General features: G+C 53.9%; 50 protein-coding genes (2 of these 50 cut by a window edge). 28 read left to right on the forward strand and 22 right to left on the reverse strand.

Going from position 1 to position 57,671, the window contains the following annotated elements:
• The 13 genes from glp to P8T57_RS18255 all read left to right on the forward strand — a co-directional run.
• Window positions 1-953: the 3' portion of a gephyrin-like molybdotransferase Glp gene (gene glp / locus P8T57_RS18195; protein WP_341363932.1), read on the forward strand. Its footprint begins 352 nt before the window's first position; the window shows 953 of its 1,305 coding nt (coding positions 353-1,305); its start codon lies off the left edge, out of view; its stop codon occupies window positions 951-953.
• 77 nt (window positions 954-1,030) lie between these two features.
• Window positions 1,031-2,611, forward strand: a complete 1,581-nt coding sequence (locus P8T57_RS18200; protein ID WP_341363933.1) for an MBL fold metallo-hydrolase — start codon at window positions 1,031-1,033, stop codon at window positions 2,609-2,611.
• Window positions 2,612-2,737: 126 nt separating this feature from the next.
• Window positions 2,738-3,940 (forward strand): glycosyltransferase, encoded by a 1,203-nt coding sequence (locus tag P8T57_RS18205; RefSeq protein ID WP_007089940.1) that lies wholly within the window; start codon window positions 2,738-2,740, stop codon window positions 3,938-3,940.
• 21 nt (window positions 3,941-3,961) lie between these two features.
• Window positions 3,962-5,230 (forward strand): glycosyltransferase family 4 protein, encoded by a 1,269-nt coding sequence (locus P8T57_RS18210; protein ID WP_341363934.1) that lies wholly within the window; start codon window positions 3,962-3,964, stop codon window positions 5,228-5,230.
• A 13-nt stretch (window positions 5,231-5,243) separates the two neighbouring features.
• The gene (locus P8T57_RS18215; protein ID WP_341363935.1) at window positions 5,244-6,392 is read left to right on the forward strand and encodes a glycosyltransferase family 4 protein; all 1,149 of its coding nucleotides are present in this window, start codon (window positions 5,244-5,246) and stop codon (window positions 6,390-6,392) included.
• Window positions 6,389-6,994 (forward strand): histidine phosphatase family protein, encoded by a 606-nt coding sequence (locus P8T57_RS18220; protein WP_071240195.1) that lies wholly within the window; start codon window positions 6,389-6,391, stop codon window positions 6,992-6,994. Before P8T57_RS18215 ends, P8T57_RS18220 begins: the two co-directional genes overlap by 4 nt.
• Window positions 6,991-8,118 (forward strand): glycosyltransferase, encoded by a 1,128-nt coding sequence (locus P8T57_RS18225; protein ID WP_341363936.1) that lies wholly within the window; start codon window positions 6,991-6,993, stop codon window positions 8,116-8,118. The genes P8T57_RS18220 and P8T57_RS18225 overlap by 4 nt, the downstream gene beginning before the upstream one ends.
• The gene (locus P8T57_RS18230; protein ID WP_071240193.1) at window positions 8,115-8,873 is read left to right on the forward strand and encodes a polysaccharide deacetylase family protein; all 759 of its coding nucleotides are present in this window, start codon (window positions 8,115-8,117) and stop codon (window positions 8,871-8,873) included. The genes P8T57_RS18225 and P8T57_RS18230 overlap by 4 nt, the downstream gene beginning before the upstream one ends.
• Window positions 8,864-9,478: a hypothetical protein gene (locus P8T57_RS18235; protein ID WP_071240192.1), complete on the forward strand. Its 615-nt coding sequence runs from the start codon at window positions 8,864-8,866 to the stop codon at window positions 9,476-9,478. Before P8T57_RS18230 ends, P8T57_RS18235 begins: the two co-directional genes overlap by 10 nt.
• Complete coding sequence (locus P8T57_RS18240) at window positions 9,475-11,403, forward strand: ABC transporter ATP-binding protein (protein ID WP_071240191.1); 1,929 nt, start codon at window positions 9,475-9,477, stop codon at window positions 11,401-11,403. Before P8T57_RS18235 ends, P8T57_RS18240 begins: the two co-directional genes overlap by 4 nt.
• A complete protein-coding gene (locus P8T57_RS18245; protein ID WP_083379351.1) occupies window positions 11,400-13,349 on the forward strand; it encodes an ABC transporter substrate-binding protein in 1,950 nt (649 codons plus the stop codon). The genes P8T57_RS18240 and P8T57_RS18245 overlap by 4 nt, the downstream gene beginning before the upstream one ends.
• Before the next feature lie 78 nt (window positions 13,350-13,427).
• A complete protein-coding gene (locus tag P8T57_RS18250; protein ID WP_341363937.1) occupies window positions 13,428-14,426 on the forward strand; it encodes an ABC transporter permease in 999 nt (332 codons plus the stop codon).
• On the forward strand, window positions 14,423-15,592 hold the full coding sequence (locus P8T57_RS18255) for an ABC transporter permease (RefSeq protein ID WP_007089930.1): 1,170 nt from the start codon (window positions 14,423-14,425) through the stop codon (window positions 15,590-15,592). The genes P8T57_RS18250 and P8T57_RS18255 overlap by 4 nt, the downstream gene beginning before the upstream one ends.
• Window positions 15,593-15,643: 51 nt before the next feature.
• Here P8T57_RS18255 and P8T57_RS18260 read toward each other — a convergent pair whose 3' ends face one another.
• The 5 genes from P8T57_RS18260 to dusA all read right to left on the reverse strand — a co-directional run bounded on the left by P8T57_RS18260 (window position 15,644) and on the right by dusA (window position 22,045).
• On the reverse strand, window positions 15,644-16,825 hold the full coding sequence (locus tag P8T57_RS18260) for an MFS transporter (RefSeq protein WP_341363938.1): 1,182 nt from the start codon (window positions 16,823-16,825) through the stop codon (window positions 15,644-15,646).
• A 118-nt stretch (window positions 16,826-16,943) separates the two neighbouring features.
• Window positions 16,944-17,801, reverse strand: a complete 858-nt coding sequence (locus tag P8T57_RS18265) for a class I SAM-dependent methyltransferase (RefSeq protein WP_341363939.1) — start codon at window positions 17,799-17,801, stop codon at window positions 16,944-16,946.
• A 25-nt stretch (window positions 17,802-17,826) separates the two neighbouring features.
• Complete coding sequence (locus tag P8T57_RS18270) at window positions 17,827-19,023, reverse strand: 3-phenylpropionate MFS transporter (RefSeq protein ID WP_341363940.1); 1,197 nt, start codon at window positions 19,021-19,023, stop codon at window positions 17,827-17,829.
• Complete coding sequence (mnmC, locus tag P8T57_RS18275) at window positions 19,020-21,053, reverse strand: bifunctional tRNA (5-methylaminomethyl-2-thiouridine)(34)-methyltransferase MnmD/FAD-dependent 5-carboxymethylaminomethyl-2-thiouridine(34) oxidoreductase MnmC (protein ID WP_341363941.1); 2,034 nt, start codon at window positions 21,051-21,053, stop codon at window positions 19,020-19,022. Before mnmC ends, P8T57_RS18270 begins: the two co-directional genes overlap by 4 nt.
• Window positions 21,050-22,045, reverse strand: coding sequence for a tRNA dihydrouridine(20/20a) synthase DusA (dusA, locus tag P8T57_RS18280; protein ID WP_341363942.1), 996 nt, complete (start codon window positions 22,043-22,045; stop codon window positions 21,050-21,052). The genes mnmC and dusA overlap by 4 nt, the downstream gene beginning before the upstream one ends.
• 144 nt (window positions 22,046-22,189) lie before the next feature.
• On the opposite strand from dusA, the gene P8T57_RS18285 reads away from it, so the two are divergent.
• Entirely contained in the window at window positions 22,190-22,543 is a 354-nt protein-coding gene (locus P8T57_RS18285) for an ArsC/Spx/MgsR family protein (protein WP_341363943.1), read from the forward strand.
• On the forward strand, window positions 22,540-23,235 hold the full coding sequence (locus tag P8T57_RS18290) for an HAD family phosphatase (RefSeq protein WP_341363944.1): 696 nt from the start codon (window positions 22,540-22,542) through the stop codon (window positions 23,233-23,235). The genes P8T57_RS18285 and P8T57_RS18290 overlap by 4 nt, the downstream gene beginning before the upstream one ends.
• Window positions 23,236-23,294: 59 nt before the next feature.
• Here the strand turns inward: P8T57_RS18290 and ggt are convergent, their stop codons facing one another.
• Window positions 23,295-25,070: a gamma-glutamyltransferase gene (ggt, locus tag P8T57_RS18295; protein ID WP_341363945.1), complete on the reverse strand. Its 1,776-nt coding sequence runs from the start codon at window positions 25,068-25,070 to the stop codon at window positions 23,295-23,297.
• A 148-nt stretch (window positions 25,071-25,218) separates the two neighbouring features.
• Window positions 25,219-26,055, reverse strand: a complete 837-nt coding sequence (locus P8T57_RS18300; protein WP_341363946.1) for an alpha/beta hydrolase — start codon at window positions 26,053-26,055, stop codon at window positions 25,219-25,221.
• A gap of 252 nt (window positions 26,056-26,307) precedes the next feature.
• On the opposite strand from P8T57_RS18300, the gene P8T57_RS18305 reads away from it, so the two are divergent.
• A complete protein-coding gene (locus P8T57_RS18305) occupies window positions 26,308-26,988 on the forward strand; it encodes a Crp/Fnr family transcriptional regulator (protein WP_341363947.1) in 681 nt (226 codons plus the stop codon).
• 273 nt (window positions 26,989-27,261) lie between these two features.
• Window positions 27,262-27,639: a DUF423 domain-containing protein gene (locus tag P8T57_RS18310; protein WP_037987571.1), complete on the forward strand. Its 378-nt coding sequence runs from the start codon at window positions 27,262-27,264 to the stop codon at window positions 27,637-27,639.
• 107 nt (window positions 27,640-27,746) lie between these two features.
• Here the strand turns inward: P8T57_RS18310 and rpmG are convergent, their stop codons facing one another.
• The 3 genes from rpmG to P8T57_RS18325 all read right to left on the reverse strand — a co-directional run bounded on the left by rpmG (window position 27,747) and on the right by P8T57_RS18325 (window position 30,137).
• Window positions 27,747-27,914 (reverse strand): 50S ribosomal protein L33, encoded by a 168-nt coding sequence (gene rpmG, locus P8T57_RS18315; protein WP_007089918.1) that lies wholly within the window; start codon window positions 27,912-27,914, stop codon window positions 27,747-27,749.
• Between the two features lie 94 nt (window positions 27,915-28,008).
• Window positions 28,009-29,625, reverse strand: coding sequence for a S41 family peptidase (locus tag P8T57_RS18320; RefSeq protein ID WP_341363948.1), 1,617 nt, complete (start codon window positions 29,623-29,625; stop codon window positions 28,009-28,011).
• Window positions 29,626-29,699: 74 nt separating this feature from the next.
• Window positions 29,700-30,137 carry a DUF983 domain-containing protein gene (locus tag P8T57_RS18325; protein ID WP_007089916.1) on the reverse strand — a complete coding sequence of 146 codons (438 nt, stop codon included), beginning with the start codon at window positions 30,135-30,137 and terminating at the stop codon, window positions 29,700-29,702.
• 137 nt (window positions 30,138-30,274) lie between these two features.
• Between P8T57_RS18325 and P8T57_RS18330 the strand changes: the two genes are divergently transcribed.
• The gene (locus tag P8T57_RS18330; RefSeq protein ID WP_341363949.1) at window positions 30,275-31,057 is read left to right on the forward strand and encodes an Hpt domain-containing protein; all 783 of its coding nucleotides are present in this window, start codon (window positions 30,275-30,277) and stop codon (window positions 31,055-31,057) included.
• Window positions 31,058-31,111: 54 nt separating this feature from the next.
• Here the strand turns inward: P8T57_RS18330 and rnr are convergent, their stop codons facing one another.
• The 7 genes from rnr to P8T57_RS18365 all read right to left on the reverse strand — a co-directional run bounded on the left by rnr (window position 31,112) and on the right by P8T57_RS18365 (window position 41,748).
• Window positions 31,112-33,541 carry a ribonuclease R gene (gene rnr / locus P8T57_RS18335; RefSeq protein ID WP_341363950.1) on the reverse strand — a complete coding sequence of 810 codons (2,430 nt, stop codon included), beginning with the start codon at window positions 33,539-33,541 and terminating at the stop codon, window positions 31,112-31,114.
• A 48-nt stretch (window positions 33,542-33,589) separates the two neighbouring features.
• Window positions 33,590-36,241, reverse strand: coding sequence for a type I DNA topoisomerase (topA, locus tag P8T57_RS18340; RefSeq protein WP_341363951.1), 2,652 nt, complete (start codon window positions 36,239-36,241; stop codon window positions 33,590-33,592).
• A gap of 166 nt (window positions 36,242-36,407) precedes the next feature.
• Entirely contained in the window at window positions 36,408-37,721 is a 1,314-nt protein-coding gene (dprA, locus tag P8T57_RS18345) for a DNA-processing protein DprA (protein ID WP_341363952.1), read from the reverse strand.
• Window positions 37,722-37,740: 19 nt separating this feature from the next.
• A complete protein-coding gene (gene plsY, locus P8T57_RS18350; protein WP_181849912.1) occupies window positions 37,741-38,388 on the reverse strand; it encodes a glycerol-3-phosphate 1-O-acyltransferase PlsY in 648 nt (215 codons plus the stop codon).
• A 2-nt stretch (window positions 38,389-38,390) separates the two neighbouring features.
• Window positions 38,391-39,728 carry a dihydroorotase gene (pyrC, locus tag P8T57_RS18355; RefSeq protein ID WP_341363953.1) on the reverse strand — a complete coding sequence of 446 codons (1,338 nt, stop codon included), beginning with the start codon at window positions 39,726-39,728 and terminating at the stop codon, window positions 38,391-38,393.
• Window positions 39,725-40,684, reverse strand: coding sequence for an aspartate carbamoyltransferase catalytic subunit (locus P8T57_RS18360; RefSeq protein WP_341365383.1), 960 nt, complete (start codon window positions 40,682-40,684; stop codon window positions 39,725-39,727). The genes pyrC and P8T57_RS18360 overlap by 4 nt, the downstream gene beginning before the upstream one ends.
• A gap of 140 nt (window positions 40,685-40,824) precedes the next feature.
• A complete protein-coding gene (locus P8T57_RS18365) occupies window positions 40,825-41,748 on the reverse strand; it encodes an AEC family transporter (protein ID WP_341363954.1) in 924 nt (307 codons plus the stop codon).
• A 251-nt stretch (window positions 41,749-41,999) separates the two neighbouring features.
• Between P8T57_RS18365 and P8T57_RS18370 the strand changes: the two genes are divergently transcribed.
• A complete protein-coding gene (locus tag P8T57_RS18370; RefSeq protein WP_063092954.1) occupies window positions 42,000-42,827 on the forward strand; it encodes a VOC family protein in 828 nt (275 codons plus the stop codon).
• 56 nt (window positions 42,828-42,883) lie between these two features.
• Here the strand turns inward: P8T57_RS18370 and ruvX are convergent, their stop codons facing one another.
• A complete protein-coding gene (gene ruvX, locus P8T57_RS18375; RefSeq protein WP_063092955.1) occupies window positions 42,884-43,414 on the reverse strand; it encodes a Holliday junction resolvase RuvX in 531 nt (176 codons plus the stop codon).
• Between the two features lie 489 nt (window positions 43,415-43,903).
• On the opposite strand from ruvX, the gene P8T57_RS18380 reads away from it, so the two are divergent.
• From P8T57_RS18380 to gatB, 7 genes are all read left to right on the forward strand, one after another.
• The gene (locus tag P8T57_RS18380) at window positions 43,904-45,364 is read left to right on the forward strand and encodes a YfcC family protein (protein ID WP_341363955.1); all 1,461 of its coding nucleotides are present in this window, start codon (window positions 43,904-43,906) and stop codon (window positions 45,362-45,364) included.
• Between the two features lie 21 nt (window positions 45,365-45,385).
• Window positions 45,386-46,615, forward strand: a complete 1,230-nt coding sequence (locus P8T57_RS18385) for an arginine deiminase (RefSeq protein WP_341363956.1) — start codon at window positions 45,386-45,388, stop codon at window positions 46,613-46,615.
• A 40-nt stretch (window positions 46,616-46,655) separates the two neighbouring features.
• Entirely contained in the window at window positions 46,656-47,657 is a 1,002-nt protein-coding gene (argF, locus tag P8T57_RS18390; protein WP_341363957.1) for an ornithine carbamoyltransferase, read from the forward strand.
• 1 nt (window position 47,658) lies between these two features.
• Window positions 47,659-48,564, forward strand: coding sequence for a carbamate kinase (gene arcC, locus P8T57_RS18395; RefSeq protein WP_341363958.1), 906 nt, complete (start codon window positions 47,659-47,661; stop codon window positions 48,562-48,564).
• Between the two features lie 279 nt (window positions 48,565-48,843).
• Complete coding sequence (gene gatC / locus P8T57_RS18400) at window positions 48,844-49,134, forward strand: Asp-tRNA(Asn)/Glu-tRNA(Gln) amidotransferase subunit GatC (protein ID WP_007089905.1); 291 nt, start codon at window positions 48,844-48,846, stop codon at window positions 49,132-49,134.
• Window positions 49,134-50,612, forward strand: coding sequence for an Asp-tRNA(Asn)/Glu-tRNA(Gln) amidotransferase subunit GatA (gene gatA, locus P8T57_RS18405; protein ID WP_317338191.1), 1,479 nt, complete (start codon window positions 49,134-49,136; stop codon window positions 50,610-50,612). The genes gatC and gatA overlap by 1 nt, the downstream gene beginning before the upstream one ends.
• A 3-nt stretch (window positions 50,613-50,615) precedes the next feature.
• The gene (gene gatB, locus P8T57_RS18410) at window positions 50,616-52,070 is read left to right on the forward strand and encodes an Asp-tRNA(Asn)/Glu-tRNA(Gln) amidotransferase subunit GatB (protein ID WP_037987559.1); all 1,455 of its coding nucleotides are present in this window, start codon (window positions 50,616-50,618) and stop codon (window positions 52,068-52,070) included.
• Window positions 52,071-52,246: 176 nt separating this feature from the next.
• Here gatB and P8T57_RS18415 read toward each other — a convergent pair whose 3' ends face one another.
• Window positions 52,247-52,681 carry a helix-turn-helix transcriptional regulator gene (locus tag P8T57_RS18415; protein ID WP_341363959.1) on the reverse strand — a complete coding sequence of 145 codons (435 nt, stop codon included), beginning with the start codon at window positions 52,679-52,681 and terminating at the stop codon, window positions 52,247-52,249.
• 653 nt (window positions 52,682-53,334) lie between these two features.
• Between P8T57_RS18415 and P8T57_RS18420 the strand changes: the two genes are divergently transcribed.
• On the forward strand, window positions 53,335-54,999 hold the full coding sequence (locus P8T57_RS18420; RefSeq protein WP_341363960.1) for a methyl-accepting chemotaxis protein: 1,665 nt from the start codon (window positions 53,335-53,337) through the stop codon (window positions 54,997-54,999).
• Between the two features lie 201 nt (window positions 55,000-55,200).
• Here the strand turns inward: P8T57_RS18420 and P8T57_RS18425 are convergent, their stop codons facing one another.
• The gene (locus tag P8T57_RS18425; RefSeq protein ID WP_341363961.1) at window positions 55,201-55,959 is read right to left on the reverse strand and encodes a helix-turn-helix transcriptional regulator; all 759 of its coding nucleotides are present in this window, start codon (window positions 55,957-55,959) and stop codon (window positions 55,201-55,203) included.
• Window positions 55,960-56,094: 135 nt separating this feature from the next.
• On the opposite strand from P8T57_RS18425, the gene P8T57_RS18430 reads away from it, so the two are divergent.
• Complete coding sequence (locus P8T57_RS18430) at window positions 56,095-57,300, forward strand: MFS transporter (RefSeq protein WP_341363962.1); 1,206 nt, start codon at window positions 56,095-56,097, stop codon at window positions 57,298-57,300.
• 66 nt (window positions 57,301-57,366) lie between these two features.
• On the opposite strand, the gene P8T57_RS18435 is transcribed toward P8T57_RS18430, so the two are convergent.
• On the reverse strand, window positions 57,367-57,567 hold the full coding sequence (locus P8T57_RS18435; RefSeq protein WP_341363963.1) for a heavy metal-associated domain-containing protein: 201 nt from the start codon (window positions 57,565-57,567) through the stop codon (window positions 57,367-57,369).
• Window positions 57,568-57,637: 70 nt separating this feature from the next.
• A protein-coding gene (locus tag P8T57_RS18440; RefSeq protein WP_341363964.1) for a type 1 glutamine amidotransferase domain-containing protein crosses the window boundary here: on the reverse strand, window positions 57,638-57,671 show its 3' end. The gene runs 647 nt beyond the window's last position; only the last 34 of its 681 coding nucleotides appear in the window; the start codon falls outside the window, past its right edge — the gene reads right to left on this strand; its stop codon occupies window positions 57,638-57,640.

The following is a 57,671-nucleotide window of genomic DNA, read 5'->3' on the forward strand; positions in this document are numbered from 1 at the left end:
GGGCCTCCATTCCTGATGGTGCGGATTGCATCATCATTCAGGAAAATATCACGGCCAATGCCGATGAAACGCTTTTGATCATCCCGCAGGACGTGATCGCCAAAACCCGTCTGCATCAACATATTCGTCAGCGCGGTGAAGATGTTGCAACCGGTATGTTTGTCCTGCCAGCCGGTAAACGTCTGCGCCCACAGGATATCGCAGTCGCGGCCGGGCAGGGGTATCAGTCCCTGCCGGTTTCCAGACCATTATCAGTTGCCGTTTTCTCGACCGGGGATGAACTGGCAAGGCCGGGCGATCCACTTCCAGCCGGTGGCGTCTACGATTCCAACCGGTTTGCCATGATCGGTATGCTGCGCGCTTGCGGGTGCAGGGTAACCGATCTCGGTCTTCTGGCTGATGATTTCGACGTTCTGAAAACGGCCTTGAAGGATGCGGCTCAAACCCATGATGTCATCATGACGTCGGGTGGGGTTTCGGTTGGCAAGGCCGATCTGCTTAAACCCGTCGTGGATAGCCTTGGCGAAATTCAGGCGTGGAAACTGGCAATCAAACCCGGAAAACCCTTGATGCGAGGCCGTATCGGGGATTGTGTGGTTATTGGTTTGCCTGGCAATCCTGTTTCGGTGATGGTGTCAGGCCTGCTTTATGCCGTGCCATTGCTTTTGCATATGATGGGGGCTGCTGATCAGGTTTGTGCCCCCGTGCGATTGCCCGCAACTGCCGGATTTGATTTCAGTCGTGGTACCGGGCGCCGTGAATGGTTGCGTGCCCGTCTTGTGCAGGATGATGATGGTCAATGGGTTGCCATACCTTATCATTCGGCAAGTTCCGGTATGTTATCCTCGATGGTGTGGGCAGAAGGCCTGATTGAAATCGCCGAGGATTGCGGACAGGTTAAAAAGGGTGATCGCGTGCTTTATTTGCCCTTCGGTGGTTTGCAGGCGTTTTAAAAACTGATCCAGATCATGGATTTGCTGCCTTTTTTCGCAGATGTATAACAAAACAACGGATTAAGGGGGGAAAGCAGATGACTGTATCAGTTACTTTTTGTGGGGCTGCGGGTGGCGTTACCGGTTCGTGTTATCTGCTGCGTACCGACGGTGGTGATATCATTGTCGATTGCGGCATGTTTCAGGGCAGCAAGACGGTTCGCGAACTGAACTATGGAGCTTTTCCGTTCAAGGCTGCGGATATTCGAGGCGTGCTTCTGACCCATGCGCATATTGATCATTCCGGGTTGCTTCCCAAACTGGTGAAGGCCGGTTTTAACGGGCCGATCTACGCGACCGAACCCACCTGCGATCTTCTGACCTACATGCTGCCTGATTCCGGTTATATTCAGGAAACCGAGGTCGAACGTCTTAATCGCCGCAATGTCCGGCGTGGCCGCCCGGAAGTCACCCCGATCTATACCCGCGAAGACGCGGAAAAGACCCTCAAACGTTTGCAGCCTGTCGACTATCATGAGTGGCGCGAAGTTTTACCGGGTTTGCGGGTACGCTACTGGGATGCAGGGCATCTTTTGGGATCGGCCTCGATCGAGGTCGAAGTGGATGACGAGGCACCGGATGGCGAACCGCGCACCTTGCGGTTGCTGTTTTCAGGTGATATCGGCACGGGAGAGGCGGTGTTTAACGATGCCCCCGAAGGCCCGAAAAACATCGATTATCTGTTTGTTGAATCGACCTATGGTGATCGTAACCGTCCTGAAGTCAGCGACGCCGAACGTCGTGAAATGCTTGCCGTGGAAGTTCGCGCTGCCATTCAGGCTGGCGGCAACCTTGTCATACCAAGCTTTGCTGTTGCCCGAACGCAGGAATTGCTGGTTGATCTGGCAACCCTGTTTAACCGTGGAAAGCTGCCCAAGGCGGATGTTTTCGTCGATAGCCCGCTGGCTCAGCGCGCGACCGAGGTTTTCGCCAAACATCTGTCTCATGACGATGCTCGTGGCTTGGCGCATCCCAATTTCCATATGGTGCCCGATGCCGAAGCCAGCATGCAACTGGCGCGGGTTAAAAGCGGGGCGATCATTTTATCGGCAAGCGGCATGTGCGATGCCGGGCGTATTCGGTATCATCTGAAAAACAATCTTTGGCGTCCTGAATCTACGGTGTTGATGGTTGGTTTCCAGGCTGCCGGCTCGCTTGGTCGTGTGTTGCAGGGCGGGGCGAAACATGTCCGCATTCACGGTGACGAGATTGATGTCCGTGCCCGGATCAGAACGCTTGATATCTATTCCGGTCATGCCGATCAGGACATGCTTCTGCGCTGGACAAAAGAACGTATGCCGGTATCGCGGCGTATTTTCCTGACCCATGGTGAAGATGGCGCACGTGCCGGTTTGCAGCAGGCGATGATTAATGCCGGTATCGAAGAAAGCAAAATCGCTCTTCCGATGCTTGATGACACCGTTATGCTCAAACGCGGGCAGGCAAAACAGGCCGAATTCAAACCGCGCCTGCCGGCTGGCGAAATGTCCCGGGACGACTGGCATAACCGCTATGCCCATAGTGTTACAGAGCTTTCGGAAAAGCTTCGTGCACTCGACAGCAACGAAAAACGCGAGGCCCTGCTCGAAAAAGTCTTGCAAGATATCGCATCGGCGTGAGAGCAATAGCCCGATGGCAGGTTTTAAATACCGTAAAATACGGAAATACTTGCCAACGGGCGATATCGTGTCACCCTATATCGGGTTGAGAAGGTATCGAAGGACACTACGAGAGCGGGCGGATATATGTCGATCGTGGGGAATACCGGCTATCGTGTTCTGATCTATAGCCACGATACATTCGGCTTGGGCCATCTGCGCCGCTGCCGAACCATTGCGCATGCGCTTGTTTCGCGTCGGGACGATGTATCTGTGCTGATCCTTTCTGGATCGCCGATCATTGGCAGTTTCGAATTTCGTTCACGAGTCGACTTTGTGCGAATTCCGGGCGTGATCAAGCTCTCGAATGGTGAATACACGTCACTTAACCTGAATATTGATGTCGATCAGACCCTGGCGATGCGTGAATCCATCATTCAGCATACCGCCGATGTGTTTAACCCTGATCTGTTCATCGTCGACAAGGAGCCGCTTGGTTTGCGCGGCGAAGTTGAATCGACACTTCAAATGCTTCGCCATCGCCGCACGCGCCTTGTCATGGGCTTGCGCGATGTGATGGATGACCCGGTTAATCTGCGCGAAGAATGGGACCGCAAAAAATGCGTTCCGGCCCTGGCCGATCTTTACGATGAAATCTGGGTCTATGGCCTCAAGGACATCTGCAATCCGCTTGAAGGTATCGATTTGCCTCCGGGTGTCGAAGAAAAAATGACCTATACCGGCTATCTGCCGCGTACAGCCACCCGCAAACCAACCCCGGAACATGGCGCGCTTGGTCTTGAGGAACCCTATTACCTTGTCACCACCGGTGGCGGTGGTGATGGGGTTAATCTGGTCGATTGGGTGATCAGTGCCTATGAAGCCGATCCTGACATTCCGGTTCCGTCGCTTGTTGTGCTGGGCCCGTTCATGGCACCAAATGATCAGCAGGCGTTCATGGAACGCGCCGAAAAGATCGATAAGCTCTCGGTCATCACCTTTGATGCCAATGTTGAAATGTTGATGGATCGGTCCGCTGGCGTGATTGCGATGGGCGGATACAATACCTTCTGCGAAATTCTGTCTTTTGACAAACCCGCAATCATTGTGCCGCGAACCGTTCCGCGGCTTGAACAATATGTTCGTGCGTCGGCTGCCGAAAAGCTTGGTCTGGTCAAGATGCTGACCGAGGACGGTGGTCGTCCGCCGATGCAAATGGCCGAGGCCCTTCGCAGTCTGATTGATCAGCCAAAGCCGTCGCATGTGACCGTGCCAAACCTGATGGGCGGCCTTGATAGTGTTGGCGATCAGGTTGAACGCTGGCTGCCGCCGCAGCTTGCTGCCGAGTAAGATTTTCCGGGATAACAACAGATGACATGCGACAAGCTTGCAATCGTGGTGAAAGGGTATCCACGATTGTCGGAAACCTTTATTGCCCAGGAAATACTCGGTATTCAGCAGGCAGGTATTCCTTATCGCATTGTATCCCTGCGTCATCCGACCGATAAAAAACGCCATCCGATCCACGAACGGATCATGGCTGAAATCGATTACCTGCCAGAATATGTTTATCAGGAACCGATGCGCGTGTTTCGCGGCTGGTTAAAGGCGCGCAAAATGCCGGGATATCGTCGGGCCAGAAACATCTGGTGGCAGGACTATCGCCGGGATCGCACGCCGAACCGCGCCCGTCGTTTCGCCCAGGCATTGGTAATGGCGGCGGAGCTGCCGAACGATATCACACGCATCTATGCGCATTTCCTGCACACCCCGGCATCGGTTGCGCGATATGCCGCGATCATTCGCGGTCTTCCATGGTGTTGTTCGGCGCATGCCAAGGATATTTACACCAGCGAAGATTGGGACATGCGTGAAAAGCTGGCTGATATGGATTGGCTGGTGACCTGCACGAAGGCCAATGTCGATCATCTGCAAAAGCTTGCCGATGATTCGGCCAAAGTGAATTTGCTTTATCATGGATTGGATTTTTCACGGTTCCCCGAAGAACTGCCGGATCGGTCCCCCCGTGACGGGCGTGATGACAATAACCGGGTGACAATCCTGTCGGTTGGTCGACTGGTTGGCAAAAAGGGTTATGATGACCTTTTACGCGCCCTTGCCGACTTGCCAAAAGATCTGCATTGGCGGTTTGTCCATATTGGTGGCGGTAATGGCGATAAATATAAATCGCTCGCAGCGGACCTTGGAATTGCCGATAATTGCGATTGGCAAGGGCCGCGTGACCAGAAGGAAGTAATTGCAGCCTGTCAGTCTGCTGATCTGTTCGTGCTGGCAAGCCGGGTGGAAAAGGATGGTGATCGTGACGGATTGCCCAATGTTCTGATGGAAGCCCAGCTTTGCGGGCTTGCAGCGGTTTCGACCGCAATTTCAGCAATACCGGAACTGATCACGGATGGCCTGAATGGCAAACTTGTTCCCGAACGTGATCCAAAGTTACTGTCCCTGGCAATGGCGGAACTGATAAGTAATCCGACTTTGCGCGACCAGATGGGGCGCAAAGGCAATGAAATCGTCCGACGCAAATTCTCGTTCTATACCGGGATGAAAGAACTGGCGCGTCGATTTGGCGCTGATAGGGCTTTCGATACAAGCACATTAGAACAACCGGCGGCGGAGTAGGGGGACGGCAAACGTGCAGATCGCCTTTTATGCACCGTTAAAGCCGATTGATCATCCGACACCATCTGGTGATCGCCTGATGGCGCGCCTTCTGTGTGACGCGCTTTCGCAAGCCGGACATAAAGTTGATATAGCATCTCGTCTGCGCAGCAGGGTTGGCGATGGCAATATCCTGCGTCAGGCGCAAATTGCCGAACTGGCGTCAAAGCTGACCGCGCGGCTGTTGCGGCAGTATCAGAATGGCAAACGCAAACGCCCAGATATCTGGTTTACCTATCATCTCTATTACAAGGCCCCGGACTGGATTGGCCCGGTGATCGCGAATGTTCTTGGCATTCCCTATGTCGTGGCCGAGGCATCCTTTGCCCCCAAACGCGCAACCGATGCCTGGGCGCAAAGCCACACAGCCGTTGAACATGCCTTGCGATGTGCCAGTGCGGTGTTTTCACTTAATCATGCGGATATGGAATGTCTTGCGCCAATATGCGGTCAGGATCGGCTGCATTATCTGCCACCCTTTACCCATACCGAAAACTGGCATGCTGCTGATCGTGGCCAAATTGATCTGGATAAATCGGTTCAGTTGGTAACAACCGCCATGATGCGACCGGGCGACAAGCTGAAATCTTACGAATTGCTGGCAAACGCACTTGGCTGGCTCAATGCGCGGAATGTGACGAACTGGCATCTGACGGTGATCGGCGATGGTCCCGCACGCGCGGATGTCGAGGCAGCCTTTGAACGCCACGCAATCAAATACGATCAACTTGATTTCGCCGGTCTTTGCGATGCCGATCATACGCGCATTCTTTTGGCGCGGTCTGACATGTTTGTATGGCCGGCGATCAACGAGGCCTATGGTATGGCAATACTTGAAGCACAGGCGGCAGCATTACCTGTTCTGGCAGGCGACTGTGGCGGTGTTTCGGGCATTGTAGCGGATGGCAAAACCGGATGGCTGGTGCCGGTTGGGGATGTTGATGCCTTTGCCGACAAACTTGCCGAATGCTTGGCGTCGGATCGGTACAGCATATTGCGCGATATCGGGCAGTCGGCCACGCGAAAAGCTGAACAGATGCACACCGTCACCGCCGCCGCCCAAAAGCTTGATACTGTCCTGGGTGGCGTGATGGAAAGTCACATGAAACGGAAACAGGGATGAGAAACTTTCATTTTGCCCTGTTGCGACACGGGATTACCGCGTGGAACACGGAAAAACGTATCCAGGGCCAAAGCGATATATCGTTGCTTCCCGAAACCATTGATGAGTATGGCCGCCTGCAATTACCGGAAAAATGGCGCAAAGTTCCTTGGCGTGTCAGTCCGCTGATCCGGACCATTCAAACAGCCGATAGCCTTTCGATTGAGGGTATTTCACCTGACGAACATTGGATTGAAATGAACTGGGGGGATTGGGAAGGTAAAAAACTTTCCGACTTGCGCCGCCAACTCGGCCCTCGAATGCAGGAAAATGAAGACCGTGGTTGGGATTTCCGCCCGGAAGGCGGCGAAAGCCCGCGTGAAGTTCTTTCCCGGGTCGAAGCCGCCTTGGCCGGGCATCGTGACGGTGATTTTGGCGTCGTAACCCACAAGGGTGTTATTCGTGCGGTCTATGCCGCGGCAAGTGGCTGGGACATGATGGGAAAAATCCCTGACAGGCTTGATCGGAAAAGCATTCATGTCTTTTCATGGTCTTCGGATGACGGGCTTGGCGTCGTTGATCTTAATTGCCGTCTGCTTGAACGGGGCGGAACAACCTCATGACTGACATCCTGATATATGTTCAGCATTTGCTTGGTATCGGTCATGTGCGCCGCATCGCCCTGATCAATGCGGAACTTAAAAAGCTCGGCATCAAGACAACCGTTGTCACCGGTGGCATTCCCGATGCCGCACTGGATTTCGGAAGCGATAATGTGATCCAGCTGCCGCCTTGCCGAACCGCAGATAGCGGTTTTTCCGGATTGGTCGACGCGGCGGGAAATCCGGTCAATGAGGCATGGAAGCAGGCGCGAAAAAAGGCATTACTTGATGCGTTCAAATCCGTGGCACCCAAGCTTTTGATGATCGAAATGTTCCCGTTTGGCCGCCGGGCCTTCCGGTTCGAATTACTGCCGCTGCTGGAACGGGCTGGGCAGGCGGGGATTCCCCGTATCTGTTCCGTTCGTGACCTTCTGGTTCGCAAAGCAGACCCGTCAAAAGAAGTCTGGATGCGCGATATTGCGCGTAGTCATTTTGACCACGTGCTGGTTCACGGTGATCCGATGCTTTTTGGTTTCGGGCGTAGCTTCCCGTTTGCCAGCGATATTGCTGATATGATCGAATATACTGGTTATGTTGCGCCCAAAGCTGAGTTCGTCGGCGGCGAACGACAAGGTGTTCTTGTTTCTGCTGGCGGTGGTGCGGTCGGGGCTGCGCTGATTGAAGCTGCAATTACTGCGCGTCCGCTTTCAAGTCGGTTTGCCGATCAGCAATGGGATATTGTCACAGGGCCGCATTTCCCAACCAACACATTCCATCGCCTTGCGCAAAACCTGCCGACCGGGGTCACGTTGCATCGCTTTTTGCCTGATTTCCGCGAACGGATGGCACATGCCTGTGTTTCCGTTTCGCAGGCAGGCTATAATACCTTGATGGATGTTCTGGCGACGGGGACCGCGTCGGTAATGGTTCCATTCGCCGATGGCGGTGAAAGCGAACAAAGTGAGCGCGCTGCTATTTTAGCGGGAAAGAAAGTGCTGTCGTTGCTTGATCCCGATGATTTAAGTCCACAATCCTTGGCAAATCAAATAGATCGGGCGAAAAATCCTGTTAAATTAGATATATCTCTGGACGGGGCAGGGATAACTGCGGCTAAACTCGCAGAAAGAATAAGAGGGAAGGCATGAGTAGCTGGGATCAACTTCGCGCAGAGCTGGATCTGTGGCAGTCCGAAGAACGGATTGCTACGATGTGGTGGCGCGACGATGACGCAGTTGCCGTTACATCGGCACTTGAAACAATGCTTGCCTTCGAACAGGATTATCGCGTTCCCTTGGCCCTTGCGGTGATTCCGGCTGATCTTGAACATGATCTGGTGCTGCGTCTGGCAGAAACACTTGATACCCGTGTTTTCCAGCATGGCTGGTCCCATACCAATCATATGCCTGCTGGCCGAAAAAAGCAGGAACTTGACGATGTTCGCGATATTGGTGCGGTCGTTGCCGATATCCGCCGCGGCTTTGATATCCTGTCATCCCAGTTTGGCAATCGTTTCCTGCCGGTGATGGTGCCACCATGGAACCGCATTGCCGATGACGTCATGCGGGCTTTGCCATCGCTTGGCCTGCGCGGCATCAGCACGTTTAATGCGAGACCGGATGCATATCCCGTTTCCGGCCTTCTGATGGTCAATACCCATGTTGATGTTATTGACTGGCGCGGTACCCGTGGCTTTGCGGGCGAAGACCAATGCATTACGGCGATGATTTCGCATTTGTCGGCCCGCCGAACCGGGCTGGTTGACGCCGCCGAGCCCACAGGGCTTCTGACGCATCATCTGGTTCATGACGACGCCACAACACGATTTCTTGAAAACCTGTTTTCGTTTGAGCACGCAGCGCTCAAATGGTTGCGAATTCCCGGAGTTTTCCCATGGCAATAAGCCCTATCGAAGAAACCGGCGGTATCGAAACAGTCGATCCGGTCAAGCCTGCCGGTGTGCGTGATCGTGATGTTCAGATCATGGGATATCCGCCGCGGCTTATGGCACCTGATATGGCGAAATCGGTTGCCGGATTGCTGATTTGCGGTGTCATTGCCCTGATTCCCGAAATGCTGCCGATTATTCAGTGGACGGCAGCCGGGCTGGCGCTTTTGTTCATTCTTTATTTTGCCCGCACATTAATGCGGTTTCAGTCAAAGATTTATGTTTCGGAATATGGTATCCGGATCAGCAACTTGCGCGGCGGGACGGCATTTGCGTGGTCGGAACTTTCCAAATTCCGTTTGCGTTATTTCTCTACCCGTCGCGATGGCAGGAAGGGCTGGTTTGAACTGACCCTCCAGGCCGGGGATGCGAAAATCGTCACAGAATCAACGTTGGACGGTTTTGATGATCTGCTTGAAATTGCGCGGGATTGGGCCAAAGATAACCAGTTACTGGTCGACGATATAACAAGAACCAATCTGATGCGTATGGACGAGGCCGAAACAATGGTCCAGGCAGCCGCATCAAGTCGGGCAGGCGGCTTTGGCGAGGGAAGATGACCGATATTCTGCGTATCCGCGATTTGAAAGTCGAATTCGTTTTGCCGCATATGCGGGTCAAGGCGGTCGAAAATGTCAGTTTTCGCATTGGTGCGCAGGAAACCGTCGCCCTTGTCGGAGAATCCGGTTCTGGCAAAACCACCATTTCACAGGCGATCATGGGGTTGTTGCCCAAATCGGCACAGATCACCAACGGATCAATTGTTTTTGCCGATCCGAAAAAGCCGGGAACCCGTGTTGATATTGCGATGCTGGATCGCTCGGGTGCTGAAATGCGGTCCATTCGCGGTGGCCGTATTTCCATGATTTTTCAGGAGCCGATGAGCTCCCTGTCACCTCTTCATACCATCGGTGATCAGATTTGCGAGGCAGTGCGCCTCCATCGCAAGGTCGGCTCCAGCGAGGCCAAAGAGCTTGCCAGTGACATGCTGGGACTTGTCGGTTTTCCCAATCCAAAAAGATCCTTGAAGACATATCCGTTCGAGCTTTCCGGTGGTTTGCGCCAACGTGCGATGATTGCCATGGCAATGGTTTGCCGGCCGGCACTGCTGGTTGCGGACGAACCGACAACGGCACTTGATGTGACGATACAGGCCCAGACACTTCGTCTGATCAAGGATATGCAGGCCGAATTGCAAATGTCCGTACTGCTGATCACCCATGATCTTGGGGTGGTGGCCAACATGGCGGACCGCATGGTCGTGGTTTATGATGGCCGTGTTGTCGAAAGCGGTCTGACCCATGATGTGTTCGTCAATCCCGGTCACCTCTATACACAGTCGTTGCTGGCTGCGGTTCCGCATTTCGATATGGGACCTGACGAACGTTTGCGTCCCCTGCGTGAAATCAAGCCGAAGGTCGATAGTCTACTGACTTTCTGCGGCGACAAAGACACATCTGAGCAAGGCGGGGATGTTCCACCGTCGCTGGCATTGCATCCGGCAATGGCAAGCGAGCCGGTTCTGGCTGTGCGCCACCTTTACAAAAGTTTTGCGGTGCGCAAAGGCAACTGGCTAAAGACCGAGGAACAAGAAATTGCCGCTGTAGCGGATGTGTCTCTGACGGTTAATCGCGGAGAATGTGTCGGTCTGGTCGGCGAAAGTGGATGTGGCAAAACCACGCTTTCCAAACTGATCATGCGGGCGATGGCACCCGATAGCGGGTCGATCCTGTTCCGGGGGGAAAGCGGTCAGATGACCGAATTGACCGGCCTGAACGAAGATCAGCTCAACCCGTATCGGAAACGTATCCAGTTCGTTTTCCAGGACCCGTTCGGGTCCCTTAATCCACGGATGACCGTGCAGGACATTATTACCGAACCGTTGATTATTCATGGTATCGGTGATGCATCCTACCGTAAGAAAATGGTGCTGGAACTGATGGAACTGGTAGGGCTTGATCCCCGGTTCCTGAACCGGTATCCGCACAGCTTTTCGGGCGGCCAGCGCCAGCGTATCGGCATTGCACGCGCGCTGACGCTTAAACCCGACCTTCTGATTTTTGATGAACCGACATCGGCACTTGATGTATCGGTTCAGGCGCAAATTTTAAACCTTCTCAAAGATTTGCAGCGTGAACTTAAACTGACATACCTGTTTATTTCGCACAATCTGGCGGTGGTTGACTATATTGCGGACCGGATTGCTGTGATGTGTGCGGGGCGTATTGTTGAATCCGCACCACGCGAACAATTGTTCAGAAATCCGGTCCATCCCTATACTCAGGCATTGCTTAACGCCGTACCCTTTGCCGATCTGGATCATCTTCTGGATTTCACCAAGATTGTCGACGGCAAGGCTTCCGATCCGCGCCGCTGGCCTGCACCCTTTACCATTGATGCCCAATCTGATCCGCGCATGGTGCAGTTTGCCGAGGATCACTTTGTTCGTGCCGCACGTGCCGATTATCAGGAGATGGCCATATGAAGCCGACTATCGTTCCTGCGTTTTCTGCGGGTTGGTTTAACAAATCGCGCATGGCGTTCGTATGTGTGGGGTTCTCGGCGGCGATGTTTGCGGGGATGATATCGGCGGTCGACCCGGCAAAGGCTGAAATCCCGTATTTCGAGGATGCCGTATCAAAGGGGGAACTTCCCCCGATGGCGGCACGTCTGCCTGAACATCCCAAAGTCATCGACTTCACTGCCGAGAATAAGGAAATCGGCAAATATGGCGGTGATCTGGTGACCATCATGGGCCGTTCGCGCGATATTCGCATGGCGGTGGTTTATGGCTATGCCCGACTGATCGGATATGACGAAAACCTGAACCTGCAACCCGATATTCTCGAAAGCCTTGATGTCAACGATACAGGTAATGTATTCACCTTGCATCTTCGCAAAGGCCATAAATGGTCAGATGGTGAACCCTTTACCGCCGAGGATTTCCGCTATTTCTGGGAAGACATCGTCAATAACGATGAACTCTTTCCGGTCGGTCCGCCGCGTTTCCTGTTTGTTGGCGATGAACCGGCAACATTCGAGATTCTCGACGAATATACCGTTCGTTACAGTTGGTCCAAACCCAACCCGTTTTTCGTAACGGAACTGGCTGCAACCCGGCCGCCCTTCATTTATCGGCCTGCACATTATCTGAAACAGTTTCACGCGAAATATCGCGATGCGGCCGAGCTGGATGCGATTGTCAAAGAACGGGGCTTACGCAGCTGGGCGGTGCTTCATACAGATAAGGACCGTCCTTACCGGCTTGAAAATGTCGAACGTCCATCGCTGGAACCATGGCTGATCCGAACCGAAGAACCGTCTGATCGCTTCATCTTTGAACGTAACCCGTACTATCATCGCGTTGATCCGGATGGCAATCAGCTGCCTTATATTGATCGGATGATCTTCAATATTTCGAATGCCAAACTGGTTCCGGCCAAGGTCGGCGCGGGCGAGGTTGATCTGCAAAGCCGTATTCTGTCCTTGCAGGATTACACCTTCCTTAAACAGTCCGAGCCGCAGCAAAACTTCAAGGTAAACCTTTGGGATGTCGGTTACGGTGCCTATGCGGCACTTTATCCGAACCTGACCTGTTCTGATCCGGTCTGGCGGAAATTATTGCGCGATGTGAAATTCCGCCGGGCATTGTCGCTTGCCATCAACCGAACAGAGATCAACCGGGTGATGTTCTTTGGTCTGGCGGCACCAACCAACAATACGGTCCTGCCCAAAAGCCCGCTTTTCAAACAGGAATACCGCGACAGCTATATTGAGTTCGATGTCAAGAAGGCCAATGCGCTGCTTGATGAAATGGGCCTGACCAAGCGCAATGGCGATGGTATTCGTTTGATGCCCGATGGTCGACCGCTTGAAATCATTGTCGAAACCATGGGCGAAAACCCCGAACATGACGACATGCTTGAACTGATCGGGGATAGCTGGAAACAGATTGGTGTAAAGCTGTTCGTCAAGGGATTGCAGCGCGAAGTTCTGCGCAATCGGGCCTATAGCGGCGAAACCATAATGTCGATCTTTAATGGTGTCGATAGCGGCCTTGCAACGCCGGGTACAGTTCCGGCGGAATTCGTTCCGATCCAGCAGGACAGCCTGCAATGGCCGAAATGGGGACAGTATTTCCAGACCAATGGCGAGGCGGGCGAAGCACCGGATATGCCCGCCGCCAAGGAACTCATGGACCTTTATGGTAAATGGGCCAATGGCAATGACGCGGCCCGAAAGGACGCATGGCAGCGTATTCTCGATATCAACGCGGAAAACATGTTCTCTATCGGTCTGATCGGTAATGTGCCGCAGCCGGTCGTGGTTCGCAACGATCTGCGCAACGTGCCGGAAAAGGGCATACATAGCTGGGAACCAGGTGCATTCTTTGGCATTTATCGTCCCGATACATTCTGGTGGGACCGTTGATCGCAATGATCTGAAAACGAACGCATCATTCCGGACAGGGAAATCGGAGCCGATGCGACAGGGGGAGCTTAACCGCCGATGCTGACTTTCTTGGCAAGACGGCTTTTTGTCATGATACCCACGCTGTTTTTCATCAGCGTGCTGGTGTTTATTATCATTCAATTGCCGCCGGGCGACTTCCTGTCCACCTATCTGAATGAATTGCAGGCGCAGGGCGAGGCGGTCGATCCTGCCAAAATTGCTTTCCTCAAACAGCAATACGGTCTTGATCAACCGCTCTGGCAGCAATATTTCGATTGGGCGTGGGGGCTGTTGCACGGCGATCTTGGTTTCTCGTTTGAATATAACCTGCCGGTTACCGAGGTGGTTGGGGATCGTCTGTGGTTATCGGTCGTTCTGAATTTCAGCACGGTTCTGTTCATCTATGTCGTCAGCTTCCCAATCGGGATTTATTCTGCAACCCGCCAATATAGCTGGGGCGACTACGGCTTTACCTTGCTCGGTTTCCTCGGCCTTGCCATGCCGAACTTCCTGTTTGCGCTGATCCTGCTTTATTACGCCAATGTTGTGTTTGGGACTTCCATCGGTGGTCTGATGGACCCGGAATTCATCAATCAGGGTTGGTCTTTTGCCAAGATCATGTCGGTTGCCGAACATCTTTGGGCACCGGTGCTGGTGATCGGGACATCCGGGACCGCGTCGATGATCCGGCGCCTGCGTGCTAATCTTCTTGATGAACTTGGCAAGCAATATGTCGTTACCGCCCACGCCAAAGGCCTGTCGCCAACGCGCGTTTTGTTCAAATACCCGCTGCGCATGGCATTGAATCCGTTTATCGCCGATATTGGCAATATCCTGCCTCAGGTCGTTTCGGGTTCTGTTCTGGTATCTGTTGTGATGTCGCTGCCAACAACCGGGCCGATGTTGCTTGCCGCCCTGCAAAGTCAGGACATGTATCTGGCCGGGTCGTTCCTGATGTTTCTGGCATTGCTGACGGTGATCGGCATGTTTGTGTCCGATCTGCTTCTTGCATGGCTTGATCCCCGAATTCGTCTGCAAGGAGGGGTATCGCAATGAGCCGCAGCGACGACAAACGTAACGAGCATTTCGTTGATACCGCGCCCTTCGATCCCTGGGATCGTGAGGAACTGACACCCGCGCAGGAAAAATACTATCTCGCATCGCAGTGGAAGCTGATCTGGTGGCGGCTTAAACGCCATCGGCTGGCGTATGTTTCGCTGATCATTCTGGCGATCATGTATGCATCCGTTTTCATTGTCGAAATCCTGGCACCCTATGCACAGGAAACCCGGAATTCCGAATACATCCATCATCAACCGCAAGCGATCCACCTGTTTCACGACGGGAAATTTGTCGGGCCGTTTACCTATGGCACCGATTTCTCGATTGACATGGAAACGCTGAAGCCGATCTATACGCCAAGCGACAGCCGTGTTGAAAAAATCCGCTTCTTCTGTTCCGGCGATCCCTATGAATTCTGGGGCCTGTTCGAGGCCGATTTTCATGTCATGTGCCCGGCCGAGGACGGAACCCTGTTCTTGTTGGGTACGGATCGTCTGGGCCGCGATATGTTGTCGCGCATGATTTACGGCGCACGTGTGTCTCTGACCATCGGTTTGGTCGGTATCGCCGTAAGCTTCATTCTGGGCATCCTGATCGGCGGGGCGGCGGGATATTACGGCGGCTGGGTCGATGCAAGCGCGCAGCGCCTGATCGAAGTCATCCGCTCGATGCCGGAAATTCCGTTATGGATGGCACTTTCAGCAGCATTGCCGGTGACCTGGAGCCCGGTTTTGATCTATTTCGGGATCACGATTATTCTGGGCCTGATCGACTGGACGGGGCTTGCCCGCGCGGTACGTTCGAAACTTCTGGCACTGCGGGAAGAAGACTATGCCCTTGCCGCCCGTCTGATGGGGGCCAAGCCAAAACGCATCATTGCCCGTCATCTGCTGCCAAACTTTGCCAGTCACCTGATCGCGTCGGTAACCCTCTCGATCCCGAACATGATCCTTGGCGAAACCGCACTCAGTTTCCTTGGTCTTGGCCTCAGGGCACCTGTCACCAGTTGGGGCGTGCTGTTAAACGAGGCCCAGAACATCAACGCCGTTGCTGTCTATCCATGGCTGATGTTGCCGGTGGTGCCGGTGGTGATCGTTGTTCTGGCGTTCAACTTCCTTGGCGATGGCCTGCGCGATGCGGCCGATCCCTATAAGAATTAACTGTCCTGCCAAATCAAGCAGCCCGCCATCTACTGGCGGGCTGCTTCTGTTTTAATGCACAATCGGTTTTGATCGCAGTTGCACCATCGAGGGCATCATCGCAATCAACGAAAGTGCGAGCCCGAAACCGCAAACCGCAGGCCAACCGCCCAGTCCCCATGCATAGGTCGCCCCGGCCGAGCCGAATGAACCGCCAAGGAACATACCGGTCATATAAACGGTGTTGATCCGGCCGCGGGCCTCTGGCAGCAGGCCGAAGATCACATGTTGGTTGGAAATCATCGCACTTTGCACGCCGAAATCCAGAATGATCACCCCGACGATCAACCCTGCAAGAGCTGTCCAAAGCCCGAATGCCAGCCATGAAATCACGCAAATGATGACACCAGCGGCAATGACGCGCGCAGGACCATATCGGTCTGCCAACCGGCCCGAAAGGGGGGCTGCCAGAACGCCAATCGCGCCCAAAACCCCGAATAGCCCGGCGATGTCGGCACCCAGCTGATAATCGGGTTCCTGAAGATGCAGGGCCAATATGGTCCAGAAGGCCGAAAATGATCCGAACAGGGCGGCTTGCGTCAATGTCGCCCGGCGAAGGGCAGGCAGCTGTTTACACAGGAACAGCACGGATAAAAGCGCCTCGCCATAGCCGATGGAGGTCCGCGCCTTGTCCTTTGGCAACATCATGGCCATCACGATGGCGGCAAGAACGGCCACCGGGGCGGCAAGCCAGAACATCTCGCGCCAGCCAAGATGGGTCGACACAAACCCCGCCAGTGTCCGGCTCAGAAGAATACCGCACAGCAAACCCGCCATGACCGTGCCAATGGTTTTTCCGCGGTTTTCGGGAGGGGTCAGTGCTGTTGCATAGGGAATGATTTGCTGGGCCACCGTCGAACAGGCACCAAGCAATATTGAAGAAATAAACAGAATATAATCCGTTGGTGCCGATCCTTCGATTACAAGAACCAGTGCCAGCAACAGGAACAGGATAACAATCAGTTTGCGTCGGTCAAACAGATCGCCAAGCGGGACGAGTAAAAACAGACCAACTGCATATCCCAACTGCGTTGCGGTCGGGATCAGGGCCGCAGTGCCGCTTTGATTGAACTCGGCCATGATGATGCCAAGCATCGGTTGATTATAATAAATATTGGCAACTGCAAGACCGGCAGCAACCGCCATGACAAAGGCCAGTCCTCGGCCAAGACCCGGAGCATCTGTTCGCGACATCGATTTAATCCTGATTAACCGTGGTTCGGATGGAAAGACGTTTTCCCGGCAGGCTTGCGGGGCTTTTGCCCCGTCATTTCCGTCAATACGGTTTGAATGGATCCTGATCCTGTTTGAACTACTTTTTACGCAACCACAAGCTGGTTTCATGTGCCCCATCAGGCAGATGAATGCCATTGGCGATGGAGTTTGCAATAATGTTATTCAGGCGTGTACTGGCATAGGCACTCGACCACAGGATTTCAAACCCGTTACCTGCCAGCAACGCTGCAACACCCTGCTGTTCATTGTATCCGCGCCATTGCCAGATTTCCGGATAATCATCGGGCAGGGTGATGTCATGGATATGAATGATCGCCCCACTGGGCAATGCCGGTATGACCGTTGAAAACAGCAGATCAACATCCGTGCCGGGCATCAGGATATGGCTTGAATCTATCGAAAGAATATCCGCACCCGACAATGTCTTGAACACAGCCGGATCGGCCTTTTGCACGATGGTTCGTTCAACCGTAATCGGCAAGGCGGCAATATCGGCGCGTGGTACCGGATCAATTGCGTGAAAGATGGTGTCGAGTTCACCATCAAGAATGGCGCGATAGTAAAACCGTGTTGAATGGCCCGATCCAATTTCAATAATCCGTTCCGGGCGAAATTCACGCGTCAGGACATAGGCCATCATCCCGTCTAGTCGCGGGAACCAGCTTTGTTGCCAACGTGGATCGGGTGGGGTGGCATTGCCGAAACTGGCAAATGCGTTCTGATATTTGTTGGCCTTGGTCAGCCACGCCTTCATGGTCGGTGCCGCGTGATCCATCATGGCCTCGATTGCCGGATAATGCGGTCGGCCAACGGTACTGGCCGTTTCGGCGGCATAGCGATACGGAATGAAATAACCGGCTGGCGACGCCGTCAAAAGCGTCCTAAGCCCCAGTTTCAAACGGCGCCATTTCCGTGAAAGCGGAAGATTGCTCATCAGATTTCCCCCAGGCATGTCCCGGTCATTCACAAAACGTGTTGTCTTCGCCGCGCCAACGCTTGATTAGCCAAAGCGCAAAGAAGAACGCAACAATCGAAAGTCCGCTCATGGCGTAATAGGCATGCGATCCGAAATGATCATAAAGCGGTCCCGATGCCCAGATCGCACTGCCAAGAAAAACACCCATGGATAATGTCGCCATCAGGCTTTGAGCCGATGTTGCCAGCTGGGTCGGTACCGCGCGTGCAATAAAGCTGACAGCCGCCAGATGGGTAATGCCAAATGTCATGGCGTGCAAGGGTTGCACCAGAACAATCAGCCAGAAATTATCGGTCATGCCTAGAACAGCCCAGCGCAGCACGCCTGACGCCGCTCCGATGGCAAACAAAATCCCCGGATGCCGACCGCGCACATATTTCCCGGCAAAGGCAAACAGGGCAATTTCGGCAATCACCCCGATGGACCAGAACGCCCCGATCACATCATGGGGATAGCCGACATTTTCCCAATGGACAGACGCAAAGCTATAATAGGTGCCGTGCGACCCTTGCGCAAAACCGATGCAGCCGAGATAAATCAGGAAAACGGGTTTGCGCAGCAGATAAATGATTGACGAACCGGACCGCAACGGACGGTCGGTTTGTGGATCGGGCATGCGAGTGACGATGGCAAAATTTACAATCCCGGCAATAAACAGCATCCAGACAATCCAGGCCGTAGATGTGCCGTCAAGAATCCATCCCGCGCCATAGGATGCCGCGATAAAGGCAAGCGATCCCCAAAGCCGAACCCGGCCGTAGTCAAGTTCCTTGGCCTTGCATTCATGAACCGTAATCGTTGTACCCAGTGGCAATAACGGTGCAAAGCTAAAGCCGATGATCACGGATAATCCGGCCAGCCACCAGAAATTGCTCGATACCGGAAAGGTAAGAACCGTAACGACATAAATCCCCGCCAGCCACAACATCGGTGTCTTACGATTGCCGGTGCGATCTGCGCGCTGCGCAATCAATGGGTCGGCAAAAACCCGAACCCAGTTGGGCAGGGACAGCAAAATACCGATCTCGCCCGCCGATAATCCCTGACTTTTCAACCAGACCGGCCAATAGGGCAGAAACACACCCTGAATAAGGAAAAGCCCCACGAAAAACAGCGCAAGCACGGTTGCGGTTTTCATACGCGGGTCGTCAAATGACGGAAGGACGTGCTTGTTGATCATGCCGTGATTTGCCGCCGTTTAAGACCACGCACGATGAACCGTGCGGGATGGATCGCATCCATCAGGGACTTTTCGAGCGGCAGGGGCATATTGCAAATCTCGCTGGCAATTATTTCGGCGGCAAGAGGGGCTGCGATCAGCCCACGCGCGCCAAATCCGGTACAGATATACACGTCTTTGTGGTAAGGCGCATCGATATATCGCGCCGCTTTTTTCCCTTTGTCTATATCGTGATAGGCCGAAAGATAGGCATCGTAATCCGGTGTTGGACCGATCATCGGCAGGTGATCCGGGGTTGTGGTCCGCAATGCCGCCCGACCTTCAAGTTTTATCGCTTCCAGCCTATCGGCAAGCTCGGGCAGGACGCGGCCCAACTGTCGGCGGTTATGGGCATGGTCAGTTTCGCGCAGGTCCGTCTGATCATCATTGCGATCAAATGTCGCACCAAAAACATGGATACCCGCACGCGCCGGTGTCAGGTAACCCTTGTGACTGAGCACGCAGCGAATTTTGGCATCGCCGTAGCATTCGCGCAATGCGCTGTCGTCAAAGTAACTGATCTGCCCGCGTACCGGGCGCAGATAGTCTGAAAGCCATGCGGTTTGATCAAGCCCCTTTGTTTCGGTCGCACCGGCAATGATCACGGCATCAAAGGGGCCAAATTCCTGCCCCCCAACCGAATGCAGGACCTTGTCCGTACCATATTCGGAAATTGCAGCAATCGGTGTGTTGGTGTGGCACTCGATCCCGCTGGCAAGACAGGTCACCAACGATGGTGGATTGACCCAGCCAGCACCAGGATAAAACAAGCCACCATGTGGCAGCGGCAACCCAAAGGCGCTACTCGCAGCTTCACGGTCCAGAACATGAACCAGATTGCGGCTGTCCGGCAGGCGCTGCATCATGCCTGCCTGACGCTCTTCGTCGCGCTGGCTGGAAATCAGATCCAATACGCCGCAAAAATCGGCTTCGATCTTCCCTGCTTCGGACAGGCTCCGCACCAGTCTTTGGCTGTATCGAAAGCCCGCTTCGTAAAAGCGTCCTGTTATGGCGTTATCAGCGGTGAAATAGGGTTCAAGCATCCCGATGGGATTGCCTGATGCCGCATTTGCCAAGCGTTCGGATTTTTCAAAAAGCGTAACCGCGCATCTGCGATTTTGAAGCGCCCGTGCACAGGCGGCCCCGGCCATGCCGCCGCCAATGATCGCGACACGTTTGTTATCCGTCACCTTTGGCAATACAAACCAAGGGTTTTCGTCCATTCCTTTGCCGCGATCTGCGTTTTCATCGGTCCCTTTCGGGGCAAGGCGGGCCGTGATCATATCGCGCTTATAGGCATATCCCTTGCGCTTGGCGACTTCAAACCCGGCCTGTTCCAGCCCGTCACGCACGATACGTGCTGCACTGAATGTCGAAAGGGTCGCGCCATCACGGCTTGATGCCGCGGCAAGGGCGGTGAACAATTCCGGTCGCCACATATCGGGATTGCGCGACGGGGCAAAACCGTCAAGGAACCAGCAATCGACCATTCCGTGATAATCGCGATAACAGTCAATCGCATCCCCGATCAGGAGTGTCAGCGTGACCGAACCATCGCCCAGATCAAACCGGTGCACACCGGGCAACATCGTTCCGGTTGGCCATTGTGTGACCAGTTGGTCAGAAATTTCGGCCAATTCCAGCCAGTTCTGATGCGCGCGCGCAATCGCATCACGCGTCAGCGGGAATTTCTCGACCGATACGAAATGAAGCCGTTTGGACCGCGCCGGGTCCTTTTGCCAGCAATCCCACGCGGCAAGGAAATTTAATCCTGTGCCAAAGCCGGTTTCACCAATCGTGAAATTCTCCCGGTTTTGCCATGCTTCGGGCAGGTTATTGCCCGAAACAAACACATATTGCGTTTCGGCCAATCCGTTTTTTGGATTGTAATAGATGTCGCCAAATTGCGGGGAAAAGGGGACGTTGCCTTCCCGCCATGTAATGCCGCCGGTTTGTCTCGCGGCTTCGGGCGATTGTTCATCTGCGCTCATGCAGACAATGCCTCGGCATCTTCTTTGGAAACCAGTGCCAGTGCCTCGCGCACCGTATCAACACCCGCGCCCTTGCGATGGGCATTTTCGCTTAAATACCGGCGCCATTGTTTGGCACCGCGCATCTGCTGAAACAGGCCAAGCATATGTCGCGTCACATGGCCAAGCGTCCCGTTGTTCGATTTCAGATGTTCGTCGATATAGGGCAACATCGCCTCTGCCACCTGATGACGGCTTAGGGGCTTTGTATCATCGCCATAAAAACGCCGATCCACATCCGAAAGCACATAGGGGTTCTGATAGGCTTCCCGCCCGATCATCACGCCGTCCACCTGTTTCAGATGTTCTTCGGTTTCATCCAGTGTCTTGATGCCGCCATTGATCAGGATTTCAAGTTCCGGCAATTCCTGTTTCAACTGGTAAACCAGATCATATTTAAGCGGCGGGACTTCGCGGTTTTCCTTGGGACTAAGCCCGTTCAGCCATGCCTTGCGGGCATGCACGATGAAAGTTCTGCACCCGGCATCCGCCACGGTTTCCACAAACCGTTTAAGCGATGGGTAATCTTCCTGATCGTCGATACCGATGCGGTTTTTAACCGTTACCGGTGCGTCGCTGGTGCCAATCATCGCTTTGACGCAATTTGCCACCACATCGGGGGTCGCCATCAGACAGGCACCAAATGCCCCGTTCTGCACGCGATCCGACGGACAACCGCAATTCAGGTTGATCTCGTCATAGGCATAATCATTGGCAATCTCGCAGGCACGCGCCAGATCATCGGGGTTGCTGCCGCCCAGTTGCAGGGCAACGGGATGCTCTGCCGTGTTATAGCGCAAATGCCGGGCCGCCCCACCATGGATGATCGCACCCGTGGTAACCATTTCGGTATAAAGCAGCGCATGCCGACTGATCTGCCGCAAGAAATAGCGATCATGCCGATCTGTCCAATCCATCATCGGGGCGACGGAAATACGCCGATTGACAGTCATACCGAGTTGTTCCTGAACCTGAGCACGTGAATGGGGTTGCCGATTTCCGGGCGCGGTCTTTATATATGTTCCGGGATTTAGGGTCAAAACCCATTCGGCGATGCATGGCTGCATCGCACATTGCGCGACATACAGGAAGCATTCATGATTACGGTCTATGGCATCAAAAACTGCGACACAGTCAAAAAATCCCTTAGATGGTTCGATGCCAAGGGGATTAATCACAAGTTTCATGATTTCCGCATTGACGGAATTGATGCCAAAACCATCGAAGGATGGCTTGCCGAAGTCGGCGGTAAAACCCTGATCAATAAACGCGGGCCAAGCTATCGTAATCTTTCCGATGGTGACAAGGCTGTGCTTGAAAATGACGATGCGGCCGCCGCCGTCATCCTTGCGGCCAATCCGACCGTGATCAAACGGCCGGTTGTCGATTTCGGCACAACCCGCACGGTTGCCTATGACGAAGGACGCTGGTCCGAACTGGCTGAGGCATGAGTGACAGGATGATGGACGCGATTGTGACTAAACCTGTCGTGCGCGGCGTGATCTTTGATTGTGATGGTGTTCTGGTTGATACCGAAAACCTGGCAAACAGGGTTCTGACCGATCTGCTGTGCGAATATGGCTGTGACATGACCCCGGCGCAAAGCCACCAATTCTTTATAGGTGGCACGCTGGCGGCTGTTGCACCCAAAATGGCCGAATCTTTTGGTGTGACCTTGCCTGACGACTGGATTAAGGAATGTTATGCCAGAACCTTCAAATCATTTGAAAAAGATTTGAAGCCATATCCAGACCTTGATCCTGTTCTCGACCTTCTGGATGCGAAGGGGATCCCGATGGCAATCGGTAGCAACGGCCCGCATGACAAAATGGATGTATCGCTTGGTAAGGTCGGGTTGCTGGATCGTTTTCGTGGTCGGATATGCTCCGCCCACGATGTGCAACATGCAAAACCGGCCCCCGATGTTTATTTGCTGGCTGCTGAAAAAATCGGTATCGACATCACCGAATGCGTGGTTATTGACGACAGCATCAGCGGCGTGCGCGCCGGTGTTGCATCGGGGGCCACGACAATCGGTCTGGTCGATCTGACATCGGCGGATGCTCTGCGCGGGGCAGGGGCGCATTATGTCGCAGAAAATCATCTGGCATTATGTGACTTTCTGGCTGATTGGCTTGCTTGACAAAAAAAAGGCGGCATCGCAATTGATGCCGCCCGTCCTCAAATCATCGAAATCTATATTTACCCGCCGATAACAATGCCTTCGCGTCGTGGATCTGCCCCGCCAATCAGACCCTGATCGGTAATCCGGATGATGTGCAAACCGGAATTAAGATCGCGGATCTCGGTTTTGAAACCGCGTTGCTGAAGGTATGGCTCAAGTGCCTCGGCCTCTGTTCCTGCCTCGATATCAAAGGTTCCGAACCGGTTGATCAGATGGGGCATGTTGATGGCCTGCTGCGGGTCCATGCTCCAGTCAATCATCCCGACTAGCGCCTGTGCGACATACCCGATAATCCGCGATCCGCCAGGTGACCCGGCGGCGATAACCGGTTTGCCTTCCTGCATGACGATTGTCGGTGCCATGGAAGAACGCGGGCGTTTGCCCGGTTCCAGCCGATTGGCAATCGGCACACCGTTGCTGTGTGTCTTGAACGAAAAATCGGTCAGTTCATTGTTCAACATAAAGCCGCGCACCATCAGGCGCGACCCAAAGCCGTTTTCAATGGTGGTGGTCATCGACACAACGTTACCCATGGCATCGACAATTGAAAAATGGCTGGTGCTGGGGAATTCGATTGCTTCATCATCGGCAAGCCGCATGGCGTGACTGAACGCGGGCATGCCCGGTTCCACACTTTCCAGCGCCTGGTCGCTTTCCAGAAGCTTCGATCTTTGTGCCAGATAATCCTTGTCCAGTAATCCGGTCAAAGGCATCGGCACAAAATCGATATCAGCCATATATCGCCCGCGATCAGCAAAGGCCAAACGTGATGCATCACCAATCAATCGCCAGCTTTCCGGCGATTTGGGGCCAAAATCACCAATATCAAACGGTTCGATCAGCCCAAGTATCTGCCCGACCGTCAGGGCACCGGATGATGGCGGGCCCATTCCACATATTTCATATCCGCGATAATCGGCGCAAACCGGATCACGTTCCTTGACAGTATAATTGGCAAGGTCTTTCAGGGACAGAACACCGGGGTTCCAGCTTGCCCCCTGAACCTTGTTAATGATGTCATTGGCAATCGGCCCAAAATAGAACCCGTCAGTACCGTTTTGTGCCAACGCTTTAAGGGTATTGGCATATTCCGGGTTTTTCAGAAGCGCACCTTCTTCAAGCGGCGCGCCATTGCTGTCAAAGAAATAGCCCTTTGCGGTATCATCGCGTGAGAGCTTTTCGGCATCCTCGGCGATCAGTCCGGCAAGGCGAGGGGAGACATTAAAACCGATTTCGGCGCGTTCTATGGCAGGGGACAGCAATGAGGGCCATTCCAGTTGACCCCATTTTTCGTGGGCTACTTTCAGTAATGCTGGTGTTCCCGGTGTCCCGACGGACCGACCGCCGACAACAGCATCATAAAATTCCATTGGTTCGCCTGTTTCGGTCTGAAACAGGGGCGGTGTGGCGGCCATCGGCGCCGTTTCGCGGCCATCCATGGTTGTCAGCTTGCCGCTGCGTGCATCAAAATAAACCAGAAAGGCACCGCCCCCCAGTCCCGACGACTGTGGCTCAACTAGTCCAAGCATCGTCTGAACGGCGACCATGGCATCAATAGCATTGCCGCCGCGACGAAGCACATTTGCACCAGCTTCAACCGCCAGCGGGTTGGCCGCCGTAACCATCCAGTTCGGCGCGCGAACAGCGTCGCGATGTGAGACCGGCGATGTCGCACTTTCGGGTGCAATCGCATCCGTGGCCTGTTGTGCGTTGGCCGGCAGTGTCAGCAATATCGCCGTTGCACTGCTCAGCAGAAAGGACCGCAGACGGAAACCTTTGATCATGTGGGGCATGTCACCAACCTTTTTGTTGTGGTTCTGATGGCCCATGCTTCCAGAAATGGTGGTGATTGAAAAGAAAACAGTTGGGGACGTTCAGAAAAACAAAAGGCAGAATGCGCTAACATCCTGCCTTTAAAATGAATTCGTTTTTTGTAATCAATCAGGCTGCGGACTTCTTTGAGGTACTGTCCTGTTTTTCGATTACGTTTTTTTCAAGCCATTTAGCAATTTGGGATGCTGCTTTTTCCCATTTTGCGTCAAGCATCATCGCGTGTGCGATATCATCAAGCAGAATGCAATCCGCGCCCAAACGCTTCGCGGTATGATTGACTAGCTCGCTTTGAATGATCTCATCATTGCGTGCCCCGATGGCCAGTATCGGCGGCAGATCTGTTTGCGATAGAAACACAGGATTGGCGCCCATCATATCCATCAGGGCGCGGTGGCTTTCCGTTTCAAGGCGACCGAAATAAATCATGCCTTCGTCCTCGGCGATGTCGGGCGACAGCATGGCACGCCCAAGTCTGTCTCGCAGCAGGGTGTGCGGTCCTATTGCCTGAAGCCAGAACATCTGAAGATAAAGATCGGGCTTTGCCATCACCATCATGGCGTTGCTGGCAAGAAGGCCTTCCGGTGGGACGGATGCCATCAGTACCGCAGCGGCGGCCTTATGTTTTTCAAGATATTTCTGGATGATGTAACCACCCATCGAATGCCCGATCAGGATCGGCTTCTGTCCCAGCGTATCGACAACGGTTTCAAGGTCTTCGACATAATCATCAATTGACGCCAGACTGCGCAGGTCGCGTCCGCCGCTGCCACCATGGCCGCGAAGTGAAAACGAGATGGTTTCAAACCCCTGATCGGCAAACCAGGTCAGGAAATGCTCGTTCCAGCACCAGGCACCGGTAAACGCACCATGGACGAAAACAATCGGGGTTTTAGATTTGGGCTTGCTGCCTGGGTTACGGCGAAAAATTTCCAATTCGGGACTCATGGCAGGCCTCCTGCATGCGAATTGTGTAGGGATCCATATAATCTAACATGAAAATCGACAATTCACATCCGCAGCATTCGTTTGGATAGAGTATGGTCATACAATTGTATTGAAAATAGCCCCGAAATTGATTGCCGGTGATTGTCAGTGCCGACTGCTTTGCATATGATCCTAAGGGGATAGTCGGTATCGGTCACATTCGCGATGAACCGGTAAAACGATGAAAACGAGAGCATGGAAAAGCTGGGGTAGATGGTAGAATTATCGGTGGTCGGTATTCTTGCGGGGCTTGATCAAGCCGCACTTGCGGATGTCGAACGGCACATCAATCGAAAAACATTTTCGGCCGGTGCGCAGATCATTGAACCGGAATCGGACAGTTCGGATGTCTATCTGATCCTGTCGGGTAAGGTCAGGATCGTGAATTATTCGCTATCGGGACGTGAAATCACGCTGGAGGAAATCGGGGTCGGCGGCTGTGTCGGCCATCTTTCGGCCATCGATGGAGAACCCCGTTCGGCTTGTGTGCTGGCCGTTACCAATACCGATGTTGCCATTGTCAGTCCTGCCAATTTCGAAAAAGTCGTCAAGAACCACCCATCTGTCGCTTGGAATGTCATTCATGAACTCGCGCGTATCGTGCGGACGTCGACCCGGCGGATTGTCGATGTCAGTACCCTTGGCGCGAACGAACGTGTCGTGGCGGAAATTCTGCGCTGCGCACAGATCGCGATTGCAGGGGACGGATCGGCAACGTTAAACCCGGTGCCGGTTCATTCCGACATTGCCGGGCGTGTCAGCACATCGCGCGAAACGGTTGCGCGTGTTATGGGCAGTCTGGCGCGTAAGGGACTGGTGACCAAAAATGATACCGGTCTTTACGTTCCCGATGTACGACGTCTGGAAGAATTCCTGAGTGAGTCGATCCATTGATTTAATCAGGTCGGTTGCGAAATGATGAAATGTCGACAGAAAGTCGAAATTGTTTCGTCAATTGTGACGGGTGTCACAGAAACCTTTGACCGTACAGGATAGAAAAACATGGTGACGGGCATTTAAATGGTCCGGAACATCTCCCCCAAGAGAGTTTACTGGCCGTACAATTTTTTGTACGGCCATTTTTTTTGCGTTTGATCATGGCGCGCCCAGCTACCGGTCTATAAAGTATCGCCAGTTTAAGGCTTTATAAAATCAGGAAACATCTTCATGCGGTTATCTGTTGTTTTGGCGGGGCTCAATGGGGCAATTGCCGTCGCACTTGGTGCGTTCGCAACCCACGGCATGGCAGGCGAAGAAATGAGCCACGCCCGTGATCTTGTCGAAACTGCCGCACATTATCAGCTGGTTCATGCTGTGGGGGTTGCTGCCATCGCAGCCCTTGCCCATCAGGTGCCCGATGAACGGCTTTTGCGCTGGGCGGCATATGCAATGCTGGCAGGTATTTTATTCTTCTGCGGAGCGCTTTATGTCATTGCCTTTGCCGGGATAAGCGCCTTTGGCATGGTGGCCCCAATTGGCGGGCTGTCTTTCATTGCCGGCTGGCTGATGCTGGCGGGGGCAGGCTGGAAAAGATTTTCAGCCTGACAGGAGTTGGGGCGTTTCACCAAGTTCACCAGACAATAAAAAAGACGCGACCCGAAGGTCACGTCTTTTTTTAAATTCCGATAACCTAATCAGCCGAGGCTGAAAGATTACTTCATTTTCGCTTCTTTGAACTCGACGTGCTTGCGCACGACCGGGTCGTACTTGCGAAACGAGAATTTCTCGGTGGTATTCCGCGGGTTCTTCTTAACGACGTAGAAGTAACCGGTGTCAGCGGTGCTTACCAACTTTACGAGGATCGAAGCGGGCTTCGCCATATCTCAGCTTCCTGTGTTCAGGTGTATCTCAGGCCGCGGAACATAAAGGTTATGCGCCGGGTGTCAAGCCATTTTGGCAAAAATAATGCCATTTTTATTGCGAGGCAAAGGTATCGGCAATCTCATTGATCGGCAACTGAGCCAAATCCTTGTAACCCGGGAGGTTTTTGATCAATTCAAGCGCGATATCAATGTCGTTTTCATCAATGCCCTGACGGGCCGGGCACACCTTTCTAAGGTCCTGTCGTGCCTGTTCGTTCTGATAATCAAGCTTGCGCCATTTTGTCATCACGGCGACCATGTCATCGCGATGGGCCAATGCAGATTTGATCTGTTCATCCGGACCAACTCCGTCGGCGGTTGTGCAGATCGACGGGAAAAGTCCGATACGATCAAATGTGTAACCGGATGGAGCCGTCATCTGTGACCATGTAAAGGTCAGGGTACCCTTGTTCGAAAGATCATTGATCGCCTGAACCGATCCCTTGCCAAAACTGGTCGACCCGATCAGGACGGCGCGATTGCGGTCCTGAAGGGCCGCGGCGACCAGTTCGGCCGATGATGCCGTTCTTCCGTCAATCAGAACCACAAGCGGCGCACCGCGGGTCAGGTCCTCGGCATCGGCTTTGAAGATATGGCGCGCGGCCATCACGCGTGATCGGGTATTGGCAATCGGGCCACCGGCAATAAACAGATCGGCAACCTCCACACCCTGCTGCAAAAGCCCGCCACGATTGCCGCGAAGGTCAAGGATCACCCCACGCAAACCACCGGGATAAAGATCGGCCTTCAGGATTTCATCGCCAAGCGCCTGTGCCGTCGCGCTGTTAAAACTGGCGATCCGCGCAATCAGAATATTGTCGCGAATTTCGGCAAAAACGGTCCGGCCGATAACGCGTTCTCGCATGATTTCAACCGGTGTGACGACCGGGCTATCGGCCCCATTGATCTCGATTGAAACACGTGTGCCTTCCTCGCCATGCAAAAGGTCGCTGGCGTAGGAGGCGGTCCGGTTATAAAGGTTGATCCCGTTCACCGAAATCAGTTGATCGCCTATATTAAGGCCTGCCCTGGCCGCCGGGCTGTCTTCGTGCACTTTCTTGATGACCGGATATCCATCGCCACCAATCAGTCGCACGCCAACCCCGATATAACCATCGCGTCGTGTTCGCGCCGTTTCGGCCTGGCTGGGACCCTCGTAACGGCTGTATCGATCAAGATTCTTGATTGATCCACTGACAAGGGCCGATTGTACCGAAAGCGGATCGGCATGGCGCAAGTCTGGTGAATAAACCCGGTAAATGCCAACGCCCTTAAGCGTCAGCTCCGTCCACAAAAGGGTGTCCTGTTCTTCACTATCGGCAGCGGGCAGGGCAAGATTGCGAACGGTTTTACCGTTATATCCAAGGATGATTTCGTCAGGTGTCATGCCGATGCGAATGTTCGGATCAATGGTCGAAAGCCCGTCAAGCGCATTGACAACGATCTGTTCACGGCCAATTGGATCAATATATCGGGTCGCGACCAGTTCGATGGTTTGTGACATCACATCGCGGGTCTGCGCATCATCACTTGAAATGATCACATCCGCACGCTGGGTCACACACCCGGCCAGCAAAAGGCAAATGCCAACCATCCCGGCAACACGCTTTATAGGGCGTAAAGCCGGACGGAAAGAAACAGTATCGAAGTCCTGCGTGGCTGATGCCAAAATGTGCTCAATCCGAAAGGAGATGGATCAACGTAAAAGTCATTCTACTGCGAATGATGTGCAGTCGACAATGACTATCCCTTGATCTTCATCGCCCACTGGGTTCCAAGCACCGCCCCCTTGATAAAGGGCAGGAAGCCGAGGCAAAGCAAAACAGTGATCGGTAGCCAGACCGACAGTTGCAGCGCCATGGATGGCTGCATGGATTGCTCCATCGTAAGCGCCCCGCCAACAACGATATGGCCGACAATGAAAATCGTGAAATAGGGCGGTGCATCATCACAGCGATATTCGCCGATCGGATGCGCACAGCAATCACATTCCTGACGCAGCTTCAGATACCCGCCAAACGCAAGTCCATGCCCGCAATTGGGGCATTTCCGGCGGAAACCACGGCTAAGACCGGTCAGCAGGCGCGACCCGCTGCTTTGTTCACTATATTCTGGCTGCATGGTGGCATTCGTTCCTGTTTTTTGATCCAGCCCCTTGATCGGGCCGAAAAAAAGGGGCATTGAAACGGATATCTATCATCATGAAGTTGAAGTGATCGGGCAAGTGCTTTTCTGGCATGGCTGAAAACCCTGCGAAACGCCGTTATAATACCGACTCTTTGATACTGATGTCTTCAACCCGGTACAGGAGCGCCCAGATGGGGAATGCAGACGATATCGTCGCCCGACTGAAACAGGATTTCATTGAAGACACTCTGGAACGCGCAGACCGCATCGAAACCACCATTGATCGTGTTGCCGGCGGTATGGACAAGGCTGATGTTGGCATCGCCGAACTGCGGCGCGAAGCCCACACAGTCAAAGGTCTGGCCGGATCGTTCGGTTTCCCGCTTGTCGGAGCTATCGCGCACCGCATGGAAGATTACATCGCCGAACTGACTGAAATTGATGATCTCGAAGCCGCATCGCTTGTCGATTTCACGACATGGATCCGCGAAATCATCGAAAGCGGGACCAATCCCCCGGCGGAGGAAGAAACCCGCATTCTGCGCTCATTGCCGACCCGAAGTGCAAAAAAGGGGGATGAGGATAACGTCTCGAACACGCCAACAGCGCATGACAAGGAAGTTCTGATTGTCACTGCAACCACGGTTCAGGCGCACTTTCTGCAACGCGAATTGCGCGAAAAGGGGTTCCGGACCATCACCGCACGTAACGCAGTCGAAGCATTCGAGACCGTCGTGCAATCGCGCCCGGATGCAATCATCACTGCGGCGGTCCTTGATGGTCTAAGCGGGATCGAACTGATCCGCGCCCTTGCCGCAATGAAAACCATGAAGGACAAGGCGCTTGGCCTTCTGACCAGCTTCGAGGCATCCCACCCCGATCTGGAAGGTCTGCCATCAAATGTTGTGATCATTTCAAACCGGGGCAAGCAGACAGCCGAGCATCTGGCAAAGTTCATTGAAACGCTTGACTGATTGCAACATCCGATATCAACGAAAAAGGGCGACCATCGCGGCCGCCCTTTTTCTTTAACTATCGCGTTTGGTCGTGTTGCGTGCGACCCGGCTTGATGCCACCAGCTTGCGCTGTTTTTTGGGTGTGGTTTTCTTCTTGCCTGCAGCCTTGGCACCAGGCTTGCTGCCCGGGTTTCCCCCACGGGGGCCACCACCAGATGCACCGCTTTTATCCTTTGGATTGGCGCGGAAACCCGGTTTGGTGCCGTGACGGTGGCTGCGATCACCGGGGCTGCCACGGCGCTTGCCACGTCCACGCGGCCGTTCGATCAGGTCCCGGTCGGTGATATCGGCATGTCCCGCCAGACGCAGCGCAAGCGATCCGGTTGCTGCATCCGCCTCGGCAATGCGGACAACAACATCATCGCCCAGACGGAATGTCTTGCCGCGATTTTGCCCGACCAATGCATGTCCGATGGCATCATGCACATAATAATCATCGGGCAGGGTGGAAATCGGGACGAGACCATCGGCACCGGTTTCCTGAAGCGATACGAACAGGCCAAAATGCGTGACCCCCGAAACACGTCCGGGGAATTCCGCGCCGACCTTGTCGGCCATATAGGCCGCGACATACCGGTCAACCGCATCACGTTCGGCCATGGCCGCCCGTCGTTCGGTGCCGGAAATGTCTTCGCCGATCTGCTCGAACCGTTCGCCATCTTCGGGCGGTAATCCGCCTTCGCCGAGTTTCAGGCCCGCAATCAGTGCGCGATGCACCAGAAGATCGGCATAACGTCGGATCGGGGATGTGAAATGGGCATATTTCTTAAGGGCCAGACCAAAGTGCCCGATATTGTCCGGGCTATACATGGCCTGTGACTGACTACGCAGCACGACCGTGTTGATCAGCTCGGCTTCCGGGGTGTCCTTGGCCTGTTCAAGGATGCGGTTGAAATCGCGCGGGCGCAGGACCGCCCCCTTGTTCAGCTTGTATCCAGCCCCTTCAAGGAATTCATGAAGGGCCTCAAGCTTTTCCTCGCTTGGCGCATCGTGAATACGATACATGCAGGGTTGCTTGATCCGTTCAAGTTCCTCGGCCGCACAGACATTGGCCGCGACCATGAATTCCTCGATCAGCTTGTGGCTGTCAAAGCGTGCCCGTGGGGCAATGGCAATGATCTGGCCCTTGTCATTCAGCTCGATCTTGCGTTCCGGAAGATCAAGTTCCAGAACACCGCGCCCTTTGCGGGCTTCAAGAAACGCCTCATACGCCCCGTAAAGCGGCTTGATAATGGTTTCAAGCAATGGCCCCGTTGTGTCGTCGGGATAACCATCCATTGCGCGCTGAACCTGATCATAAGTCAGGCGTGCTGCTGATCGCATCATTCCGCGACAGAATTTGTGTCGCAGTTTGGTGCCGTGCCGGTTCAACCACATCTCGACGGCCATACAGCCGCGATCTTCATGCGGTACCAGCGAACACCAGCCGTTTGACAATTCAAACGGCAACATCGGCACCACCCGGTCCGGGAAATAGCAACTGTTGCCGCGCTTTACCGCTTCACGGTCGAGCGCGTCGTGCGGGCGTACATACCAGGACACATCGGCAATCGCGACCATGATGTGCCAGCCGCCCTCGTTTTCCGGATCAGGATCGGGTTCGGCCCAGACAGCATCGTCAAAGTCGCGCGCATCCGCACCGTCAATCGTCACCAGCGGAATATCGCGCAGATCGGTGCGCTTGCCCATTGGTGTTGCCTTGGACTCACGCGCCTGCAATTCGACCTCGGGCGGGAATTCAAACGGAATACCGCGCGCATGGATCGATACCAGACTGATCGATTTCGGTTCGTTGATATTGCCCAGAACCTCTGTAATCCGGCCTTTGCGCAGGCCAAAATGCTTGCCTGGGAGAATTTCGGTCAGAACCAGCGAACCACCTTCAAGATCGGGATGGTCATCCAGCGGCACGGCGATCTCGCCGCTATCCTTGCGGTCTGTCGGCACAACCCGGCCTTCGCGTTCATTGGGGCGGAAAATGCCCAGAACGCGTTGCGGGCCGCTGCCCAGAACCCGCATGATGCTGGCTTCATAGGTCTGCTTGCCGGTATAGCGCAGTTTGGCAAGGATTTTATCGCCAATTCCCGGTGCGCTTGGTCCGCCACGCCGGATCGTTTTCACGTAAATGACCGGTGGTTCGTAATCTTCTTTCCAGACATTGGGACGGGCAATTACCTCGCCATCATCATCAATGCCGATGATTTCCAGTACTTCAACCGGCGGCAGGCGGTCGGGTTTGTCAAACCGTCTGCGGCCCTTGACCACGTCACCACCGATTTTCAGATCCCTCAGGATCTTTTTAAGCTCGATCTTCGCTGCACCCTTGATGTTGAAGGCGCGCGCAATTTCGCGCTTGCCCACCGGGGTGGGGCTCATATCGATGAATTCCATGATCTGTTCCCGTGTGGGGAACGGGGTTTTATTTTCTGTGTCGTTCGCCAACTTCGCGGCGTCCTTTCAAATATATCGTCAAGAAAAGGAAGGCGGCGATTAGTTCGCCGCCTCTTTCCTGATTGTTTTTTTCGCTGCGGTTTTCTTTGCAGCGGTCTTTTTGGCGGCTGGCTTCTTGGCTGCCGATTTTTTCGTCGTTGTTTTCTTTGCTGCGGTTTTGGTTGCCTTGGCCGGTTTTCCCGATTTGGCTTCCTTTTCCTTCAGTGCCGCAATGGCCATTTCCAGCGTGACATCTTCCTTGTTGGTGTCACGCGGCAGATTGGCATTGGTTTTCTTGTGTTTGACAAACGGACCCCAGCGGCCATCGGCTAGGAATATTGGTTCGCCGTCATCGGGATGTTTGCCGATTTCCTTGCCTGCTTTTTCGCGCTTATCCGCAATCAGGGCAATGGCACGGTTTTCTCCAACCGTCAGAACGTCATCCTCGGCCTTAAGCGATGCAAAAATGCTGCCCGCCTGAACATAGGGGCCAAAACGGCCGACATTGGCTTTAATTTCCTCGCCCGTATCGGGGAATACGCCCACCAGACGCGGCAATGTCAGCAATTCTTCCGCCTTGGTCAGATCGACAACCGATGGCTCCAGACCTTTCGGAAGCGACGTCCGCTTCGGCTTGACCTTTTTGGGTTTGCCGTTCTTGCCTTCAACTTCTTCTTCTTCACCCAGTTGCACATAAACGCCATACGGCCCTTTGCGCAGCGTGATTTCCTTGCCGGTTTCCTTGTCGATGCCAAGCACCTTGGGCCCGGAATCAAGTTCGGAATCACCGCCATTTTCATTGGCAACCAGCGGACGGGTAAAGTTGCATTCCGGATAATTCGAACAGCCAAGGAATGCGCCGAATTTACCAAGCTTGAGGCTCAGCGTCCCTTCGGAACATTTCGGGCATTTATGCGGGTCCGTACCATCTTCGCGCGTCGGGAACAGGTAATTTTCCAGCATCACCTGAAGCGCATCAAGCACATCGGTGATTTTCAGTTCCTTGGCTTCGTCAACATTGCCCTTGAAGGCCGACCAGAACTGGTTCAGCACATCACGCCATGCAAGGCTTCCGTTTGAAACGTCATCAAGCTGGTTTTCCAGATCGGCCGTAAAGTTGTACTGCACGTAACGTTCGAAGAATTTCGACAGGAACGCCGTGACCAGACGACCGCGGTCCTGTGCGATAAAGCGGCGCTTGTCCAGCGTCACATAATCGCGATCCTGCAACACCGAAATGATCGATGCGTAGGTCGACGGACGGCCAATCCCCAGTTCTTCCATTTTCTTGACCAGGCTCGCCTCGGTATAACGGGGCGGGGGCTGTGTGAAATGCTGGTCGATACTGACTTTGCCAAGATCGGGCTTCTGGCCTTCGTTCAAAGGTGGCAGACGACGATCATTTTCGTCTTCTGCCTCGTCATCCTTGCCTTCCTGATACAGTTTCAGGAAACCGTCGAATTTCACGACCGAACCATTGGCGCGCAGAACCACGTGATTGTCATTCGATGACAGATCAACCGCGACCTGATCGAATTTGGCATCTTCCATCTGGCAGGCGACGGTGCGTTTCCAGATCAGGGTATAAAGCGCAAGCTGATCCTTATCCAGGTGACGCGCAACCTGATCAGGGCGACGGAACAGGTCCGTCGGGCGGATGGCTTCGTGGGCTTCCTGCGCGTTCTTGGCCTTGTTGGCAAAGCTGCGCGCACTTGGTGGCAGGTAATTTTCACCGTAATCCTTGGAAATCAGGCGGCGTGCTGCTGCCAGTGCCTCGCCCGACAGCACGACCGCATCGGTACGCATATAGGTGATCAGGCCAACTGTCTCGCCACCGATATCAACCCCTTCATAAAGGCGCTGTGCCAACTGCATGGTGCGTTTCGCGCCAAAGCCCAGCTTGCGTGACGCTTCCTGTTGCAGGGTCGAGGTGGTGAAAGGCGGCTGCGGACGACGTTTGACATCTTTGCGCTCGACCTTTGAAACCGTATAGCTGCGGCTTTCGACCTTTTCCTTGGCAATCGTCGCTGCACCCTCATTGCCCAGTGCCAGCTTATCAAGCTTCTCACCGTTCAGATGAGTCAGACGCGCGGTGAAGTTGCCCTCAGGCACCTTGAAACCGGCTTCGAGTGACCAGTATTCGTCGGGGCGGAATGCTTCGATCTCAATCTCGCGCTCGCAAATCAGGCGAAGGGCGACCGACTGAACACGACCGGCCGACCGTGATCCGGGCAATTTGCGCCACAGAACCGGCGACAGGTTAAAGCCCACCAGATAATCAAGGGCACGGCGCGCCAGATAGGCATCGACCAGTTCCTGATTAAGCTCGCGCGGATTGGCAATCGCGTCGGTAACCGCTTTTTTCGTGATCTCGTGGAACACAACGCGATGAATATCGCGACCGCGCAAAAGCTTTTTCTGTTCCAGAACTTCCAGAATATGCCATGAAATCGCTTCCCCTTCGCGATCCGGGTCAGTCGCGAGATAGATGGTATCGGCATCGCGTGCAGCCGATGCGATCTCGCGGATCTGTTTTTCGGAACGGCCATCGGTTTCCCAGACCATCGCAAATTCGTTGTCGGGATCAACTGATCCATCTTTTGACGGAAGATCGCGGATGTGACCAAACGAGGCCAGCACCTTGTAATCGTCACCGAGATATTTATTGATCGTCTTGGCTTTGGCCGGGGATTCGACGATGACAAGATTCATTACGTTTTTCGTGTCCGGTTCTTGCGCCCTGGGGCGAAAATGTATGTCGTGCTGCGAATGATCCGAATGTCCGACACATATATATAGTGTGATCGTATTTCAGATCAGATTGCGCAAATTGCGGCAAATCACAACAATATTGTCGCAGCACAGATGTCTGCGACACTCATTCGGCGATACGCGATACCCTATTTCCGGGGTGACGTTCAACCCTTCCTGCAAGCTCAAGCTCAATCAGCATGGTCGAAATCACATCGGCAGGCATGCCAGAAGCCCGGATAAGCTGGTCAATCAGAAGCGGACTGGACGACAATAATTCAAGTATATGGTCCGTTTCACGGTCTCCGTTTCGGGTCGGGGCAGGGACCCCTGTTTCTTCTTGGTTATCAATGCTTTCCGGGGTGTCGACGATGATCACGCTTTGGGCATCGCGTTCGATGGATTTGGTGATGTCGCTGAAATCATCTGATGAACTGGTTGTGGTTGTCGCACGGCCGTCGATGGCAAAATGATGAATTCCTTCACGCAGATGGTTGTTTTGTTCGGAAACACGCAAGGCATCCAAAATCACATCAACGGAGTCGCACAGGATCGCCCCGTCACGGATCAGGCTGTTGGGGCCTGCCGCACGCGGATCGGTCGGACTGCCTGGAACGGCAAAAACATCACGTCCCTGTTCTCCTGCAAATCGGGCGGTAATCAGCGATCCGGAATTGCGTCCGGCCTCGACCACGACAACGCCATGCGACAGGCCGGAAATGATCCGGTTGCGCCTTGGAAAATGCCGTGCCTGCGGATTAAGTCCCGGTGGCATTTCCGAAATCACGCAGCCATTTTCGCAAAGCTTGCGATACAGATCGGCATGTTCACGCGGATAGATCACATCCACACCCCCGCCCAGAACCGCGACGGTGCCGCCATCCGTATTTGCGACTTGCAGGCAGGCATCATGAACCGCGCCATCAATCCCGCGTGCCATGCCCGATGCGACAACATATCCCGCGTCGCACAGGGCGGCGGATAACCGCCGTGCAAAACCGCACCCATTGGCCGATGCATTGCGGGCACCGACGATCCCGATGGTTGGCCTGGTCAAAAGTTCAACACGACCCAGCGCATAAAAATAGGGTGGGGCATCCTCGATCGCGGCCAGCATCACCGGATATTCCGGATCACCGATAATCACCGGCTTGGCATCGCAGGCGCGCGCTTGTTCAATTTCGGCAATCGTGTCTTCGCGCGTTGCCAGAACAATCTGTCGTTTGCCACCTGTGCGCGCGATGATATCGGGCAGGACATCAATGGCATTGCGTGCCGATCCGAACCGCTCGACCAGCTTGCGGAATGTGACCGGGCCAACATTGGTACTGCGCGCCAGTCGCATACGTGCGAGGCGTTCAGATTGCGGTAATCGTATCGGTTGTTGCATGTTTGAAACCATAACGCCCGGATTGTGATCATCCGGGCGTTGTTTCGTCAAGCTATTCCAACTGCATAGCTTATTCTTCGCTGGTGGCTGCGGCTTCTTTTTTCTTCTGGCCGATTTTCGGCTCTTCGCCTTTAAGAAGGCGGCGGATATTGCTGTGATGTGCAGCCCAGACAATCACCGCAAGGAAGATTGCAAGCCATCCGGCACCGGGATCATTGGCGATCAGGAAGGCCGCAATCGGGGCGGCAATCATCGCAATCAGGGCCGAAAGCGATGAAATGCGGAAAATCAGCGCCATGACAAGCCACGTCGCTGCCGCGACAACCCCCATGATCCAGTTGACCGCAACAAGGGTCCCAAGGGTGGTGGCAACACCCTTGCCGCCCTTGAAACGCAGCCATACGGGGAACATGTGCCCGACAACCGCGGCACCACCAGCAAAAATACCGGCCTCAGCATTGACAAAATGGGTAAATAGCAGGGCTGCTGCCGCACCCTTGCCGACATCGCCGACAAGTGTCAGGAATGCCAGAAATTTGTTGCCGGTACGCAGTACGTTGGTCGCGCCAATATTGCCCGATCCGATCTTGCGGATATCGCCAAGTCCGGCCATCCGCGTCAGAACCAGGCCAAACGGGATCGAGCCCAGCAGATAACCGCAAACGGTCGCAATCTGCAGCGACATCAGGGTTGCCTTGTAAGTGGCATCAAGTTCCATATTCACGCGCCTTCCGCGACAGAGGGATCGGCAAAAACCTCGCGACCATCAATGATGGTGCGCAGGACACGGCCTTGGGTAAGGCGGCCGTCAAATGGCGAGTTTTTCGATTTTGACTCGAACTGATAAGGATCGATCTTCCATGGGCGATCTGGATCAAACAGCACCAGATCGGCCGCTGTCCCGATTTCAAGCGTACCGGCACCCTTGATGCGTACCAGTCCCGCAGGGGCGGTTGTCAGCTTGGTAATCACATCAAGCATCGACATGTGCCCGTTATGATAAAGCTCTAGCGTGATCGGCAGAAGTGTTTCAAAACCAACACCACCGGCGGCGGCCTGCGCAAAAGGCAGGCGTTTGGAGTCAACATCCTGCGGATTATGGTCCGACGCGATGGCATCAATCGTGCCATCGGCAAGGCCTGCCACAATCGCCTGACGGTCGTCTTCGGACCGAAGTGGGGGCGACAGCTTGGCAAAGGTCCGGTAATCCGAAACCGCATTTTCGTTAAGCGCAAAATAGAACGGGGCGGTATCGCACGTGACCTTAAGGCCGCGTTTCTTGGCCTTGCGGATCACCTCGACCGACTCTCCTGTCGAGATATGGGCAAAATGCAAACGTCCGCCCGTCATTTCAACCAGCCGCAAATCGCGCTCTATCTGCATGACTTCCGCAAGGGGTGATACACCGCTAAGACCAAGGCGCGTGGCAAGTTCGCCACTATTCATCGACGCCCCCCTGGAAAGTTCCGGTTCCTCGGGATGCTGGACAATCATGCCGTCAAAGAAAGTCGAATAAGATAGCGCCTGTCGCAGCAACCGGGCACTGGCGATGGTTTTCACGCCATCGCAAAACGCCACTGCACCGGCCTGATGCAAAAGGCCCATCTCGGTGATTTCGCCACCCTCAATGCCCTTTGATACCGCGCCATAGGCAAAAACCTTGGCCAGGCCAACCTTACGTGCCCGGCGTGCGATAAATTCGACACCGGCCACATCGTCAATTACCGGATCGGTATTGGGCAGTGCGATGATCGTGGTGATCCCGCCGGCTGCCGCCGAACGACCGGCGGTTTCGATGGTTTCCTGATGTTCGAACCCCGGATCGCGCAATTGTGCGCGCATATCGACAAGCCCGGGCGCAAGACACGCACCCGCAGCATCAACAATCTCGCAATCCTTGGGCAGGTTTTCGCGGGTGACCTGCGCACCGCAATCGATGATCTTGCTGTTTTCAATCAGGATGCCGCCCGTACTGTCGGTCTGTGCCGCCGGGTCAAGCAAACGGGCATTGATGATGGCCTTACGGCCCGTACCCTTTACGCGAATGGCTGGGGTCATGCCTGGCCTCCTGCCTGTCTGTGGTTCTGGACCAGCAATTCAAGGGCGGCCATGCGTACCGCAACCCCCATTTCAACCTGTTCGCGGATGACGGATCGTTCGACGTCGTCGGCGACTTCGCTGTCGATTTCCACCCCGCGATTCATCGGGCCGGGATGCATGATCAGCGCGTCGGGCTTGGCATTGGCAAGCTTGGCGCGATCAAGGCCATGGAAATGGAAATATTCGCGGACCGACGGGATAAAGCTTCCTTCCATGCGTTCAAGCTGAAGGCGCAGCATCATGACGATGTCGCAATCCTTAAGGCCTTCTTCCATGTCATGGAAAATCTCGACCCCCATCCGGTCGATCTTTGACGGGATCAGGGTCGGCGGCGCGACAAGGCGCACGCGCGATCCCATGGTATTAAGCAGCAGGATATTGGACCGGGCGACGCGCGAATGCGCGATATCGCCGCAGATCGCAACATTAAGCCGATGCAGGTGGCCCTTGTGGCGGCGGATGGTCAGCGCATCAAGCAACGCCTGTGTCGGGTGCTCGTGGCGGCCATCCCCGGCATTGAGAACCGCACAATTGACCTTCTCGCTCAGAAGCTTGACCGCACCGCTGTCACCGTGACGGACCACAAGTGCATCGGGGTTCATGGCATTGAGCGTCATTGCCGTATCAATCAGGGTTTCACCCTTTTTAACCGAACTGGTGCCGACCGTCATGTTTATGACCATCGCCCCCAGTCGTTTGGCGGCAAGTTCAAACGATGTCAGCGTTCTGGTCGAATTTTCATAGAACAGATTGACGACCGTGGCCCCGGCAAGAATGTTGCTGGTCTTGTCTGCGGTGCGGTTCTTTTCCGCATAATGCTGCGCACGATCAAGAATAAGGGTGATTTCCCCCGGGGTAAGACCTTCGATACCGAGGAGGTGAGGGTGCGGATAGTGATCCGCCGCTGGTCCCATGACACTCATGGCGTTGCACATATTCCTTAAATGGTATGGGCAGAATTTCGCGCGGAGCATACCCAATTGCCCCTGCCACGGAAAGTTAAAATATTGCCCCAACATCCTGACCGAATGGTCAATATTTCGCTTGGTTTACATCACACCACATGCAGCAAAACCGCAAGGATCGGAATGCTGACAATCGCGACAAGCGTGTGAACCGCAATGATGCTGGCCATCATCGGGGCGTCACCACCCATCAGGCGCGCCAGCACAAACGCACTCGCCGAACAGGGCAATCCGGCATACAGCACAACCGCCGCCAGTTCGACCTGCGGCAGGCCGAGCAAAAGGCAAAGCCCCGCTGCAATTGCCGGGCTGATGACAAGTTTGCCCAGCGTGGAAAATCCGACCGGCCCTCCGGCGCGTCGTGCCGCCGAAAGATCAAGCCCCGCACCAACCGCCAGAAGCCCGATCGGCAATGCCGCACGCCCCAGAACTTCCAGAAACGGTCCAAGCACTGGCGGCAGGCCAAATCCCGTCATATTGATCCCAATGCCAAGAACACACGCCATCAGCAACGGATTGCGCAGAACATCGCGCAAAAGCGATACCGCGCCGGGCGTGCGGTCATTATCCCCCCAATGCGCGCAGGCCAGAACCGACAGCACATTGACCGTCGGCACGACAAGGGCAACGCACAGGGCGGTCACCGTTAAACCGGCTTCGCCCAGAAGGGCCGCGGCAACGGCAAGTCCGATATAGGTATTGGGCCGGATGGCGCCCTGAAACAGAGATGAAAACGCCGGATTGCCGACTTTCAGAACCGGCTTGGCGATCAGGATAAGAACGGTGCATATGAAAACCGTGCCCAGCATCGCAGTCGCAATTCCCGCTAGTGGCAGGCTGCCCAGATCGGCGCGCGCTGTATTGGAAAACAGCAATGCCGGGAATGTCACATAATAGGTCAGCTTTTCCGCCCCTGGCCAGAACGCATCAGGCAGGAATTTGCGTTGCCGCAGGATGAAGCCCAGCACGATTAGGGCAAAGGTCGGTATCAGGGCGGACAGGATGGCTAACATGGGGCGCTTTCGAAAATATCTTGCCGCACGATGGGGCAGTTATTAATCGGTTGTTATGTGATTTGCTGTGATGGTTTGCATTGTAACAGTCCGGCCTGACGTCGTATCGACAAGACTGCCTGTTTCATTGCACGGACATCCTGTGATAATGGATGTCGCTCAGATAATGCGTTCAACGCACTGATTTATCAATTGAAAGAAATTCCTGCGCTGTTAGCACTGCAAACAGGAATGCAATCAGGGGAAAGCCCATGAGTCGCGCAATCGATCATCTGGTTCTATGTGTCAATGATCTCGATGCGGCCTGCGATGCTTACCGCAAGCTGGGTTTTACCGTCACCCCGCGTGCCAATCATCCGTTTGGCACTGGCAATGCCCTGATCCAGCTTGATGGCATGTATATCGAATTGCTTGCCGTGATCGAGCCGGAAAAAATCGCTGAAACCGATCTTGCCGCGCCGTTCTCCTTCCCGATTTATAACCGAGATTATCTGCGCCAGCGTGAAGGCATGTCGATGCTGGCGCTGCAATCGCGCGATGCGGAAAAAGACCGGGAGGATTTCATTGCCGCGGGTGCCGCCGTGCCCCGTGTTTTCAAGTTCGAACGCGAAGCAACCCGCCCGGATGGTTCGCTTACCGATCTGGCCTTTTCGCTGGCCTTTGCCAATCATCCGCTGTTGCGCCATGCGGTGACCTTTGTCTGCCAGCATCGACATCCGCCTCAGAATTTCTATTATCCGGAATATCAAAACCACGCCAACGGTGCCTATGCGATTGGCAAGGTATTCCTCACGCATTGGGCGGCGGACGCGGTTACGGATTTCGTCGAAGAAATCGGAACCGAGAAGATCGTCACAGCTCTGCATAGTGATGAAATGGTCACCCGGTTCGGAATTGACGACCCGGCTTTCCCTACCGATGGCTTTGCCGGTTATGAAATCATCGTCAACACGCTCGACACGATTGCCCAAGCCGCCCAGTCCATGGGGGCAATCCATAAAAAGGGCCGTCTGATCCTGCCGCCCTCGAAATTTTTCGGAACACTGATTGTTTTTACGGCCAAAGGAAAAGCCGCCTGAACAAACAGGCGGCTGATCGAAAACTCTGAAACCAAGTGGTTTCGTTTGGCTGAAAATCAGGCTTCTTCGTCACCAAATTCATCTTCATCATCGTCGTCATCAGGGTTTGCGCCCGGATCGGTATGAAGATTAAGGTTATCAAGCGCGCCTTGCAGGATATAGGCCGCAGCCGTTTTATCGACGACCTGGGCCCGGCGTTTGCGCGTCATGTCGACATCTTCAATCAGGATGCGTTCAACCGCGTTGGTCGAAAGACGTTCATCCCAAAGCAGGATCGGCAGATCGATATAATTCTGCATTTCGTCGACAAAGGCATAAACCCGGTGGCATGCCTTGCCGACCGTGCCGTCAAGTTCACGCGGAAAACCGATGATGATGCCGCCGACATTCTGCTTGGTGACGATTGCCGAAAGTTCGGCAATATCACGCGTGAATTTCTTGCGCGAAATCAGCGAATAGGGGGACGCGATCTGTAGCCCGACATCCGAAAGGGCCACGCCAATGGTTTTGGTGCCGAGATCCAGCCCCAAAACGCGTGCTGCCGGTGTCAAAAACCGCAGCAATTCCTGTGTGTCATTGCAAATCATGGCGCCCTTATAGGTGTAAGTTATGTCCTGTGCCAGAGCTAATATTTCTGATCGATCAAAAGGCCAAATGGCAAATTGTTAGCTTTTGAAAATGACGCCATATTCAGCCCGAAAATCCACCATAAGGCGATTTAACGCAGATTGTAACGCATGATTGATAAGGTTGAAGTCAATTTGGGAAGCGGACGTGCTGGATGGCTGGTTGAAGGTAAATTCAAGGTATTTTAATTTTTATTTTCCATTATTTCAATTTATAAAGTACTTCTGATAATAAAATCAGAATAAAAATAGATTATATTTTTCTTATTTCAATTTTACATAAAATTTATTATGGTTTTACTTTTTGTGAATTCAATTTTTTAGATGTATGTCAATGAATTTGGCGTCTGCTTATGGGATAAGTGGATATCCATCCTGATTGGATTGCAGTTTTTCTGAGACGAAACCTGAAAACATTGTTGGTTTTTCGTTATTTAGCAGGAGTTTGCAATGCCGTCCAAGCTTGACAAATCGCCAAAGCCAGAACAGACACATGAGCATGATTTGTTGTCCCATTTTCCCACGGCCTACACGATCCTGTGTGCTCTGATTATTGTTGTCGCGGCTCTTACCTGGGTCATTCCGGCCGGGCAGTATGACCGGGAAATGAATGAGGCGATTGGTCGTGAGGTTGCCGTTCCCGGTACATATCACGAAGTCGATCCGAATCCGCAGGGCTTCTTTGATGTCATGCTGGCACCCGGTGCCGGTTTTTATGATCCTGATAGCTATGCCGCAAATGCGATTGATGTGGCGCTGTTTGTTCTTTTCCTTGGCGGTTTTCTGGGCGTGGTAAACGCGACCGGTGCAATCGATACCGGTATTCGATCTGCGATGAAAAAGCTAAAAGGGCACGAGATATGGATGATCCCTATTTTGATGACCTTGTTTGCCATCGGGGGGACCACCTATGGCATGGCGGAAGAAACGCTGGCTTTTTATGGTCTGTTAATTCCGGTCATGATTGCAGCGGGCTACGATACCGTGACCGCGGTTGCGATCATCATGCTTGGTGCCGGTATCGGTGTTCTGGGCTCGACCATAAATCCGTTTGCCACCGTGATTGCGGCGAACGCAGCGAATATTCCGTTCACTTCGGGTATTGTGTTGCGCTTTGTTATCCTGATTTTGGGTTTGGTCATCTGCATTGCTTATGTGATGCGTTATGCCGGTCGGGTGAAAAATGACCCGTCGAAATCGATTGTTGCCAAGCAACTGGATTCACACCGGTCCTTCTTTCTGAAAGGTCATAACGCCCAAACAGACAGTGCGACCCTTACTGGTAAACAAAGCCTGATCTTGATCCTGTTCGGTTTAACCTTCGCGGTGATGATCTGGGGCGTTTCATCCCAGGATTGGTGGATGGCCCAGATGGGGGCTCTGTTCCTTGGTTCTGCGATTGTGATCGGTCTTTTGGCGCGAATGGGCGAAAAAGAAGTGACGGGGCATTTTGTCGACGGGGCGCGCGATCTTTTGGGGGTCGCCCTTGTTGTCGGGCTGGCTCGGGGGATTGTGGTGATCATGCAAAACGGCCTGATTGCCGACACATTGCTGCACGGGGCTGTCGGCAGCCTGAGCGGGCTTGGCAATCTGGCTTTTATCAACCTGATGTTCTGGATCGAGGCGGGAATGAGTTTCCTTGTGCCGTCGTCATCGGGGCTGGCTGTTCTGTCGATGCCGATTCTGGCACCCTTATCCGATTTTTCCGGGGTCGACAGGCATCTGATCGTGACCGCCTATCAGTCGGCAAACGGGTTGGTCAATCTGATCAATCCGACATTTGCCGTGGTGGTTGGCGGGCTCGCCATTGGTCGGGTGTCTTACGACCGCTGGCTGGCATTTGTCTGGCCGCTTCTTTTGATGCTGACAGTCATGATTACTGTCGTTTTGTGTGTCGGAACTTCTCTTTAGGTCCCCCGAAAGGACAGTGTCATGTCTGAAAAAATGCTCGGCGTTCATTCTGAGACCGGAACGTTGCGTCAGGTTGTTGTTTGTCGCCCCGGATTGGCCCATCGTCGTTTGACGCCGGCTAATTGTCAGGAGCTTTTGTTTGATGATGTTTTTTGGGTCAAGCAGGCCCAAAAGGATCATGATGTCTTTGCCAGTATCATGCGCAACGAAGGTGTCGAAGTCCTTGATGTCAATGATCTGCTATCTGAAACGCTTGCCATCAAAGAAGCCCGTTCCTGGGTTCTTGATCATCGCATCACTGCCGATCAGATCGGTGTTGGCGCGCTTTCGGAATTGCGTGGCTGGATGGAAGATCTTCCGGCTGCCAGCCTTGCGGAACTCCTTCTGGGCGGGTTGACCGTCGATGAGTTGCCTTTTGAGCCGACCGGCTTGTTCGGCAGCTATCTGGGGCATCATGGTTTCATTTTACCGCCATTGCCCAATGCGCTGTTTACCCGCGACAACAGTGCCTGGATTTATGGCGGGGTTACCGTCAACCCGATGTTCTGGGCGGCACGGCGACCGGAAACATTGCTTAATACGGCAATATACAAATTTCATCCAAAATTTTCGGGAAAGACAAACATCCACTGGGGCGATCCAACCCGCGATCATGGTCTGGCGACGCTGGAGGGCGGCGATATCATGCCGGTCGGGAATGGCACGGTGCTGGTTGGCATGGGCGAGCGATCTTCGCCACAGGCGGTGGGGCAACTTGCGCAGGCTTTGTTCCGCGATAACGTGGTTGAACGTGTCCTTGCCTTCCAGATTCCGAAATCACGTGCCGCCATGCATCTGGATACGATTTTCACCCTGTGCGGAGGGGATGTCGTGACGACGTTCAAGGAAGTCGCTGACGGTCTGGTTTGCTATGATATTCGTCCCGGTTCCGAAGCAGGCAAGCTGAACTTCCGTGTCGATCCGCGTCCCATCTTTGACATCGTTGCCGAGGTTCTTGGCTATAAATCCCTGCAAGTTGTCCCGACTGGCGGCAATAACGAAGCCGAACAGTCACGCGAACAATGGAACGACGGAAACAATGTTCTGGCCCTGCGTCCGGGCGTCGTCATCGGTTATGACCGAAACGACGATACCAATGCCGCCCTTGAAGCCGCAGGTATCAAGGTTCTTGCCATACCGGGCGCCGAATTGGGCCGGGGGCGCGGCGGTGGGCATTGCATGAGCTGCCCAACCATGCGTGATCCGGTGTAGGGGCCAGGCCCCAGGTTGCATAGAACGAAGGAGCCTGAAAATGGCATTTAATCTTAAAAACCGTAGCTTCCTGACCCTGAGCGATTTTTCCGGTGAGGAAATCAAGTTCCTGTTGAAGCTGGCGAAGGATTTGAAATCGGCGAAATATGCCGGCTACGAAGTTCCGACTTTGACCGGTAAGGACATTGCGCTGATTTTTGAAAAGGATTCCACGCGTACGCGGGTCGGGTTCGAAGTTGCCGCCTATGATCAAGGCGCGCGCGTGACCTATCTTGGGCCAACCGGAAGCCATATTGGCCACAAGGAAAGCGTCAAGGATACGGCACGTGTTCTGGGCCGTATTTATGACGGGATCGAATATCGTGGTTTTGGGCAGAAAGTTGTGGAAACGCTTGCGCAATATGCGGGGGTTCCGGTTTTCAACGGGTTAACCGATGAATTCCATCCAACGCAAATTCTGGCAGATTTCCTAACCATGCAGGAGCATGTCGAAAAGCCGCTGCACCAAACCCGATATGCCTTTTTGGGCGATGCTGGCAACAATATGGGTAACAGCCTGTTGATTGGTGGTGCCAAGATGGGCATGGATGTACGCCTGTGTGCGCCCAAAAACTGTTGGCCGGTCGAAAGCATTCAGCAAGAAGCACGATCGGTTGCGCGTGAAACCGGGGCCAAGCTGACCCTCACTGAAAATGTTGACGAGGCGGTCAGGGACGTTGACTTCGTTTACACGGATGTCTGGGTTTCGATGGGGGAGCCCAAGGAAAAATGGGCCGAACGGATCAAGATCCTGCGTCCGTATCAGGTGAACAAGGACGTTCTGGACAAAACGGGCAATCCGCATGTGCGCTTCATGCACTGTCTTCCGGCATTTCATGATACCACCACCAGTGTGGGGGCGGAAATCAAGGCAGAGTTCGGCCTTGATGCGATGGAAGTTACCGACGAGGTGTTCGAAAGCCCGGCATCGATTGTTTTTGATCAGGCTGAAAACCGGATGCATACGATCAAAGCCGTTTTGGTCGCAACACTGGGAGGATAACATGCTTGTTGTGGCAGCCCTTGGTGGGAATGCTCTGCTTAAACGCGGCGAACCCATGACGGCCAATACGCAGCGCGCCAATGTGCGGCGCGCTACCACGGTGCTGGCCCAAATCGTTCGCGATGGGCATCATCTTGTTCTGACGCATGGCAATGGGCCTCAGGTCGGTTTGCTGGCTTTGCAAGGTGCCGCATATCGTCCGGAAGAAGAATATCCACTTGACGTTCTGGGGGCTGAAACCGAAGGCATGATCGGATACATGATCGAGCAGGAATTGGAAAATGCGTTGAATCATGAACTGCCGGTTGCTGCTTTGCTGACACAGGTCGTTGTCGATAAAAAGGACCCGGCTTTTGCTCGTCCGACCAAATTCGTCGGCCCCGTATATGACAAGGAAGAGGCCGAGGAGAAGGCTGACAAAGGCCATTGGTCCATTGCGCAGGACGGCAATAAATGGCGTCGGGTCGTTCCCTCCCCAAAGCCGGTCGAAATACCTGACATCCCGGTTATTCAATTGCTGTTGAAGCATGGTGTTATCGTTATTTGCACGGGTGGGGGCGGTATTCCGGTGGTCTATCAAAAAGACGGCAGCCTGACCGGCATCGAAGCCGTCATCGACAAGGATGCCGCCAGTGCTCTTCTCGCCAAGGAGATCGGTGCCGATGCTTTGCTGCTGCTTACCGACGTGGACGGGGTTTACCGTGATTTCGGGACGCCAGATGCCTGTCGGATTGACAGGCTTTCCCCTGATGAGGCGCGCGCACTTTCATTGCCTGACGGGTCGATGGCCCCCAAGGTGACTGCGGCAGCCGATTTTGTCACGGCAGGGAGGATGGCCGGGATCGGTCGTCTTGAGGACGCAGGTCAAATTTTGAAGGGGCAGGCCGGAACCAGGATTTCGCTGTGAACCTGGTGCAACCATGATCGCGTGACGAAGCCTGAACGGGCTCCTCTTCGGAGAAGAAATCCATCTGGTTTGAGCCGGTCCGTTCTCTTTTGTTCAAATAACGTCGGCATGGCGCGGTACGTTGGTCACGAAACCGGGCAATGCTAGCCCATAGTAAAGGGCGGCAACGACCCTTGCAGCGGCGGCGGCGGGGTGCTAGTTTCCGCGCTGTAATTTCAGGTTCCGGCAGGCTGCCTGCTTGCCGGGTGTTTTGTCATTCCTTAAGAGAGACTTTCATCCATGTCGTCTTTGGATAAGGAAACAGTTCGCAGGATCGCCTTTCTGTCGCGTATCAACGTGTCCGAAGAAGGGCTTGGCGAACTGGCGGGAGATTTGACCCGTATCCTCGATTTCGTCGAGGAACTGCAAGAAGTTGATGTCGAGGGTTGTGATCCCCTGACGTCGGTTGCCGATCTGACCCTGCCGATGCGCAAGGACGAAGTCACCGATGGCAATATCCAGCAAAAAGTGCTGTCAAACGCACCGATGACCGATGCTGGCTGTTTTGTTGTGCCGAAGGTGGTTGAATAATGACTGATCTGACAAATCTGACGCTTGCTGAAGCCCGTGACGGGCTGGCAAAGGGCGATTACACGTCGGTCGAACTGACCGAAGCCCACATCAAATCGATGGAAGCGCACCGTAATCTGAACGCTTACATCACCGAAACCCCGGACAAGGCCATCGACATGGCCAAGGCTTCCGATGCCAAGCGCGCCAAGGGTGACGCGGGCAAAATGGAAGGCCTGCCGATTGCGATCAAGGATCTGTTCTGCACCGAAGGTGTCCAGACGACCGCAGCCTCGCACATCCTTGAAGGGTTCAAACCGGAATATGAATCCACCGTCACCACCAACCTGTTCAATAACGGCGCGGTGATGCTCGGCAAGGCCAACCTTGATGAATTCGCCATGGGGTCGTCCAATACGTCGTCCTATTACGGCAATGTCATCAACCCGTGGAAGGGTAAGGATGGCAAGGATCTGGTTCCGGGTGGTTCATCTGGTGGTTCGGCGGCTGCTGTTGCTGCGGGCATGGCGCTGGCGGCGACCGGTACCGATACCGGCGGCTCGATCCGTCAACCGGCATCCTATTGCGGTATTGTCGGTCTGAAGCCAACCTATGGCCGTTGCTCGCGCTGGGGCATTGTCGCCTTTGCAAGCTCGCTTGATCAGGCTGGTCCGATGACCAAAACCGTTCGCGACGCTGCGATCATGCTGGGCGCAATGGCCGGACACGATGCCAAGGACAGCACATCCGCCCCGGTTGCGGTTCCTGATTTCGAGGCCGCCCTGACGGGTGACATTCGCGGCATGAAAATCGGTATTCCGAAAGAATACCGTGTCGATAACATGCCCGAAGAAATCAACAAGCTGTGGGATAACGGTATTGCGATGCTGCGCGATGCGGGTGCCGAAGTGGTCGATGTGACCCTGCCGCACACCAAATACGCGCTTGGCACCTATTATATCGTTGCCCCGGCCGAGGCATCCTCGAACCTTGCGCGTTATGACGGCCTGCGTTACGGCCAGCGCGTCATGGACGAAGGCGACAGCCTGGACGACATGTATATGAAGTCCCGTGCTGCCGGTTTCGGCAAGGAAGTCCAGCGCCGCATCATGATCGGCACCTATGTGCTGTCGGCTGGCTACTATGACGCCTACTACAACAAGGCGCTTAAGGTCCGTCGTCGCATTTACGAGGATTTCGCAACCGCATTTGGCACCGTTGATGCCATTCTGGCACCGACCGCCCCGTCGGCGGCCTTTGCTATTGGTGAAAACGAAGACGATCCGGTCAAAATGTATCTGAACGATGTCTTTACCGTTCCGGCAAGTCTTGCGGGTCTTCCGGGTCTGTCCGTTCCGACGGGCCTGTCTGCCGAAGGTCTGCCGCTTGGTTTGCAACTGATTGGCAAACCGTTTGACGAAGAAACCGTTCTGCGTGTCGGTGGTGTGCTTGAAACTGCCGCCAACTTTACCGCGAAACCGGCCGGGCAGGAGGGCTGATCCATGACCTATATCATCGAAGGTTCAACCGGCCCTTGGGAAATCGTTGTTGGTCTGGAAGTTCACTGTCAGGTGGTTTCCAAATCCAAACTGTTTTCCGGTGCATCGACCACATTCGGTAACGATCCCAACACCAATGTCAGCCTTGTTGACGCGGCCATGCCGGGCATGTTGCCGGTCATCAACGAGGAATGCGTGCGGCAGGCCGTCAAGACCGGCCTTGGCCTCAAAGCCAGGATCAATCTTGAAAGCGTCTTTGCACGCAAGAACTACTTCTATGCCGATCTGCCGCAGGGCTATCAGATTTCACAGTTCGACAAACCGATTGTCGGCGAGGGGACCATTATCCTCGACATGCCTGATGGCTCGACCAAATCGGTTGGCATTGAACGCCTGCATCTTGAACAGGATGCCGGTAAATCGATGCACGATCAGGACCCGAAATATTCGCATATCGATTTGAACCGTTCGGGCGTTGCCCTGATGGAAATCGTGTCCAAGCCTGATATCCGTACCCCGGAAGAAGCCGGTGCCTACCTAACCAAGTTGCGCGCGATTGTGCGTTATCTTGGCACATGCGATGGCAACATGAACGAAGGTTCGATGCGTTGCGATGCCAACGTTTCGGTCCGTCGTCCGGGTGCCGAATTTGGCACGCGTTGCGAAATCAAGAACGTCAACTCCATCCGTTATGTGATGCAGGCGATCGAGATCGAAGCAAAGCGTCAGGTCGAAGTCATCGAAGCCGGTGGCGAAATCGTTCAGGAAACCCGTCTTTACGATCCGCGTCTGGGTGAAACCCGTTCGATGCGGTCCAAGGAAATGGCACATGATTACCGCTATTTCCCGGACCCGGATCTGCTGCCGCTAGTATTCGATCAGGCATTCGTTTCCGAAATCGAAAAGACCCTGCCGGAACTCCCGGACGAGAAAAAAGCCCGCTTCATGCGTGAAAACGGTCTGTCGGCTTATGATGCCGGTGTTCTCGTCGCCGATCAGGAAAAGGCCGCCTATTACGAAGTTGTTGCCAAGGGCCGCGATGGCAAACTTGCCGCGAACTGGGTGATCACCAACCTGTTTGGTGCGCTCAACAAGCTGGAAGTTCCCGTCACCGAAAGCCCGGTTACGGCCGAAAATCTCGGCAAACTTCTGGACCTGATTTCGGATGACACCATTTCGGGCCGTATCGCCAAGGACGTCTTTGAAATCATGATCGAAACCGGCAATGATCCGGAAAAGATCGTCGAAGAAAAAGGTCTGAAGCAGATCACAGATACCGGTGCGATTGAAACAGCAATCGACGAAGTCATTGCGGCCAACCCGGACAAGGTTCAGGAAATCCGCGACGGCAAGGACCGCATGCTGGGCTGGTTCGTTGGCCAGGTCATGAAATCCACGGGTGGCAAAGCCAACCCGGGCATGGTCAACCAGATGCTCCGCGACAAAATCCTCGGCTGATTTCAATCATCAGAAGATGTCCAAAAGCCGCCCGTTTCGATCTGAAACAGGCGGCTTTTTGTTGGGTTCTATGTGTCGCTAATCATCTTCAACGTTAATGAGCCAAATGTTGCCTGAAGATTTCATAAAACATATTTTTGTAGAATTGGGAGGCACCTGAGCTTTTTGTCGTTAAATCACAGATTTGCTGCCTGTAAGAGTAGGTTCAGGTTTCTTGGAGATGGCTCAATACCCCGATCTCTTTCTGCTTGCAGCATTTCATAGCTTAGAACAATAACGCGAGCCGCCTCCGATATGCTCCATGTCCTATTGTTTTGTGAGCGATAGGATTCAATTTCCTCGAGAATTATGCGTATTAAATCGGGGTCAATCACGCGCGCTTGATCCAGCACTTCGCTTCTCAGCATGCTGCCCCTTCCTGTCAGCAGCCAGCTTGCGTCTATGCCCTTATCAACCAGTACAGCCAAAGATGATGCTTTTGGTTCATTTTTGTCCAGCTCGTAACGTTCCCACGATTTGCGTGTAAGTCCGGCAAGGTTTGCTGCTTCCGATGCACTAAGCCCTAGATGCTTTCTTGCCTCTCTTATTCGCTCACTAAGGTTGGTTATCATAACTGCTGTTCCTGTATGGAATTGGAGTGTGAAGAATCAAAAAAACATGAACCTTTGATTTATTTAGATTCTCAAAATTGATACTTTTGGGTTTAATGGTCTAAAAAAATACCACTAAAGGTGTTTTTTCTTGATTTTGGTTCATTTTTGTACCACTGTTTCTCTGTCTTTGATGGTGTGTGCAGAGTGAACTTCAGTGCCAAACTGAAATGATCGCCTGTATCCGTGCATAAGCGATGTTTTGCCCGGGCGATATTTGGCATTCGCGATCTATCTGCGCTTGACTGTTAACTTTCCGACTGGGGTGTTGGTTAATCTCAAGCAAAGTTTGAGACGTGATTATACGCAGCTTGGCGAAGTGCTCAGGATGATCGTCGCACAGTGTTTATTTCCTGTAAGCATTCTGAAACCTTAGAAAACCTTCGTGATGACTTGAGGCAATGTCGCATATTTCATCTCAGGTTGCGTGCGGGCAGGTCATGTTCATTCAAAGCCATTGATTGCATGGGACAATTTTGCTCAGAGCGAAACAGTTTCCTCTGATTGCGGCGTGAAATGAATTCATTCTTTTGTATCAAGGCTCCCTCTAGATGTGTGGTTCTTTTTTGGGGGAACAATACTAAAGGATAGTTATTGGGGTGTGGGGTAGTAATATGGGGCTTCTAAAGCGAATTAAAATTGCCATCAAAGTTGCTGGCGGTTTTGGCGTGATGTTGGTTTTGATGATCACGGTGTCGGCGATCTGCGTTATTGCATTGATGGATGCAGACAGTAATTTCAACGAGTACCGGCAGATTGCACTGCAATCAAACCAAGCTTCACGTGTTCAGGCCAATATGCTTGAAGCTCGTGTCTCGGTTTTGAATTTTCAGATGAGGCAGTCTCCTGAAGCACTTGAAAACGCAAATCAAAGATTGGAAACAACCAAAAAGCTTAACGCCGAATTTTTGTCTCTTGTTAAAGACCCTGACTATCTCGAAAGTGCGAAAGCTGTGGATCAGGATATTGCGACTTATGCTGCGGCGGTTCGCGCGTTAAGCGCAACCAAGGATACTGCGGAACAACAACGTATCGCTGAAAAGACCCTGAACGTTCTGGGGCCAAAGGTCGCAAGCGACATCGAAGAACTCAAACTGTCCTTCAAAGCCAAACAGGATGAGATTGGTCCTAGAGCAAAAGCAGAAAACGCTTTTGCCATTTCGCTTGCCGCAATTATTTCTGCAATTGCTGTGGTGGTCGGTTTGGCAGCAGCGTGGCTGATCGGTGTTGGTATTTCGCGTCCGATTATTACCATTACAAACGCGATGCGGGTTCTTGCCGGAGGCGACAAAACCGTCGATATCCCCGGACAGGATCACAAGGATGAAATTGGTGATATGGCCAAGGCGGTGCTCGTGTTTAAAGAAAACATGATCAAGGCAGAGGAACTGGCCGCCCAGGAAGTCGAAGCCCAGAAACAGCGTGAATCCCGCGCCAGGTTGATCGAAAAACTGACCGGTGATTTTGAAGGTGATGTATCGGTCGTTCTGAAAACGGTCTCGGATGCAGCGACCGAAATGCAGCATACTGCAACGTCAATGACGGCAACCGCGGAAGAAACCAGTCGTCAGTCAACGGTTGTTGCTGCGGCGGCCGAGCAGGCATCAAATAATGTTCAAACCGTTGCCAGCGCATCCGAAGAACTAAGTGCATCGATCTCTGAAATCAGCCATCAGGTTACCCAGTCATCCCGTGTGGCGGATAAGGCTGTTGTGGAAGCGCAAAGTACGAATGCACAGGTTCGTGGACTTGCAGAAGCGGCTCAGAAAATTGGTGATGTTGTCGGTTTGATCAGTGATATTGCGGCACAGACCAATCTTTTGGCTCTGAATGCCACGATCGAGGCTGCCCGCGCAGGTGAAGCAGGCAAAGGTTTTGCCGTTGTCGCGGCCGAGGTGAAAAACCTTGCTAATGCGACCTCCAAGGCCACCGAGGAAATTACAAATCAGATAACCGCAATCCAAAGCGAAACAGAGGGCGCTGTTGTTGCCATTGATTCCATCGGAACAACCATCACCGAAATTAGTGAAATTGCATCGGCAATAGCCAGTGCGGTTGAACAGCAAGGTGCCGCAACCGATGAAATCAATCGGAACGTCCAGGAGGCTTCTGCGGGTACGGGCGAAGTAACGGCCAATATTCACGGTGTCAACCAAGCCGCGGCATCAACCGGGGCTGCGGCCGAACAAGTACTTTCTGCCTCAAATAATATGTCTCAGCAGGCAGATATCCTGCTTCAGAAAGTCGAAGCTTTCTTGTCGGCGGTAAAGGCTGCTTAGGCTGTCTGCTGCGTTTCGCCAAGGCTCGGCGCTGATATGGTATTATGAATGCCACCGATCTTGTTTCGGCGTTATCTTTCAATGGTTAAGCCTGATTTAGCATGCGGGCTTAACCATTTTTCTATGTGCAATTTGCTTGGTGCCCGATGAAGTGATCCTGATGTTCCATTTTTTTTGCAAGCTCAGAGGCGAAATATTTTCCTACGTGCCCGCAGTCCGGTAATCGCTCGGTGATGCGCCAAGGATGCGTTTGAACATGTTGCTGAACGCGGCGGGATTGTCATAGCCAAGGTCCATCGCAATCGTTGTAACGGCTTCACCAGCGGCCAGTCTTGGCAGGGCGGCTAGGATGCAGGCCTGTTGACGCCATTCGACAAAGCTTGATCCGGTTTCCTTGCGAAACTGCCGGGTAAAGCTTCGGCGGCTCATGCCCAGATGATGGCACCAGTCATCGATGGTTTCATGCGGGGTCGGCGATGCCAGAAAGGCACGGCATTTTTCCCGTAATGCGGCCTGTTCCGGTAGCGGAAGCGACAGTGGCAGGACCGGCAACCGTTTGATTTCATGTTCGATCAGCGCCATCAGCGCCCCATCACGACCCGCCATATCATATTCCGCCGGGACGGCAACCGCTTCGATCAGTAAATGACGCATCAGCGATGAGATGCCGACCACCCTGCATTGGTTGTCCGCCGCACCAAGCCGGTTTGGGCGCAGATAAAGCGACCGCATTTTGACATCGCCAAACAGGCGAACCTCGTGGATCACCCCGGCGGGGATCAGCATGCCGCGCTGGGGTGGCATCATCCATGCGCCGTGCGGGGTTGATGCCATCAAAACCCCGGTCATGCCATATAGCAACTGATCGCGTTCATGGCGGTGGGCGGCAATTACATGACCGTCGGGATAATCCGTACCCAATGCGATAACCGGTCTTGGAACTTCGCGAAAAGATGACATCGATGCCTGTCTTGCGTGATTGGCCCAGTCTCGTAATAAATTGACCCTAACGCGGTGGTGGGCCGTTTTGCAATTTTTATAATGACGATCAACGCACCAAGGCTTGCGTTTAATATCATTTCAATGAGGTCCCCGATGAACGAAGCCGTTCTCAAACGTCCGCAAGTGGCCCGAACCGTTTTGCCGGTTCTGGGCGCAGCCAGTTTTTGCCATTTGCTGAACGATATGATCCAGTCGCTTTTTGTGGCGGCTTATCCGGTGTTCAAGGGCGGCTTTGACCTATCCTTTGCGCAGCTTGGCCTATTGACCCTGACCTATCAGGTGATAGCATCGTTGCTGCAACCTTTCATTGGTCATTTCACGGACCGTCGGCCGCAACCCTATTCCTTGCCGTTCGGCATGGGCATGTCGATGGCGGGGCTTCTGGTTCTGTCCTCGGCAACCAGTTTTGCGGTGCTGCTTATGGGCAGTGCGATGCTGGGTGTGGGATCGTCGATCTTTCACCCGGAATCCTCGCGTCTGGCACGGCTGGCATCGGGCGGGGCGCATGGCTTTGCGCAGTCGCTGTTTCAGGTGGGCGGCAATGTCGGCTCAGCCATCGGGCCGTTGCTGGTGGTTGCAGTGGTTCTGCCACACGGACAGGGCAGTCTGGCATGGTTTGCCTTTGCCGCATTGGCCGGGGTTGTGATCCTGACGCTGCTCGGGCGTTGGTATAAACGCAACGGCCATGCCGTGCGACGCCCGAGTGTTGTTCATCTGGTGGCAAACCTTCCGGCCCGACGCCAGGTGATTGGCGGCTTGACGGTTCTGTTCTGCCTGATGCTGTCGAAATGGTTCTATCTCGCCAGCTTCACCAGCTATTACGTGTTTTACCTCATGGAAAAATTCCCGCTCTCCGAAGGCGATGCGCAGATTTATCTGTTCATTTTCCTGGCTTCGGTCGCGGCAGGAACCCTGATCGGCGGATCGGTGGGCGACCGGATTGGTCGCAAAAAAGTGATATGGGGATCGATCCTTGGAGCACTGCCCTTTGCACTGATCCTGCCTTATGTTGGATTGGGGGCGACCGTGATGCTCTCGATTGCCATCGGTCTGATCCTGTCATCGGCATTTTCGGCGATTGTTGTCTATGCGCAGGAACTTGTGCCGGGGCGTATCGGTATGATTTCCGGTCTGTTCTTTGGTCTTGCCTTCGGGCTTGGCGGGATTGGTGCCGCCATTCTTGGCGTAATGGCCGATCATTTCGGGCTGGGGCTGGTCTATCAGGTTTGCGCATGGTTGCCGGCCATCGGTTTCCTTGCGATTTTCCTGCCTGATATCGAACATGTCGACAAAGCCTGAATGTTGGAAACCGAAACGCAGAAGACCGCCCATCGGGGCGGCCTTCAGCGTGGATATCTTGATCGATCAGGCCAGTTCGCGGGCCGGATAACCGGCATCGTCAATGGCGGTGATCAGGGCTGCGACATCGGGATTGCCGGTCACGGTTACTTCACCCTTTGCAAGGTCGATATCGGCTTTTTCAACGCCCGAAACGCCCTCGACAGCTTTGGTAACAGTGGCAGCGCAATGGCCGCAGCTCATTTCATCGACTTTCAGTTTCAGCATTCCGGTTGCTCCGTCAGGTTGGATTCGATAATCCGACTATGGGGCTTCCAGTTGCTGGAAGGTCAAGCGATTATTTACCGAGTAGTTTGACGACCGCGTCGGCG

It is taken from the genome of Thalassospira sp. SN3W, assembly GCF_038070535.1.
GTDB lineage: Bacteria > Pseudomonadota > Alphaproteobacteria > Rhodospirillales > Thalassospiraceae > Thalassospira > Thalassospira xiamenensis.

What these genes read in the sequence shown, in the direction of transcription:
- ruvX (WP_063092955.1), bottom strand. Translation starts at nt 43,414, where the DNA reads ATGATTTGCAATGACACACAGGAATTGCTGCGGTTTTTGACACCGGCA.
- P8T57_RS18285 (WP_341363943.1), top strand. Translation starts at nt 22,190, where the DNA reads ATGATTACGGTCTATGGCATCAAAAACTGCGACACAGTCAAAAAATCC.
- P8T57_RS18255 (WP_007089930.1), top strand. Translation starts at nt 14,423, where the DNA reads ATGAGCCGCAGCGACGACAAACGTAACGAGCATTTCGTTGATACCGCG.
- P8T57_RS18270 (WP_341363940.1), bottom strand. Translation starts at nt 19,023, where the DNA reads ATGATCAACAAGCACGTCCTTCCGTCATTTGACGACCCGCGTATGAAA.
- P8T57_RS18360 (WP_341365383.1), bottom strand. Translation starts at nt 40,684, where the DNA reads ATGGGACCAGCGGCGGATCACTATCCGCACCCTCACCTCCTCGGTATC.
- ggt (WP_341363945.1), bottom strand. Translation starts at nt 25,070, where the DNA reads ATGCCCCACATGATCAAAGGTTTCCGTCTGCGGTCCTTTCTGCTGAGC.
- pyrC (WP_341363953.1), bottom strand. Translation starts at nt 39,728, where the DNA reads ATGACCCCAGCCATTCGCGTAAAGGGTACGGGCCGTAAGGCCATCATC.
- rpmG (WP_007089918.1), bottom strand. Translation starts at nt 27,914, where the DNA reads ATGGCGAAGCCCGCTTCGATCCTCGTAAAGTTGGTAAGCACCGCTGAC.
- P8T57_RS18330 (WP_341363949.1), top strand. Translation starts at nt 30,275, where the DNA reads ATGGGGAATGCAGACGATATCGTCGCCCGACTGAAACAGGATTTCATT.
- P8T57_RS18325 (WP_007089916.1), bottom strand. Translation starts at nt 30,137, where the DNA reads ATGCCCCTTTTTTTCGGCCCGATCAAGGGGCTGGATCAAAAAACAGGA.
- P8T57_RS18305 (WP_341363947.1), top strand. Translation starts at nt 26,308, where the DNA reads ATGGTAGAATTATCGGTGGTCGGTATTCTTGCGGGGCTTGATCAAGCC.
- P8T57_RS18225 (WP_341363936.1), top strand. Translation starts at nt 6,991, where the DNA reads ATGACTGACATCCTGATATATGTTCAGCATTTGCTTGGTATCGGTCAT.
- argF (WP_341363957.1), top strand. Translation starts at nt 46,656, where the DNA reads ATGGCATTTAATCTTAAAAACCGTAGCTTCCTGACCCTGAGCGATTTT.
- P8T57_RS18370 (WP_063092954.1), top strand. Translation starts at nt 42,000, where the DNA reads ATGAGTCGCGCAATCGATCATCTGGTTCTATGTGTCAATGATCTCGAT.
- topA (WP_341363951.1), bottom strand. Translation starts at nt 36,241, where the DNA reads ATGAATCTTGTCATCGTCGAATCCCCGGCCAAAGCCAAGACGATCAAT.
- P8T57_RS18230 (WP_071240193.1), top strand. Translation starts at nt 8,115, where the DNA reads ATGAGTAGCTGGGATCAACTTCGCGCAGAGCTGGATCTGTGGCAGTCC.
- dusA (WP_341363942.1), bottom strand. Translation starts at nt 22,045, where the DNA reads ATGACTGTCAATCGGCGTATTTCCGTCGCCCCGATGATGGATTGGACA.
- P8T57_RS18385 (WP_341363956.1), top strand. Translation starts at nt 45,386, where the DNA reads ATGTCTGAAAAAATGCTCGGCGTTCATTCTGAGACCGGAACGTTGCGT.
- P8T57_RS18250 (WP_341363937.1), top strand. Translation starts at nt 13,428, where the DNA reads ATGCTGACTTTCTTGGCAAGACGGCTTTTTGTCATGATACCCACGCTG.
- P8T57_RS18365 (WP_341363954.1), bottom strand. Translation starts at nt 41,748, where the DNA reads ATGTTAGCCATCCTGTCCGCCCTGATACCGACCTTTGCCCTAATCGTG.
- P8T57_RS18290 (WP_341363944.1), top strand. Translation starts at nt 22,540, where the DNA reads ATGAGTGACAGGATGATGGACGCGATTGTGACTAAACCTGTCGTGCGC.
- P8T57_RS18220 (WP_071240195.1), top strand. Translation starts at nt 6,389, where the DNA reads ATGAGAAACTTTCATTTTGCCCTGTTGCGACACGGGATTACCGCGTGG.
- gatB (WP_037987559.1), top strand. Translation starts at nt 50,616, where the DNA reads ATGACCTATATCATCGAAGGTTCAACCGGCCCTTGGGAAATCGTTGTT.
- P8T57_RS18300 (WP_341363946.1), bottom strand. Translation starts at nt 26,055, where the DNA reads ATGAGTCCCGAATTGGAAATTTTTCGCCGTAACCCAGGCAGCAAGCCC.
- P8T57_RS18235 (WP_071240192.1), top strand. Translation starts at nt 8,864, where the DNA reads ATGGCAATAAGCCCTATCGAAGAAACCGGCGGTATCGAAACAGTCGAT.
- P8T57_RS18245 (WP_083379351.1), top strand. Translation starts at nt 11,400, where the DNA reads ATGAAGCCGACTATCGTTCCTGCGTTTTCTGCGGGTTGGTTTAACAAA.
- P8T57_RS18380 (WP_341363955.1), top strand. Translation starts at nt 43,904, where the DNA reads ATGCCGTCCAAGCTTGACAAATCGCCAAAGCCAGAACAGACACATGAG.
- gatA (WP_317338191.1), top strand. Translation starts at nt 49,134, where the DNA reads ATGACTGATCTGACAAATCTGACGCTTGCTGAAGCCCGTGACGGGCTG.
- mnmC (WP_341363941.1), bottom strand. Translation starts at nt 21,053, where the DNA reads ATGAGCGCAGATGAACAATCGCCCGAAGCCGCGAGACAAACCGGCGGC.
- P8T57_RS18265 (WP_341363939.1), bottom strand. Translation starts at nt 17,801, where the DNA reads ATGAGCAATCTTCCGCTTTCACGGAAATGGCGCCGTTTGAAACTGGGG.
- P8T57_RS18435 (WP_341363963.1), bottom strand. Translation starts at nt 57,567, where the DNA reads ATGCTGAAACTGAAAGTCGATGAAATGAGCTGCGGCCATTGCGCTGCC.
- P8T57_RS18415 (WP_341363959.1), bottom strand. Translation starts at nt 52,681, where the DNA reads ATGATAACCAACCTTAGTGAGCGAATAAGAGAGGCAAGAAAGCATCTA.
- P8T57_RS18210 (WP_341363934.1), top strand. Translation starts at nt 3,962, where the DNA reads ATGACATGCGACAAGCTTGCAATCGTGGTGAAAGGGTATCCACGATTG.
- P8T57_RS18260 (WP_341363938.1), bottom strand. Translation starts at nt 16,825, where the DNA reads ATGTCGCGAACAGATGCTCCGGGTCTTGGCCGAGGACTGGCCTTTGTC.
- P8T57_RS18240 (WP_071240191.1), top strand. Translation starts at nt 9,475, where the DNA reads ATGACCGATATTCTGCGTATCCGCGATTTGAAAGTCGAATTCGTTTTG.
- P8T57_RS18200 (WP_341363933.1), top strand. Translation starts at nt 1,031, where the DNA reads ATGACTGTATCAGTTACTTTTTGTGGGGCTGCGGGTGGCGTTACCGGT.
- P8T57_RS18205 (WP_007089940.1), top strand. Translation starts at nt 2,738, where the DNA reads ATGTCGATCGTGGGGAATACCGGCTATCGTGTTCTGATCTATAGCCAC.
- P8T57_RS18420 (WP_341363960.1), top strand. Translation starts at nt 53,335, where the DNA reads ATGGGGCTTCTAAAGCGAATTAAAATTGCCATCAAAGTTGCTGGCGGT.
- plsY (WP_181849912.1), bottom strand. Translation starts at nt 38,388, where the DNA reads ATGGAACTTGATGCCACTTACAAGGCAACCCTGATGTCGCTGCAGATT.
- P8T57_RS18310 (WP_037987571.1), top strand. Translation starts at nt 27,262, where the DNA reads ATGCGGTTATCTGTTGTTTTGGCGGGGCTCAATGGGGCAATTGCCGTC.
- gatC (WP_007089905.1), top strand. Translation starts at nt 48,844, where the DNA reads ATGTCGTCTTTGGATAAGGAAACAGTTCGCAGGATCGCCTTTCTGTCG.
- P8T57_RS18430 (WP_341363962.1), top strand. Translation starts at nt 56,095, where the DNA reads ATGAACGAAGCCGTTCTCAAACGTCCGCAAGTGGCCCGAACCGTTTTG.
- arcC (WP_341363958.1), top strand. Translation starts at nt 47,659, where the DNA reads ATGCTTGTTGTGGCAGCCCTTGGTGGGAATGCTCTGCTTAAACGCGGC.
- P8T57_RS18425 (WP_341363961.1), bottom strand. Translation starts at nt 55,959, where the DNA reads ATGTCATCTTTTCGCGAAGTTCCAAGACCGGTTATCGCATTGGGTACG.